Origin of the sequence: Cellulosimicrobium sp. CUA-896, from assembly GCF_001942335.1 — a bacterium.
In the GTDB taxonomy this organism is placed as follows: Bacteria; Actinomycetota; Actinomycetes; order Actinomycetales; family Cellulomonadaceae; genus Cellulosimicrobium.
Genome location: NZ_MKKH01000011.1, coordinates 1 through 57,671, shown reverse-complemented (window position 1 = coordinate 57,671; position 57,671 = coordinate 1). Strand labels below are relative to the sequence as shown.

Genomic DNA, 57,671 nt, shown 5'->3' with positions numbered 1-57,671 from the left:
CTTGTACCCGTTCGCCTTGGGGTGCGCGATGTAGTCGCGCTCCTCCACGACGGTGATGTCGCGCTGGCCGACGAGCATGTCTCGCACCCGGTAGATGTCCGAGACGAAGCTGCACGTGACCCGCACGCCCGCGATGTCGCACAGGTGCTCGCGCACAGCCTCGGGCGTGAGCGCCACGCCCTTGCGCCGGGCCTTCGCGGCGATCGACTCGAACGACTTCAGGCGCGACCCGAGGTGCTCGATGGGGTTGTCGTCGTGGACGAGACGGAACTCGTCGCGCAGCACGGTGATCTTCGTCATCACCTCGTCGATCGCGAACTTGTACGTCATCATCAGGCGGCGGAACTCCTGGACCTGCGCACTCAGGTCGGCCGGCAGCGGCGTGTCGGCCGTCGTTCGCGTCACGTCGTTCCCTCTCGTCCACCGGGCGTCCGCCCGCCGCTCGGCCGTCGGCCGCGCTCTCCACACTGTCCCACGATCGGCGGCGCCGGGAGGTTCCCGGCGCGCGGACGCTCGTCGTGCGCGCCACGATGACCCCATGCCCTCCGCACGGTCCTCGACGACGCGCACCGCCGACGGGTCGTCCGGCCAGACGGTGAGCGTCGACGGCCACCGGCTCCGGCTGACGAACCTCGACAAGGTGCTCTACCCCGCGACGGGCACGACGAAGGGCGACGTGCTCGCCTACCTCGCCGGCGTCGCGGACGTCATGCTGCCGCACTGCGCGAACCGGCCCGCGACGCGCAAGCGCTGGCCCGACGCACGGACGGCCAGGTGTTCTTCCAGAAGAACGCCGGCCAGGGCGTGCCGTCGTGGGTGCGCACCCGGCGCATCCAGCACAGGAGCAGCGCGAACGACTACGTGCTCGTCAACGACCTCGCGACGCTCACCTGGCTCGGCCAGACGGCGTCGCTCGAGCTGCACGTGCCGCAGTGGCAGTTCGGCCGCACGGGCGTGCACCTCGACCCTGACCGGCTCGTGCTCGACCTCGACCCCGGGCCGGGCGCCGGGCTGGCCGAGTGCGCGGAGGTCGCCCGGCTCGCGCGGCAGATCCTGCTCGGCATGGGGCTCGACCCGCTGCCCGTGACGAGCGGGTCCAAGGGCATCCACCTCTACGCGGCGCTCGACGGCAAGCAGGACGCGGAGGCGGTCTCCGCCGTGGCGCACGAGCTCGCGCGCTACCTGGAGGCGGAGCACCCGGACCTCGTCGTCAGCGACATGAAGAAGTCGCTGCGCGGCGGCAAGGTGCTCGTCGACTGGAGCCAGAACAACGCGAACAAGACGACGATCGCACCCTACTCGTTGCGCGGCCGCGAGCGCCCCATGGTCGCCGCCCCGCGCACGTGGGACGAGCTCGACGACCCGGACCTGCGCCACCTCGACGCCGACGAGGTGCTCGAGCGCGTGCGCACGACCGGCGACCCGCTCGCGGCCCTCACCGCGGGCCACCTCGCCGCGCTCGAACCGACGCCCGAGCGGATGGCGACGTTCGACCGGCTCGCGACGTACCGGTCGATGCGCGACGCGGCGAAGACCCCCGAGCCGGTCCCCGACGACGCTCCCCCGCCGAGCGCGGGCATGACCTTCGTCATCCAGGAGCACCATGCCCGGCGCCTGCACTGGGACTTCCGGCTCGAGCACGACGGCGTCCTCGTCAGCTGGGCGCTGCCGCGCGGCGAGCGACGGACCCGAAGAAGAACCACCTGGCCGTCCAGACGGAGGACCACCCGCTCGCCTACGGATCGTTCGAGGGCACCATCCCGCACGGCGAGTACGGTGCGGGCGAGGTGACGATCTGGGACGCGGGCACGTACGAGCTCGAGAAGTGGCGCGACGACGAGGAGGTCATCGTCACGCTCCACGGCGAGCAGCACGGCACGCGACGTCTCGCCCTCATCCACACGCGCGGCCGCGGCGGCTCCGGCGAGGAGAACAACTGGCTGATCCACCTCATGCGCCCGCGAGGTCGGGTCGGTCGCACGGTGGTCGGGGCGCGGAGGCCGAGGAAGCGGCGCCGGGACCTGGGCCACGGGACCAGGGCGACACGGAGAAGGCGGGTGGGCGGCGCGCGCCGGGTCGTGGCGGGTCTGGCGGGAGCGGCGAGGGACGAGCCGCGGATGGTAGACCCGGCGCGCGCCGCCCGTCCGCCACCCCACCCGACCACGACCCCGACCCCGACCCCGGCACCACGGAACCGTCCCGCGCCCGCACGGACTGGCGGCCGATGCTCGCCTCGCCGGGCCGTCCGTCGGACTTCGCGGACGGCGACGACGCGTGGGCGTTCGAGATGAAGTGGGACGGGTTCCGGGCGCTCGCCGAGGTGTCGGCGGGCGCGGTGCGGCTGGTCAGCCGGTCGGGCAAGGACATGACGGTGACGTACCCGGAGCTCCAGGCGCTGGCGGAGCAGGTGCCCGCGGACACGCTGCCGCTCGTGCTCGACGGCGAGATCGTCGCGCTCGACGCGCGGGGGCGCCCGAGCTTCCGGCGGCTGCAGCAGCGGGCGAACATCGCGAAGCCGGGCGACGTCGCGGCGGCGCGGCGCTCCGTCCAGGTCGACCTCATGGTCTTCGACGTGCTGGAGACCGGCGGCCGGTCGCTCGCGAAGCGGACCTACGACGAGCGCCGGGAGGTGCTCGAGGACCTCCTGGCCGGGGCGGAGGCGCCGGTGCACGTGCCGCCGGCGTTCGACGGCGACCTCGACGCGGCGATGCGCACGTCGAGGCGGCTCGGCCTGGAGGGCGTGGTCGCGAAGCGGCGCGACAGCACGTATCTCGCCGGTCGCCGGTCGCAGCAGTGGCTCAAGCTCAAGCACGCGCAGTCGCAGGAGGTCGTCGTCGTGGGCTGGCGGCCGGGGCACGGCGAGCGCACGCACCTCATGGGCTCGCTGCTGCTCGCGGTGCCGGACGGCGACCGGCTGCTGTACGTGGGACGCGTCGGCTCGGGCTTCAGCGACGCCGAGCGGCGCGACCTCGTCACCGAGCTGGGCAGGATCGAGCGCTCGACGCCGGCCGCCGTCGGGGTGCCGCGCGAGGACGCCGCCGACGCGCGGTGGGTGTCGCCGCGCCGCGTGGCCGAGGTGGCGTACGGGGAGTGGACAGGGCCGCCGGAGGACGGGCCGGCCGGCGACACGCCGCTCGGCAAGCTGCGACACCCGGTGTGGAAGGGGTGGCGGCGTGACAAGTCCCCCGGCGAGGTGGTCGTCGAGCACCCCGCCGGGTGACCGTCCGTCAGGCGCCGGCGGGCCGCGGTGCCGTCGCGTGCGCGAGGGCCCACTCGAGCGCGCGGTCGGCGACGGCCTCCCACCCCGGGGCCGCGCACGTCCAGTGGTCACGGCCGGGCAGCTCGACGTACTCCGTCAGCGCCGGTGACCTCTCCCAGTGCTTCGCGTTCGAGCGGTTCACCGCCGGCGGCATGATGTGGTCCTTCTCCCCCGCGATGAACAGCAGCGGCGCGCGGTCGACGGAGAAGTCCACCCAGGTCTCCTGGCGGCCGGGCGTGAAGTTCGCGAGCAGGCCGTAGTCCCAGATCCACGCGCCCGGGGCCGGGATCGCGTACCGCTCCCAGACGGCCCGCGACTCGTCGCCGAGAGCGTGTTGGTGAACGCGTAGTGGAACTCCTCGGCCGTGAAGCCGACGGCGCGGTGCCGGTTCGCCGGGTTGCGCAGGGCGGGGAAGAGGGACCGCGCCTGGGAGGGCGGCGTGACTCGCACGCCCTCCGGCGGGGCCGAGTCGATCGCCACCCCCGCCGCCCGAGCCCGCGCGCGAGGAGCAGCTGCGTGAGCGTGCCGCCGAACGAGTGGCCGATGACGACCGGGGGCGCGTCGAGCGCCTCGATCACCCCGGCGAGGTGGTCGACGGTCTCGGGGACGGTGAGGTCCGCGATGACCCGCGGGTTCTCGCGCAGCGCCTCCACCTCGATCTCGAAGCCCGGGTAGCCGGGCGTGAGCACCCGCATGCCCTTCGCCTCGTAGTACGGGACCCACGCCTCCCAGCTGCGGGGCGTCATCCAGAGCCCGTGCACGAGGACGACGGTGTCGGGCGCAGCGCCGCCGGTCGCGTCGGGAGGTGTCACGGGACGGTCGGTGTCGGTCATGGCGCTTCCCTTCTCACGGGTGCTGGCCCCTCGCAGCCTCCTCGCCGGCGGGTCGCGCGCGGACCACGCGTCACGCGTAGTCCGTCAGCGGGCGGTGGCGGCGAGGCGTGCCCGGAGCTGGCGTCGGGACGAGACGCCGAGCTTGTGGAACACCTTGCGCAGGTGGTAGTCGACCGTGTGCGCGCTGATGAACAGCGTCGCGCCGATCTCGGCGTTCGTCCCGCCGTCGGCGGCGAGCCGCGCGACCGTCTCCTCCCGGGGCGTGAGCGGCGACCGACGGACGGCGCGGGCGTCGCCCGGCTCCGCCCCCGCCGCGGTGAGCTCCGCGCGCGCCCGTCGCGCGAACGCGGTCGCCCCCGCCGCCTCGAAGACGTCCTGCGCCGACCGGAGCAGGGCCCGCGCCTCGGCCCGTCTCCGCCGACGGCGGAGCAGCTCGCCCTGCAGGAGACGCGAGCGCGCAGCGTCGACGACCGCCCCGGCGTCGTCGAGGGCCTGCGCCGACTCCGCGTAGCGCGCGGACGCGGCGTCGTCCGTGCCGAGCAGCGCGCGGCAGCGCAGCGCCGTCCCGCGCGCCCACGGCGAGCCGTTCGCCGCCGCGACCGCCTCGAGCCGCTCGACGTGCCGTCGCGCCTCGGGCGCGCGCCCGGACCGTACGGCCGCCTCCACGAGGTCGGGCACCTGGAGGGGCGTGAGCTGGAGGAACGGGTCCTCGACGAGCGGTGCGAGGGTCGCGTACGCGTCCCGGTAGCGGCCCTCCGCCAGGTCGTGGACGGCGAGCGCGCCGAGCGCGGAGGCCTCGACGCCGCCGAAGCCCACGTCCCGCGCCGCCGCCGCGGCGCGCAGGACCTGCTCGCGCGGCGCGTCGACCCAGGCGAGGTGGGCGACGTTGACCACGTGCTCGCCGTCGTAGCCGATCGCCCGGCGCAGCTCGCGCACCTGCTCGAGGTACTGCTCGGCGCGGCGCGGCGTCCCGCCGGTGAGCTCGGCGAGCGACGACACCCACAGGCCGGTGTCCAGGGCCTGGAGCGACCCGGCGTCGCGCGCGGCCCGCGTCACCCGCGCGAGCCAGGCGTCCCGGCCGCGCAGGTCCCACAGCGCGGTCGTGAGGGCGACGCCCGCGGTGACGAAGGCGAGCGCACGGTCGTCGTCGAGCGCGTCGAGGGCGGCCGTCCCCCGCCGCAGCGCCGGGACGGCGGCCGCCTGGTCCTCCAGCACGAGGGCACCCAGGGCGCGCAGCACGTCCGACGTCGGTCCCGGTCGCACGGCCGCGCCCGCCTCCAGCCGCCGGCCGAGCTCGGGCAGCGTCGTCCCGCGCAGGCGCGGTCGGCCATCACGGCGTGCTCGAACGCGCGCACGAGGGCGTCCTGCTCGCGCGCCGCGTCGGTCCCGTGCAGCAGCGCGGCCGCGTCGAGCATGTCGGCGGCCGCACGGGTGACCACGGCGGGGTCGCTCGTGAAGAGCCCGAGGCCGACGCGCACCGCGACGACGCGGGCGCGGAGCACGGGGTCCGGCGCGACCGGTCCTTCGCGATCGGCGTCTGCCACCGGTCGGGCGGGCACCAGCCCGTCGAGCAGCGCCGCGCCGATCTGCGCCGCCCCGGCCGCCACCGCCGCCTCCGCCGCCGCGACCCGGCGCCGGTCCCGGTCCTGCCCCGGGGGCGTGAGCTCGGCCGCACGGCCGAGCACGCGTGCGCGGGAGACGACGCCGCCGCGAGCGCCGGCGGCATCGGCCACCGCCTCCAGGCGCTCGGCCACTCCGGCGTCCACGCCCACGGTCGCGCGCGCCGCGTGCCACGCGGCGAGCTCGGGGGTGCCGGCCGCGTGGGCGGCCCGCGACAACGCCGCGTGCACCCGGCGTCGCTCCTTTCCCCGTGCCGCCCCGTACGCGGCCGCGCGCACGAGCGGGTGCCGGAAGCGGGCCGTCGTGCCCAGCGCCACGAGGCCGAGGTCCTCGGCGGCCTCGCCGGCCCGCCCGTCGACGCCGAGCTCGGCGCACGCCCGCCCCACGAGCCCGAGGTCGCCCGTGCTGTCCGCCGCGGCGACGAGGAGCCACGTGCGCACGTCCGGCGCAGCGCCCCGGACCCGCTCCAGGTAGTGCGCCTGGAGGTGGCGCCCGACCGGCACCGGCTCCTCGGCCAGGCCCGAGTCGTGCAGCTCGCGCGCCGTGAGGTCGTGCGCCAGGTCGACGAGCGCGAGCGGGTTGCCGCCGGTCGCCCGCACGACGCGCGCGACGACGAGCGGGTCGACCGGCTCCCGCACGCGGGACGTGAGGAGCCGACCGGCGGACGCGTCGTCGAGGCCGCGCACGTGCAGGACCGGGATGCCGGCGACCGTCGCGTCGTGCTGCGGGTCGTCCCGGCACGCGAGCAGCACCGCGACCGGCTCCGCGTCGAGGCGGCGCGCGACGAGCGCGAGGACGGCTGCGGACTCCGCGTCGAGCCAGTGCACGTCGTCGACGACGAGCGCGACCGGCCCGTCGCGCCCGACGGCCGCCAGGAGCTCGAGCAGGCCCAGCCCGACGCCGAACCGGTCGGGAGCCTGTCCGGCGTCGAGCCCGAGCACGGTGCGCAGGGCACGCCGGTGCTGCGGCGGGAGGCCGTCGACCGTGCCGCGCCACGGCGCGACGACGCGGTGCAGCGCCGCGTAGGCGATCGACGACTCGGCCTCGAAGCCGTCGGCGTGCGCCACGCGCACCCCCGCGCCGGAGCCGACCGCCTCGGCGAGGAGGGCCGTCTTGCCGACGCCCGGCTCCCCGCGCACGACCAGGGCCCCGCCGTGGCCCGACCGCGCGGCGTCGACGACCGCGCGCAGCCGCGCGAGCTCGTCGTGACGCCCGAGGAGCCCGTCCGTCATGTCGCCACCCCTCCCGCCGGGAGCGCGCCGCGGGACGGTCCCTGCCGCCGACCGTCTGCGCCGGACAGTACCGGCCGCGACCGGCTCGGGACACCCCGTGACCGACGAGCGGACGGACCGATGAGTCCCGCCCGGCCCGCTCGTCTACCCGCGACACCGCCCCCTCGACACCGGAGGACCGCCATGAGCACCCAGATCTTCGTCAACCTGCCGGTCACGGACCTCGACGCCTCGAAGGCCTTCTACACGGCGCTCGGGTACACGATCGACGAGCAGTTCACGGACGAGAACGCCTCGTGCGTGGTGATCAGCGACAGCATCTACGTCATGCTCCTCACGGAGGCCTTCGCGAAGCAGTTCACGACCAAGGCGATCGCCGACGCCTCGGCGACCACCGAGGTGATCAACGCGCTGACCGCCGACAGCCGCGAGGCCGTCGACCGCCTCGCCGACGCCGCGCTCGCCGCGGGCGCGTCCCCGGTCAAGGAGCCGCAGGACGAGGGGTTCATGTACTCGCGCAGCTTCGCCGACCCGGACGGGCACCAGTGGGAGGTGCTCCACATGGACGCGAGCGCGCTCGAGGGCTGACGCCGCGACGCGGACCACCGGCCGGGCCGCGGCGGGGAATCGTCAGCGCGTGCGCGCCGTTGGGGCCCGTATGCGAGCCATCACCTACTCCCGCTACGGCGGTCCCGACGTCCTGCGCCTCACCGAGCTCCCCACCCCGAAGGTCGCGCCCGACTCCGTGCTCGTGCGCGTGCGCGCCGCGAGCGTCAACCCGGTCGACTGGAAGGTCCGCGAGGGGCACCTGGACGGCATCCTCGACGCCGTGTTCCCCGTCGTCCCCGGGTGGGACGTCGCGGGCGTCGTCGAGCAGGTCGGGCTCGACACGCCGGAGCTCCAGGTGGGTGACGAGGTGTTCGGCTACGTGCGCAAGGACGTCGTCGGCGGTGCGGTGTCCGGCGGGACGTTCGCGGAGCTGGTCGCCGCGCCCGTGCGGACGCTGGCGCGCAAGCCGGCGGCCTGGTCGTTCGAGGAGGCCGCCGCTGTGCCGCTCGCCGGTCTCACCGCGTACCAGACGATCCGGCGCGCCGGCGTCTCCTCCGGGCAGACCGTCCTCGTGCATGCCGCCGCGGGCGGCGTCGGGTCGTTCGCCGTCCAGATCGCCCGCGCGCTCGGCGCCCGCGTGATCGGCACGGCGTCCGAGCGCAACCACGACTTCCTGCGCTCCCTCGGCGCGGAGCCTCTCGAGTACGGGGACGGGCTCGCGGACCGGGTGCGCGGGCTCGCGCCCGACGGGGTCGACGTCGTCCTCGACTACGTGGGCGGGGACGCGCTCGACGTCGTGCCCGGTGTCCTGCGCGACGGCGGGACGGTCGCCTCCGTCACGGACCCGCGGGCGCGCGACGAGCTCGGCGGGCACTACGTGTGGGTACGGCCGGACGCCGCGGACCTCGCCGAGCTCGCCCGGCTCGGCGACGCGGGCGAGCTGCGGCCCGAGGTCGCCGAGGTGCTCGACCTCGCTGACGCGGCCGCCGCGCACGAGCTCAGCGCGACCGGCCACGTGCGCGGCAAGGTCGTCGTGCGCGTCTGACGCCGGCCGCCGGCGGTGGGAGGCTGGTCGGGTGAGCGACGACGACAGCACCACGCGTCCGCGAGCGCCGCCTTCGGACCGGACGTCTACGCGGCCCGGCGTGCCCGGGCGGCGGCGCAGGTGCGCGCCGCCGGCCTGGCGGGCCTGCTCGTGTCGCCCGGCCCCGACCTCGCCTACCTCACCGGCTACACGCCCACGGCGGTCACCGAGCGGCTGACGCTCCTCGTGATCCCGGCGACGCTCCTCGCCACCGGCCGGGCGTCCGTCGTCGTGCCGCTCCTGGAGCGCGGCGACCTGCGGCACGGCCCGGGCACGGACGGCCTCGAGGTCGTGCCGTGGCGCGACGGCGAGGACGAGCACGCGACCGCCGCGCGGTTGCTGGACCCGGACGGGACGTACGCGGTGTCGGACGCGACGTGGGCGCTGCACGTGCTCGGGCTCCAGCGCGCGCTCCCCCGCACACGCCTGGTGGCGTGCACCGACGCGGTGCCGATGCTGCGGGCGGTCAAGGACGACGTCGAGGTGGAGCGTCTCGCCGCGGCCGGCGCCGCCGCCGACGCCGCGTTCGCCGACGTCCTGCGCGTGCCCTTCGCCGGACGCCGCGAGAGGGACGTCGCGGCCGACCTCGACCGCTTCCTCCGCGAGCACGGTCACGACCAGGTCGACTTCACGCTCGTGTGCTCGGGCCCGAACGGCGCCGACCCGCACCACGAGGCCGGCGACCGGGTCATCGAGCCCGGCGACCTCGTGGTGCTCGACTTCGGCGGCCTGCGCGCCGGGTACGGCTCGGACACGAGCCGCACCGTACTGGTCGGCGGCGGCACCGACGAGGCGCTCCTCGCCGAGCAGCGCGCGGTCCACGAGGTGGTCCGCCGGGCGCAGCAGGCGGGCGTGGGCGCCGTCCGGCCCGGCGCGACGTGCCAGGACGTCGACCGCGCGGCGCGGGCCGTCATCGCCGAGGCCGGCTACGGCGAGCACTTCGTCCACCGCACGGGGCACGGCATCGGGACGACGACGCACGAGCCCCCGTACATGGTCGAGGGCGAGGACCGCCCGATCGAGCCGGGCATGTGCTTCTCCGTCGAGCCCGGCGTCTACCTGCCGGGCCGCTTCGGCGTGCGCATCGAGGACATCGTCGTGGCGTTCCCGCCGGACGTGCCCGACGGCGCGCGCCGCCTCAACACCTCGTCGCGCGCACTGCAGGTGGTCGGCTGACCGCGACGCCCCGCGCTCGCCGGGCGACGTCGTGTCAGGTCGCCGCCTGCGCCTCGGTCGCGCCGGACGCGTCGTCGCGCACGTGCTCGTTGCGGATCCCGACCCAGCTGAGCACCCCGCCCAGCACGAGGAGCGCCGCCGTCACGAGCAGCGAGCGGTGGAACCCGTCCAGGTCGAGCGCGCCCCCGGCGATCACGCCCGCGAACGCGATGACGACGAGACCCGCCACGCGCGACACGGCGTTGTTCACGGCCGAGCCGATGCCGGCGTCGGTCGCCGGGATCGAGCCGAGGATCGCGGACGTCAGCGGCGCGACGGTCATCGCGAGACCGAGCCCGAAGAGCGTGAGGCCGGGCAGCACCTGCGTGAGGTAGACGGCCTCCTCCGTCGTGGTGAGCAGCAGGAGGTAGCCCGCGCCGCCGACGAGCGGGCCGAGCGTCATGAAGATCCGCGGTCCGTACCGGCCGGCCAGCGCGCCGAACCGGGTCGAGAGCGCCAGCAGCAGCAGCGTGATCGGGATCTGCGCGAGACCGGCGGCCGTCGCGCTGTACCCGCCGACCTGCTGGAGGAACAGCGTGACGACGAACCCGCCGAAGTACAGCGCTCCGTAGATCGCCGCCGTGGCGAGGTTGCCCCACGCGAAGTTGCGCACGGTGAACAGGCGCGGCGGGAGCATCGGGTCCGGCGCACGGCGCTCCCAGAGCACGAACGCGACGAGGCACAGCGCGCCGCCCGCGAACGTGCCCCACACGAGGGGGCTGGCCCAGCCGTAGCGTCCCTGCTCGATGAGCGCGAACACCGTCCCGGCGAGCCCGACGGCCGCGAGCACCGCACCGCGCACGTCGATGCGCCGCGCCGCGCCGGCACCCTCCTCCTCCGCGGCCGCGCTCGGGATCCCGCGCAGCAGCCAGAGCGTCACGGCCACGGGCACGACGTTGATCCAGAACACCCAGCGCCACGAGAACGCGTCGACCAGCACGCCGCCGAGGAGGGGCCCGATGATCGACGCCGTGCTCGTCCAGGCCGTCCACGACCCGATCGCCCGCCCCTGCCGCTCGCCGTCGAACGTGGAGATGATCATCGCGAGGGAGCTCGGCACGAGCAGCGCGCCGGCGACGCCCTGCAGCGCCCGCGCGACGACGAGGAACAACCCGTCGGGGGCGACCGCGCACGCGACGGACGTCACCGCGAAGCCGACGAGCCCGATCCCCATGATCCGACGCCGCCCGTGCACGTCCGACAACGAGCCAGCGAGCAGGATCAGCGCGCCGAGCGTGATCATGTACGCGTCGACGACCCACTGCTGCAGGGCGAGCCCGGTCACCGGCCCGGTGGTGAGCTCGTCGGAGATCGCCGGCAGCGCGACGTTCACCACGGACCCGTCGAGGAACGACACGAACGAGGCGAGGATCGCGACCACGAGCACGCGCTGCGGCACCGTCACGCGATCACAGTACGACCAAGCGCCGCGCACGACCACGAGGGAGCACGAGGGAGAAGGCATGACTCAGCCCACCGACCGGCCGACCACGCTGCGGGACCGGCTGCGCGCCCTGCCCGTCCTCGGCGAGGACCGCCCCGGGCTCGACCCGGGCCGCGCACCCGAGGACCCCGTCGAGCTGTTCGTCGCCTGGCTGGAGGACGCGATCGACGCCGGGGTGCGGGCCCCGCACGCCGCGACGCTCTCCACCGCGGACGCGGGCGGCCGCGTCGACGCGCGCACGCTCCTGCTGCAGGACGTCGGCCCTGACGGCTGGGTGTTCGCGACGCGTGCCGACTCGCCCAAGGGTCGCGCGCTCGCCCAGAACCCGAACGCGGCCCTCACCTTCCTGTGGCCGGAGCGTGCACGGCAGGTCCGCGTGCGCGGCGCCGCCGTGCCGCTGGGGCCGCGCGCCTCGGCCGCCGACGTCCTCGCCCGCTCCGACCCGTCGCGCGCGACGGCGCTCGCCGGCCCCCAGAGCGCGCCGCTGCCGTCGGCCGCGGCGTACCGCGAGGCCTGGGACGCGGCGCTCGAACGCGTGCGCGGCGAGCCGGACCTCGTCCTCGACGTGTGGACCGCGTACGCGCTCGAGGCCACGAGCGTGGAGTTCTGGGCGTCCAGCCCCTCGCACGGCCAGGTCCGCCTGCGCTACGACGCCGCCCGCACCGGCCCCCGCTGGTCGCGGGAGCTGCTGTGGCCCTGAGGTCGGCGCGGGACCGGGCGCGGGACCGAGCCCTCGCACGACGGCGGGACCGAGGTCCCACCCCCGTGTGACGTACGCCCGTGACGCACCGCACAGTTAGTGCACTCTTTCACAAGCGTAGAATCGTCGGGTGTCGAGCCGAGCGAGCAACCCCGCAAGCACCGCAGACCAGATCGACGTAGCCCTCATCGGCGGCGGCATCATGAGTGCCACGCTGGGCGCCCTCATCAACGTCCTGGAGCCCTCCTGGACCGTGCGCGTGTACGAGCGCCTGGACGCCGTCGCGCAGGAGTCGTCGAACCCCTGGAACAACGCCGGGACCGGCCACGCCGCCCTGTGCGAGCTCAACTACACGCCCGAGAGGCCGGACGGCTCGATCGACATCACCAAGGCGGTGAAGATCAACGAGCAGTTCGAGATGTCGCGCGAGTTCTGGAACCACCTGCTCACCACGGGCGCGCTGCCGCAGCCGGCGAGCTTCCTGTCCCGCACGCCGCACATGACGTTCGTCCGCGGCGCCGAGAACGTCGACTACCTGCGCCGCCGGTTCGAGACCCTGAGCCGCCACCCGCTCTTCGGCGAGCTCGAGTTCTCGGACGACCCGGCGGTCCTCGCGAAGTGGGCCCCGCTGCTCGTCGCCGAGCGCGAGGGCGACGAGCCCGTCGCGGCGACGCGCGCGACGAGCGGCACCGACGTCGACTTCGGCGCCCTCACCGAGCAGCTCGTCGACCACCTCGTGGCGAACGGCACGCAGCTGTTCCTCGAGCACGAGGTCACGAACCTGCGCCGGACGAAGGGCGGGCGCTGGCGCCTGTCGGTCAAGGACCGCTCGTGGAACGCCCCGAGGCGCCGCTCGACCGTGGAGGCGCGGTTCGTGTTCGTCGGCGCCGGCGGCGGGGCGCTGCCGCTGCTCCAGGCCGCCGGCATCCCCGAGGCCAAGGGCTACGGCGGCTTCCCGATCAGCGGCGAGTTCCTGCGCACCGACGACCCCGAGCTCGTCGCGCAGCACCAGGCGAAGGTGTACGGCAAGGCCGACGTCGGCTCCCCGCCGATGTCCGTGCCGCACCTCGACACGCGCGTGGTCGACGGCAAGAGCTACCTCATGTTCGGCCCGTACGCCGGGTTCAGCCCCAAGTACCTCAAGAAGGGGAAGTACCTCGGGCTGCTCACCTCGCTGCGGCTGCACAACCTCGGCTCCATGGTCGGTGCGGGGCTCAAGAACCTCGACCTCACGCAGTACCTGGTCGGCCAGCTCCTCGCGAGCCCTGAGACCAAGTTCACGGCGCTCCAGGGGTTCATGCCGTCCGCGCACCCGAAGGACTGGGAGACGATCACCGCCGGCCAGCGCGTCCAGGTGATCAAGAAGGACGCGGACGGCAAGGGCGTCCTGGAGTTCGGCACCGAGGTCATCGCGGCCGCCGACGGTTCGATCGCCGGCCTGCTCGGCGCCTCGCCGGGCGCCTCGACCGCGGTCCCGGCGATGATCGACGTGCTCGAGCGCTGCTTCCCGGACCGCTTCGCGACCTGGCGCCCGCAGCTCGCGACCATGATCCCGAGCATCGGTCAGGCCCCGTGGGCTCCTGAGGAGCTCCAGAGCCTCGCGGGCGACGCCGATCTCGACTCGGCCTCCTCCCGCGCCTGAGCACCCTGCACGACGACGCCCGGACCTCGACGAGGTCCGGGCCGTCGTGCGTCCCGCGACCTCGCGCACGTGCGGCGGTGAGCTCCCCGGCGGCGCGCGCCGCGTCGCGGTCGGCGAGGAGGAGCCGCTCGGGGTCCTCCGGACGCCGCGACCACGCGCCGTCGGACCCTGCGGCGAACCACGGCCGCGCCGGGTCCGCGCGACGCACCGCGAGCGCGGCGGTGGTGGAACCGACGACGGCGAGCAACCCGATCGCACCCCAGATGATGTCCATGCGCCCACCGTCGTCCGTGGCCGCAGCGGCGACCAGTGGCAGCACCGACACCCCTCGACAACTTCCTGCCAACAGGCCTAGCCTCACCTTTATGCTGCGCACCGTCGCGGCCGTCGTGAGCGACGGCCTGGCCCCGTTCGAGTTCGGCGTCGTGTGCGAGGTCTTCGGCCTCGACCGCACGCACGACGGCGTGCCGCGCTTCGACTTCCGGGTCTGCGGCCCGGTCGCCGGGGAGGCCGTGCGCACGTCCGTCGGCGCCGGCCTCGTGCCCGAGCACGGCCTGGACGCCGCCGACGACGCGGACCTCGTCGTCGTCCCGGCGATCCGCATCGGGTCGCGCTATCCCGAGCCCGTGCTCGACGCGGTCCGCCGCGCGTCCGCCCGGGGCGCCACGCTCCTCAGCGTCTGCTCGGGCGTGTTCGTCCTCGCCGCCGCCGGTGTGATCGAGGGACGGCGCGTCACGACGCACTGGATGCACGCCGCGGAGCTGCAGCGCCGGCACCCGAGCCTCGACATCGACCCGGACGTGCTCTTCGTCGACGACGGTGACGTCATCACCAGCGCCGGCACCGCCGCCGGCATCGACGCGTGCCTGCACCTCGTGCGGCGCGAGCTCGGCTCGCGGGTCGCGAACGTCATCGCCCGCCGCATGGTGGTGCCGCCGCAGCGCGACGGCGGTCAGCGCCAGTTCGTCCAGCGGCCCGTCCCGGCGGCCGAGGAGGACTCCTTCGCGGAGCTGCTCGACTGGATGACGGAGCACCTCGACGAGCCGCTGACCGTCCGGGACCTCGCGCGCCGCGCCCACACGTCGGAACGCACGTTCGCGCGCACGTTCGTGGCGCAGACGGGGACGACGCCGCTGGCCTGGCTCACGGCGCAGCGCGTGGCGCACGCCCAGACCCTTCTTGAGGAGACCCGGCTCGACCTCGAGGAGGTCGCGCGACGCTGCGGGTTCGGGTCCGCCGCGCTGCTGCGCCACCACTTCCGCCGGGCCGTGGGCGTGACCCCGACGGAGTTCCGGACGACGTTCCGCCACGCCGCCTGACCCGGGCCGGGACGGCCGGGGCACCGACGATCCCGTCGTCACACCTTCGTCGGTCCTTCACGAGCCGGGGACGCACCGGAACCTACGGTCCCGTAGGGTGAGGGCATCTGCACGACGAGCGTCTGCTCACCTCCGCGGCTGGGAAGTCGACACCGACCGTCTGCGAGGACCTGTGACCTCTGCTGCAGTACGCCCGGGATTCCGGGCGACCCGCCCCCGGACCGCCGACGCCGCGGCCGTCACGAGCACGTACAGCGCGCTGTCGCGCACCGTGCGCGACGCCGGCCTCCTCGAGCGCGCGCGGGGCTACTACCTGTGGACCCTCGGCCTGCTGACCCTCGCGCTGGGCGGGATCGCGACCGGCTTCGTCCTGCTGGGCGACTCCTGGTTCCAGCTGCTCATGGCGGGCGCGCTCGGGCTGGTCCTCACGCAGTTCGCCTTCGTGGCGCACGAGGCGTCGCACCGGCAGGTGTTCGCCTCGGGCCCCGTCAACGACCGCGTCGGGAAGATCCTCGCGAACGCCGTCGTCGGCATCAGCTACTCGTGGTGGATGAACAAGCACACGCGGCACCACGCGAACCCGAACCGCCGGGGCAAGGACCCCGACATCGAGCCGGACGTCGTCGCCTTCCTCGGCGAGACGCGGCTCGCGCCACCGGGTTCCGGGCGCTGATCAACCGCTACCAGGGCTACCTGTTCTTCCCTCTGCTCACCCTCGAGGGCCTCAACCTGCACGTCACGGCGTACCGGAGCCTGCTCAGCGGATCGGGCGTCCGGGCGGACCGGCGGACCCGGCTGTCCGAGCTCGCGATCATCACCGTGCGCCTCGCCGCCTACGCCGCCGTGGTCTTCTGGGCACTGCCGCTGGGCATGGCGTTCGCGTTCCTCGCCGTGCAGCTCGCGGTCTTCGGCGTCTACATGGGCGCGTCCTTCGCGCCCAACCACAAGGGCATGGCCGTGATCCCCGAGGACAGCAAGATCGACTTCCTGTCGAAGCAGGTGCTCACCTCCCGCAACATCCGCGGCGGCGCGTTCATGAACGTCCTCATGGGCGGTCTCAACTACCAGATCGAGCACCACCTCTTCCCGAGCATGCCCCGGCCGCACCTCGCGCGGGCGCGCGAGGTCGTGCGCGAGCACTGCGCGCACCTCGGGCTGCCGTACACCGAGACGAGCCTCGCGCAGTCGTACGCGATCGTGGTGCGCTATCTCAACCAGGTCGGCCTGTCGGCTCGCGACCCGTTCGACTGCCCGATGTTCCACCAGCTCCGCAAGGTCTGACGCCGCGAGCGCAGGCGGCCGGCTCGCGTCACGACGACGCCGCGTGGCCGTGGCGCCAGTACCCCACGAAGTCGACGTTGGCCCTCGGCACACCGCGGTCGTCGACGAGGTGGCGGCGCACCCCCGTCGCGAGCGACGACTCCCCCACCGCGTACGCGTAGACGGGACCGGCCGGCAGGTCGGCCGCGCGCACGGTCTCGAGCGCGAGACGCCCCGGCACGGCGTGGTGCGCGTCGCCGGACGTCACGCCCGCACTCGCCTGCGCGCGCACCACCCACCGCAGCTCGACGCCGTCCGGCACCCGGAACTCCTGGGCGTCGGCCGCCTCCGGGATCTCGACGACCGCGAGGCCGCGCGCGTCGTCGGGCAGGGACTCGCAGATGCCCGCGACCGCGGGCAGACCCGTCTCGTCGGCGACGACGAGCGTCCAGTCGTGCTCGACGCGCGGGTTGTAGCCCACGCCCTGGTCGAGCAGTCCCACCTGGTCACCCGGCCGCGCGGTCAGCGCGAACCGCGACGCCGGACCCGCGTCGCCGTGGACGACGAGGTCGACGTCGAGCTCGCCGAGGTCGGGACGCACCGCGCGCACGGTGTAGTTCCGCACGAACGGGCGCCTCGGTCTCGGCGTCGCGAGGTACTGGACGTACCAGAGCCCGGAGGACCGGGTCGCAGGCGCAGCGACTCCTGGTCCGGGCGGGCGAGGAAGAGGCGGAACCACTGGTCGAACCCCATGGGCGTGAAGTGGTCCATGCCCTCGCCGCCGAGGGTCACGCGGACCATGCTCGGCGTCACACGCTCCGTGCCGACCACCTCGAGGGTCAGGACGTGCGCGTCGGCCGGCTTGACGATCTTGTAGCTGCCCACGCTGGCTCCCCGACTCGGCGGCACGACGTCGACGCGTGCCGGGCTCGTCGACGACCGGCCGGCCGTCGACGCGGGGTAAGGCTAGCCTCACCAGATCTCCGGAGTCGATGTGGCCGACCCCACAGGCTCCCGCGCGGTCCCCGCGGCTCACCGGCGGCACCGCTGTCGCACCGACCTGTCATGCTCGACGCGTGGAACTCCCTCTCGCCTGGTCGGTCGTGCTGATCGTCACCGCGCTGTGGAACGTGCTCATCTGGCCGCGCTTCTGGCAGCGCATCGCCAAGGACCCGCGCTCGCGAGACGCCGCCGGGCGCGCCACGCGCTTCCTCGTCGTGCACGCCGTGCTCATCGGCGTCTCGCTCGTGCTCGGGGTCGCCGTCGGCGTGCTCGGGGTGCTCACGCTCGTCTGACGACGGACGGGACGACGAGGGATCCCAACGACGACGCAGGCCGACGACGAGGGAGCCCGACGACGATGCAGGCTGACGACGGAGGCTGACGACCATGCAGGCTGACGGCACGGAGCACGTCGACCTCGCCGAGCTCCGGGCGCTGCTGGTGGCCGACCGCGAGCGCACCTCGGACACCATCGCGTCCCTCGGCCGGAGCTTCACGACGATCGTCGACGCCACGCGGGACACCGCGACCGACGACGAGCACGACCCCGAGGGGTCGACCATCGCCTTCGAGCGGTCGCAGACGACCGCCCTGCTCGCGGCCGCCACCGGTCACCTCGCGGACGTGGACGCGGCCCTGGGGCGGATGGACGCGGGCGGCTACGGCCGCTGCGAGCGCTGCGGCACGCCGATCCCGCGCGAGCGCCTGCTCGCCCGGCCGGCCGCCCGCACGTGCATCGCGTGCGCGTCCCGGGGGCGGTGAGCACGCCGGGCGACGTGTCGTCCGGCGTCCGCGCAGGCTAGCGCGGCGATCCCTGCCCGCGCACCCGTGCGGGCCGGCGGCGCCAGGGTCGACCTGTGAGGTCGGCGAGCGCGGAGTAGCGCGGCACCCACCGCGCGAGCGCGCCCGTGGACGCGACCCCGAGCGCGGACGCCGCCCAGATGCCCGCGGCGAGCGAGCCCAGCGCAGCACCGGCCGAGAGCACGAGCGGTCCGAGCGCGTCGCCCGAGTCCTGGAAGAGCCGCCACACGCTGAGGAACGTCGGGCGCACGTCCGGGGGCGCGACGTCCGCCCCGAGCGTCATGATGATGCCCGAGCCCATGCCGTTGCCGACGCCCAGCAGCGCGGCGACCACCGCGACGGCGGGCACCGTCTGGGCCAGCGGCATCACGGCGAGCGCGACGGCCATCGTCAGCATGGAGGGGATGGCGACCCAGAGCCGGCCGAACCGGTCCATGACCTTGCCCGCCGGGTAGAACAGCAGCATGTCGAGCGCGCCGGCGACGCCGAAGAGCACGGACGTGACCTCGGCGTCGAGGCCGAGGTGCTCGCCCCACAGCGGGATCACCGTCTGCCGTGCGCCGCGCACCGCTGCGACGAGCAGGATCGCCACGCCGAGCGTCCCGAACAGCCGGCGGTGGTCGCGCGCGACGTCGACGATGCGCACGCGCCGGCGCGGCTCCACGACCGGGCGCTCCTCCCCCGTCGCGCTCGCCCGCTCGGGCGGCACGACCGCGACGACCGCCACGGAGACCAGCGCGGCGCCCGCGCCCAGCCAGAAGGCGCCCCGCACCGACGACGCCGCGATGACGGCCGCGCCGGCGAACGGGCCGAGGAACAGCCCGATGCGGTGCACCCCCGCGAGCGTGGACAGCACGCGCGCGCGCCGCAGCGGCGGCGTGATCTCCGTGAGGTACGCCTGGCGCGCGAGGTTGAACACCGCCGTCGAGGCGCCGAGGGCGAGCACGCCCGCCGCCAGCCCCCACAGGGCGCTCGTCAGGGCCACCGTGGTGAAGGCGGCGACGGCGACGGCACCCGCGAGGAGCATGGCGGTGCGGTCCCCGAGCGTGTCGCGAGCGTCCCGGCGGGCAGGTCGAAGAGGATCTTGCCGACGGGGACCAGCGCGGCGACGAGCCCGGCGACCGTCAGGGTCGCGCCCCGGTCCGTCGCGGTCACGGCGACGACGGGCAGCATGGCGCCCACGCCGATCTCGAGGACGAGCGTCGGGACGAACGCCCCGAGCACGACGCTGCGGAACGGGAAGAGCGGAGCGGGCTCCCGCGGGCCGGATGCCCTGGTCACCGCGCGGCCGCCGCAGGCGCGGTGCTGCCGGCGGGCGTGTCGGCGAGCAGCTCGAGGAGCCGGGGGGCGGCTGCCGCGTGGTCGCGGCCGGTGACGACCGAGACGACCCAGCTCGGCGCGCCCTCCTCCGGCAGGGGGACCGCGGCGAGGCGCGCGGCCTGCGGCTTGGCGGACACGTGCTGCGGGACGAGGGCGATGCCGAGACCGCGGTCGACCAGCGCGAGGAGCGTGTGCACGTCGTTGACCGTGAACCGCACGCGGCGGTGCGCGCCGTGCGCCGCGCACGTCGCGTCGTTCACGGGGCGCGCTCCCCACGACACGTCGAAGTCGACGAAGTCCTCTCCCACGAGGTCCGACCAGTCCACGCGCCCGCGCCGGGCGAGACGGTGCTCCGGCGGGCACACCAGGACCAGGGGCTCGCTGCCGAGGACGGTCTGCGACAGCGCGCCCAGACCGTCCGTGGTGGCGACGAACGCGACGTCCAGGTCACCGTCGCGCACGCGCGCCAGGAGCTCGTGCGAGCCGGCCTGGACGAAGTGGATCTCGACGAGCGGGTGGCGGCGGTGGAACCGCTCGAGGAGCGCGGCGACGTCGACCACGCCGAGGCACTGCTCCGCCCCCACGCGCAGCGCACCGGAGACCTGGTGCGTCGCCTGTACGACCGCGTCGCGCGCGGCTGCGGCCGCGGCCAGCATCGCGCGGGCGTGCGGCAGGAGGGCGAGCCCGGCCTCGGTCGGCTCGACGCGGCGCGTGGTCCGTGTGAAGAGGCTCGCGCCGAGCTCCTCCTCGAGCCCGCGGATGGCGGCCGAGAGCCCCGACTGCGACACCCCGGAGAGCGCGGCGGCCCGCGTGAACTGCCGCGCGTCCGCGAGCGCGACGAGGTACTCCATCTGGCGCAGGTCCATTGATCGCTCTCAGTTCTGGATCGCACAACTGCCAATCGTTGGAATTCTAGGTGAGGTCTTCCTAGGCTCGCGACAGCGTCACTCGTCGGTCCTCGCCCACGGGGCGGCCACCCGCCGACGCACCACCACCCAGGAGGATTCCTTCATGCACCAGCGCACGATCGGACAGCAGACCGTCTCCGCGATCGGCCTCGGCGGCATGCCGATGTCGATCGAGGGACGCCCCGACGAGTCCCGCTCCGTCGCGACCGTCCACGCCGCGCTCGACGCCGGCGTCACCCTGATCGACACGGCCGACGCCTACCACCTGCACGCCGACGAGGTCGGCCACAACGAGGAGCTCATCGCCCGCGCGCTGCGCTCGTACGGCGACGACACGTCCGGCGTCCTCGTGGCGACCAAGGGCGGGCACCTGCGTCCGGGCGACGGGTCCTGGACGAAGAACGGCGACCCCGCCTACCTCAAGCAGGCCGCCAAGGCGTCGGCGCAGCGCCTCGGCGTCGACGCGATCGGCCTCTACCAGTTCCACCGGCCCGACCCGGCGGTCCCGTACGCCGAGTCGGTCGGGGCGCTCGCCGAGCTCCTCGACGAGGGCGTCATCCGCATGGCCGGCATCTCGAACGCCGACGTGGCGCAGATCGACGAGGCGAACGAGGTCCTCGGCGGCCGGCTCGTGTCCGTGCAGAACCAGTTCTCGCCGCGGTTCCGCTCCAGCCTGGGCGAGCTCGAGCACTGCGCGGCGCTCGGCGTCGCGTTCCTGCCGTGGAGCCCGCTCGGCGGCATCGCGAACGCGTCCGAGCTGGGCGCGGCCCACGCGGCGTTCCAGGACGTCGCCGACGCGCACGGCGTGAGCGTCTACCAGGTCACCCTCGCGTGGGAGCTGGCGCTCGCACCCGTCGTCGTGCCGATCCCGGGCGCGTCGCGCCCCGAGAGCGTCCGCGACTCCGCCGGCGCGGCCGACCTCGTCCTCACCGACGACGAGGTCGCGCGCCTCTCGGCCGCGTGACGCGGCGACCACGCCGCCCGACCACCACGAGGAGACTCCTGTGAAGACCTTCACCCTGCCCGGCACGGACCTCGTCGTCCCGGACGTCGTGCTCGGGCTCATGCGCATCCAGGACAAGACCGACGACGAGGTCCGCACGCTCGTGCGCACCGCGCGCGACGCCGGGATCACGTTCCTCGACCACGCCGACGTCTACGGCGACGACCTGCACGGCTGCGAGCGCCGCTTCGCCGAGGCGATGGCCCTCTCCCCCGCCGAGCGGGACGAGTGGGTGATCCAGTCCAAGGCCGGCATCGTGCCCGACGGCCCGTACTTCGACTTCTCGTACGAGCACCTCGTCGCGTCGGTGCACGCCTCGCTCGAGGCGCTGCGCACCGACCACCTCGACGTGCTGCTCCTGCACCGCCCGGACGCGCTCGTCGAGCCCGAGGAGGTGGCCCGCGCGTTCTCGGAGCTGCACGCGGCCGGCAAGGTGCGGGCGTTCGGCGTCTCGAACCACACGCCCGGGCAGATCGAGCTGCTGCGGCGCTACGTCGAGCAGCCGATCGTGGCGAACCAGCTGCAGCTGTCGATCACGCACGCGCCGCTGATCGCCCAGGGCGTCGCGTCGAACATGGCGGCGCTCGACCAGTCGGTGAGCCGCGACGTCGGCACGCTCGACTACTGCCGGCTGCACGACATCACCGTGCAGGCCTGGTCCCCCTTCCAGGCGGGCTTCTTCACGGGGACGTTCCTCGGCTCGCCCGAGTACGCAGAGCTCAACGCGGTGATCGACCGCCTCGCCGCGCAGTACGACGTCCCGCCGATCGCGATCGCGACGGCGTGGATCACGCGGCACCCGGCCCGGATGCAGGTCGTCCTCGGCACGACGACGCCCGAGCGGGTGGCGGGCGCCGCGCAGGGCTCGGACGTGCACCTCACGCGCGCGGAGTGGTACGAGCTCTTCCGCGCCGCCGGCCACACCGTCCCCTGACGGGCCGTCGACGCGTCACGGGCCCCGGCACCTCGTGCGCCGGGGCCCGTGCCGTGCTCAGCGGGCGAGGAGGGCGCGGAGCTCGGCACCGACGACGTCGGGCGACTCCTCCGCCATGAAGTGCCCGACGGCGAGGGTCCGGTGCACGAGGTCGGTCGCCCACGCGCCCCACAGCGCGGCGGCGTCGTACCCCAGCTGCGCGCCCCAGTCCTGCTGGACGACGAGCGTCGGCATGTCGAGGGTGCGGCCCTGCGCGCGGTCGGCACGGTCGTGCTCGACGTCGATCTCGGCCGACGCCCGGTAGTCGGCGACGATCGACGGCACCGCCTCGCGGGACGCGCGCAGGTACTCGGCGCGCGCCTCGGCGGGGATGGCGTCCGGCCGGCCCGTCCAGCCGTCGAGGAACGAGCCGAAGAACGCGTCCGCCGTGGCGGCGATCATCGCCTCGGGCAGGCCCGCCGGCTGGGCCATGAGGTAGAGGTGCCACGCGACGCGTGCGTCGGCACCGTGCAGGACCTCCCACATGTCGAGCGTCGGGAGCACGTCGAGCGTCGCGAGGTGCGTGACGGTCCGCGGGTGGTCGAGCGCCGTCCGGAACGCGACGAGCGCCCCACGGTCGTGGCCGGCGAGCGCGAACCGGTCGAACCCGAGCTCGCGGGCCAGCGCGACGACGTCGGCGCCCATGGTGCGCTTGGCGTAGGTGCTCCCGTCGGCCTCGGCGGGCTTGTCGCTCGCGCCGTAGCCGCGCAGGTCCGGGCAGATCACGGTGTGGTCGCGCGCGAGGTCGGCGGCCACGTGCCGCCACATGAGGTGGGTCTGCGGGAAGCCGTGGAGCAGGACGACGGGGTCGCCCTGCCCGCCGACGGCCGCGTGGAGGGCGACGCCGTCGGCGACCGGGACGCGACGGGTCGTGAAGCCGGGGATGGTGAGAGACATCGGTTCTTCCTTCCGAGGGGGACGCGACGAGCCTCGCCGCCGCGGATCAGCGGCCGATCAGCGCCGTGCGCCGCCTCCGGACCTAGGCTTGCCGCGTGCGGGACGAGGGGCAGCAGGCGGCAGGACGGACCGGCGCACGGGACGGGCTCCTTGCCCGCGTCCTCGGACCGACGGCGGCGTGGTCCGGCGACGGCGCCCCGCTCGACCTGCGCGGCCCGCGCCACCGCGAGCTGCTCGCGCGCCTCGTCGCCGCGCGGGGGCGCGCCGTCACCGTCGACGCGCTCGTCGACGACCTCTGGGACGACGCCCCACCGCCGCGCGCCGTGGGGACCGTGCGCACGTTCGTCGCGGACCTGCGCGCGGTGCTCGAACCGGGCCGGGTGCCCCGTTCCCCGGCGCGCGTCCTCGTCACCGAGGGCGACGGCTACGCGCTGCGGCTCCCGCAGGACGCCGTCGACGCGTGGCGGGCCGAGGCCGCCGTGGCGGGCACCGTGCACTCCCCCGCCGCGCACGTCGTGCGGGTGCTCGGCCCCGTCGTCGCCGGCTGGCCCGCCGAGGCCTACCCGGACCAGGCGGGGCGGCCGTGGGCGGACGCCGAGCGCGCGCGCCTGTCCGAGCGGCGCGCTCTCGCCGTCGAACGTCTCGTCGGTGCGCTCGCGGACACCGGGCGCGCGGACGACGCCGTCGCGCTCGCCGCGCCGCACACCGGGTCTTACCCGTGGCGCGAGGAGGGCTGGCGGCTGCTTGCCCTGTCGCTCTACCGCGCCGGGCGCCAGGTCGAGGCGCTCGAGACGCTCCGGCGGGCGCGGGACGTGCTGCGCGACGAGCTCGGCCTCGACCCGTCCCCGGCGCTCGCCGACCTCGAGGCCGGCTCCTGCGCCACGACCCGCACGTGCGCGCCCCCGCGGACGTCTTCCGCCGCGTCGCCGACGACTCGTTGCGCGCGCTCGCGCCGGGGTCGCGCGCCCGGCTCGAGACCACCGTGAGCATGCTCGGACGGCTCGCGGTCTCGGCGTCCGCGCCGGCGACGCCGCACGAGGACCTGCTCGAGGCCGCCCGCACCGCCGAGGCGCTCGGCGACCCGGCCCTCACCGCCCGCGTGCTCGGCGGCTACGACGTGCCGAGCGTCTGGCCCCGCAGCGACGACCCGGAGCGCTCGCTCGCGCTCGCCGACGTCGCCCTGCGCACGCTCGACGCCCTGCCCGCCGACGCCGCGACCGCCGCTCGCACCCGCCTGCGCGTGCTCGTCGCGGTCGAGACGCGCGGGCTGCCCGGCCGCGAGGGTCGGGAGCACGCCGAGGCGGCGGTGCGCGGCGCACGCGACCTGCGCGATCCCGGTCTCCTGTGCTCGGCTCTCGGCGCCCTCGCCCTGCACGCGTGCGACCGGGCGGGGCTCGCCGCCGAGCGCGACCGTCTCGGCGCCGAGATCGTCGCGCTCGCGCGCCGCCACGACCTGCCGTCCGCCGAGGTGCAGGGGCTCCTGGTCCGCCTCCAGGCGTCGGGGGCGCTCGGACGCACCGCGGAGGGAGACGCGCTGGCCCGGGAGCTCGACGACGTCTCGGCACGGCACGAGCGCCCGCGCGCTGCGGTCCTCGTGTCCGGGTACCGCGCGATGCGCGCGGCCGAGGACGGCGCGCCCGACGCGGGCGACCGCCTGACCGCCGCGGTCCGCGCGCTCGACGACGCCGGCATGCCCGGCGTCGTCGACGGGCTGCTCCCGCTCGCCCTCCTCGGCCTGGACCTCGTCCGCGGCCGGGCACGGCCGCTCCCCACCGACGGCTGGGGCCCGTACGCGCCGTGGGTGCGGCCGCTGGTGCGCGTGCGCACCGGCGACCGGCCCGGTGCGCGCGCCGCGCTCGACCGGCTCCCCGACCCGCCGCCCGGCCTGCTGCTCGAGGCGCTGTGGTGCGTCGTCGCGCAGGCTGCGACGGAGGCCGGGCACGCCGGCGCCCGCACGCGTGCCCGGACGGCGCTCGCACCCGCGCGCCACGAGGTCGCCGGCGCGGGGAGCGGGCTCGTGACGTTCGGACCCGTCGCCGACCGCCTCGACCCGGCGGTGGGGTCAGCGGCCGGCACGCCCTGACGAACCATCGGTCGGGGTCCGCCCGCCCTTGTGACCTGCACGGCTAGACGACGTTGATAACGGTTTGGTTACATGGGCCGCGTCCTTCCCCCCACGTCCGGAGCCTCCCCATGTCCCGTGCCCGCCATCGTTCGGCGACCGCCGCGCGTGCGCGCTCGCTCCGCCTGCCCGCTCTCGCGCTCGTGACCCTGCTCGGCGCCGGAGCGCTCAGCACCGGGTCGCAGGCCGCGGACGGCAGCACCGAGCTCGCCCCCGGCGCCGACCGGTCGAGCACCGCGTCCGGCGCGACCGGCCGAGCACCGCCGCCAGCCGCTCCGCCGCGCGCGCTCCGCTCACGACCGGCCCTGCGACGAGGTCGCCCGCGCCCGAGCCGATGCCGACCCCCGAGGTCGTCCCCGCCCCGGAAGCGGCCGCCCAGCCCGCCGTCGCGCCCGAACCCGTGCCCACGGTCACCGGTCAGCTGTGGACGACGGCGGCCGTCAACGTCCGGACGGGACCGTCGGTGGACGCCGCCCAGGTGACGACCGCCCCCGCCGCCACGGCCGTCGACGTCACCGGCGTGGCCCAGGACGGGTGGAGCCAGGTCGTCTGGGACGGCGCAGCCGCCTGGGTGAGCTCCCGGTACCTGGCCCGGTCGAAGCCCGCGCCTGCGCCGGCACCCGCGCCTGCTGCGGCCCCGGCGGCCGCCCCGTCGGGATCCGCCGGCACGTCGAGCGCCGCGTGCCCCGTGAGCTCCGGCATCGAGTCGGGCCTGCAGAGCAACGCCCGCGCGGTCTACCGGTCCGTCTGCGCGGCGTTCCCGGGCGTCTCCGCCTACGGGGGCGTGCGTCCGGGTGACGGCGGCGACCACGGCACCGGCCGCGCGGTCGACATCATGATCTCCGGCGACGCCGGGTGGGACATCGCCCGCTACGTGCAGGCCAACGCCGGTGCCCTCGGCGTCACCTACGTGATCTACCAGCAGAAGATCTGGATGGCGGGCGACCCGGCGAGCGCGTGGTCCGGCATGGAGGACCGCGGCGGCGCGACGGCTAACCACTTCGACCACGTCCACGTCAGCACGTCGTAGCGTCGTCGGCAGCACGACGGCTCCCGACGGCGAAAGGAGCCCGGCCGCCCGGCCGGGCTCCTTCGTCGTCTCCGTCGCACCCGGACTCTCATCGACTCGGGCCCGAAACGCGAAAGACGCGGGACACCGTCACCGGTGTCCCGCGTCCTCTGGTGGAGCTGAGGGGACTCGAACCCCTGACCCCCTGCATGCCATGCAGGTGCGCTACCAGCTGCGCCACAGCCCCGTGGACCCGAAGGTCCAGGTAGGTGCTCCTCCGGACAGAGGATCTGTGCGATCCCCGCCCTGCGGAGCGTCGCCAGTCTACGCAGAAACGGGCTCCAAGTTCCAATCCGGCCCGGCGTTCCACCGGTCGAGCGGGAAGCCCGCCCCGACGTTGTGCGCCACGAGCCGCCACGGCGGCACCGCGTCGGGCCCGGAGGCGTGCAGGTGGGCCCAGTGGACGTTGTGCAGGCCGAAGAGGCCGCGCCACCCGTCCGGGTCCAGGCCGAGCATCCTCGTCACCGCGAGCGTGATCGCCGCGCCGTGCGACACGACGACGAGCGTGTCGTCACGCCCCAGTGCCTCGGCGTGGTCCGCGACCGCGGTGACCATCCGCTCCGCGACGTCCGACTTCGCCTCGGCGCCCGCGCTCGCCGGCTCCTCGCCGCGGCGCCACGCCGCGTACTCGTCGGGCCAGCGGGCGGCGATCTCGTCGCCCGTGAGCCCTTCCCACGCACCGAAGCCGCGCTCGCGCAAGCGCGTGTCGAGCACGGGCTCCAGGCCCACGACGGCGCCGTACGCACGGGCGGTGTCCGCCGCGCGCACGAGGTCGGAGGACACCAGGAGCGTCGCCCGGTGGGCGCTCGCGAGGGCGTCGGCACCCTGCGCGGCCTGCCACTGACCGACGGCGTCGAGCGGGACGTCGACCTGCCCCTGCAGGCGCAGGGAGGCGTTGTACTCGGTACGGCCGTGGCGCAGGAGGACGACCGTGCCCGCGGTCACGCGAGCGGCTCCCCCGAGAGGCGGATCGCCCCGTCGTCGTCGTCGCGCTCGCCGGCGGTCCCGTCGCCGCCCCGCGCGTCGGCGGGCAGCTCGATCACGGGGCAGTCCTTCCAGAGGCGCTCGAGCGCGTAGTACAGGCGGTCCTCGGCGTGCTGCACGTGCACGACGACGTCCCCGAAGTCGAGCAGGACCCACCGGGACTCCTGCTTGCCCTCCCGCCGGATCGGCTTCGCGCCCGCCTTGTGCATCGCCTCCTCGACGGCGTCGACGATCGCCGAGACCTGGCGCTCGTTCGTGCCCGAGGCGAGCAGGAACACGTCGGTGAGGACGAGCTGCTCGCTCACGTCGAGCGCGAGGACCTCCTCGGCCTTGCGGTCGGACGCGGCGCGCGCCGCGATCACGGCGAGCTCGACGGCCCGTTCGGTTGCAGTCACGACTCTCCGTTCGTCGGTGCCGCTCAGCGGCTGGGGCGAGGGGTCCGGGCGGGCCGTCCGGCGCGGCGACCACGACCGCGGGCGCGGCCGGGGCCTGCGCGGCGGGGCCGGCGTCGTCGCGCGAGATGAGCTCCCACACGAGGAGGCCGAGCACGAACGCCACGGCGACCAGGACGAGGTAGTGCAGCCACGTGTACGAAGGACCGCGTCGCGCGTCGTCGGCCTCGTCCTCCTGGTCGGCCCGCTGACCGGTCCGCGGGAAGACCTCGTCCCCGGGCCCGGTCCCCCGGGTGCCGGGTGCGGCCGCGGTCGTCGTGGGGAACGGCGAGCCGGAGGACGACGTCGTCCCGAAGGGCGACGCGGTGCCGGTGCCGTCCCGCTCGGCGTGGCCGCGGTCGGCGCCGGAACCGGACGTGATCGCGGCCCACGGCAGGTCCGCACCCGGCGTCTCGGCCGCCGGGGACGCGGACCGGGCGGACGAGTCCGGGCCGGCGGGCGTGGCCGGAGCCTGGCGGGTCGACGCGGCGGCGTCGCCCTGCCCCGCGGACCAGGCGCCGGGGTGGCGCGCGGCGCCGCCGGGCCACCCGTCGTCCCGGCCGCGAAGGCGGACGTGCGCTGCGGCTGCTCCGGGGACGCCGACGTCCCGGCGGGCCGCGCGGCGGGCCCGCGCTCCGGCGGCGCCCCGAACGCGCCCGGGGCGGGACTGGGCGGACGCACCGGACCAGCAGGCCCGGTCGTCGTCGGCCGCTGCCAGCCCGACGCCGGGCGTGCGCTCGTCCGGTTCGGGGCGGCGGGCGCCGGTGCCGGTGCCGGCGGACGGATCGTGTGCCGCTCGGACGTCTCCTGGACCGGCGTCAGGCGCCCCGTCTCGTCGAGCCCGCGCATGCCGCCCGACGCGGCGGGAGGACGCACGACGGTCGGCTGCGAGGGCTGCTCGGCGGGTCCGGTCGACTCGCGCAGGGCGCGACGCGACGGCGGCGGACCGCTCGGCCGGGCGGGCGCGGGCGGGCTCCATCCCCCGCCGGACGCGCCGGGGGACGCGGGCGGCTGCGACGCGCCGCCACCCTGGGCGGCGCGCTCGGCGGCCGCCGCCTGCTCCCGCTCGCGGATCTCCCTCCGCGTGAGCGGGCGGACGGGCTGCATGTTGCTGCCGTTGTCACTCATCGTGCTGACCTCGATACAAACCGTGCTTGGCGATGTACTGGACCACGCCGTCCGGCACCAGGTACCACACCGGCCGGCCGTCCTGCGCGCGCCGGCGGCAGTCCGTCGACGAGATGGCGAGCGCCGGGACCTCGAGCGTCGTCACGACGCCGGACGGCAGCCCGGCGACGTCCAGCTGGTGACCCGGACGCGAGACAGCCACGAAGTGTGCCATCTTCCACAGCTCGTCGGCATCCTTCCAGGTCAGGATCTGCTCGATCGCGTCCGCACCGGAGATGAAGAACAGCTCCGCGTCGGGGCGCGCCTCGCGCAGGTCCCGCAGCGTGTCCACCGTGTACGTCAGACCAGGGCGGTCGACGTCGACGCGGCTCACCGTGAACCGCGGGTTCGACGCCGTCGCGATGACCGTCATGAGGTAGCGGTGCTCCGCGGCGCTGACGTGCTGGTGCTGCTTGAACGACGGCTTGCCCGTGGGGACGAAGACGACCTCGTCGAGGTCGAAGCGCGCCGCGGCCTCGCTCGCGGCGACGAGGTGACCGTGGTGGATCGGGTCGAACGTCCCGCCCATGACGCCCAGCCGGGGGCTGCGCGCGGTCATCGGTGCGTCATCGGTCGCGGGCGCCGTCCGTCGTGCCGTGTCAGTGGCGCGTGCCGACGCTGCGGAACGCGTAGGTCACGAGCAGCAGGGCCACGAGCCCGCCGAAGCCCAGCAGCCCGAACGCGAGCGGCGGGATGGGCAGGTGCGACGCGGCCTCGGCGCCTTCCTCGGCGGCCAGCACGACGGCTGAGATCACGACGTCCTCCTCGAGAGTCGTCCTCCCCGGGCGGGCCCGTGTCAGGGTCGGCGGCCGGGGCGGTACGTGGTTGGTGCGGGTCGGTGCGGTGCTTGCGGACGACCGGGCGTGCTCCGGTCGCCGACCAGTCTCTCACGGCCTCGCGCGGACGTGGTCCCGGCGGTACCGGGTACCGCGGGCGAACCGCTCGTCACGGGCGGACGTGGCCGTCCCCGTGCACGACCCACTTCGTCGTCGTGAGCTCGGCCAGGCCCATCGGGCCGCGGGCGTGCAGCTTCTGGGTCGAGATGCCGATCTCGGCGCCGAGCCCGAGCTGACCACCGTCGGTGAACCGTGTCGAGGCGTTGACCATGATCGCGGCGGAGTCGAGCTCCGCGACGAACCGCTCGGACGCCTGCAGGTCGCGCGCACGATCGCCTCGGTGTGCCCCGACGACCAGGTCCGCACGTGCTCGATGGCCGCGTCGAGGTCCTCGACGACGCGCACGGCGATCTCCAGCGCGAGGTACTCGGTCGCCCAGTCCTCGTCGGTGGCCGGACGCACCTCGAGCCCGGCCGGGGCGAGGGCCGCGGTGCGCTCGTCGCCGTGCACGACCACGCCCGCCTCCCCGAGGGCCGCGAGCGCGGCGGGCAGGAAGTCGCCGGCGGCGTCGGCGTGCACGAGGAGCGTCTCGGCGGCGTTGCAGACCCCGACGCGCTGCGTCTTCGCGTTGAGCAGGATCTCGAGCGCCATGGCCCGGTCGGCGCTCGCGTCGACGTACACGTGCACGTTGCCCACGCCGGTCTCGATGACCGGCACGGTGGACTCGCGCACCACGGTCCGGATGAGGTCCGCGCCCCCGCGCGGGACGAGGACGTCGACCAGGCCGCGCGCGTGCATGAGGGCGACGGCGCCGGGACGCCCGTGCGCGTCGATGGACTGCACGAGGTCGCCCGGCAGGCCGCGCGCCTCGAGCGCCCGCGCGAGCACGCCGACGATCACCTCGTTCGAGCTCGCGGCCGCCGACCCGCCGCGCAGGATCACGGCGTTGCCGCTCTTGAGGGCGAGCCCGGCGGCGTCCACGGTGACGTTCGGCCGTGCCTCGTAGATCATGCCGACCACGCCCATGGGGACGCGCAGCTGGCGCAGACGCAGGCCGTTCGGCAGGGTCGAGCCGCGCACGACCGCACCGACCGGGTCGGGCAGCCCGGCCAGCTCGCGCAGCGCGTCCGCGATCGCGGCGACGCGCTCGGGCGTGAGGGCGAGCCGGTCGAGCAGGCCCGGCGCCATGCCGCGGGCGCGCCCGCGCTCGAGGTCGACGGCGTTCGCGGCCACGATCTCGTCGGTCGCCCCGACCAGCGCGTCCGCGAGCGCCTCCAGCGCGGCGTCCTTGGTGGCGCGCGTCGCCGTCGCGAGCGCCCGTGAGGCGGTCTTGGCCCGCCGCGCGACGTCCTCGACCGCCGCCGTCACGTCCGGCTCGGGCCCGGTGACGACCTCGACCGCGGGGGCCGGGGCGGACGGGGTGACGCGCGCGTCGTCGGTGGTGGTCATGTCCCCGAGCCTACGTCGCGCGCCGCACGGCGGCAGCGCCGTCCGCACGCCGGGCACGCGCCCCGGCGGTGGCGTCCCAGCGGTGACGTCCCAGCGACGGCGTTCCAGCGGTGTGCCTCAGCGGTGACGCCGGCGCACGAGGACGAGGTCGTCGCGGTGCACGACCTCGCGGTCGTAGCCCTCGCCGAGCTCGTCGCGCAGGTCCGCCGTCGTCCGCCCGATCAGGCCGGGGATGTCGCGCGACTCGAAGGCGACCAGGCCTCGGGCGACGACGTGCCCGTCGGCGGCCACGATCTCGACCGGGTCCCCGGCGTCGAAGTCCCCCTCGACCGCGGTGATGCCGGCCGGGAGCAGCGACGCGCGACCGCCCTGCACGGCCCGGACGGCGCCGTCGTCGAGGACGAGCCGCCCGCGCGTCCGCGCGGCGTGGGCGAGCCACAGCCGACGGCGGGTCGTGCGCCGGCCCGTGGCGGCGAACCACGTGCCGACCTCCCTGCCGGCCAGGGCGTCCGCGGCGTGCGCGGCCTTCGTCAGCACGACGGGGATGCCGGTGCCGGTCGCGATCGACACCGACTCGAGCTTGGTGAGCATCCCGCCCGTCCCGACGGCGCTCCCCCGGCCCGTCACCTCGACGCCCTCCACGTCCGCGGGCGTGCGCACCTCGGCGATGCGGTGCGCGCCGGGGCGCGACGGCGGGCCGTCGTACAGCCCGTCGACGTCGGTGAGCAGCACCATGGCGTCGGCCCGCACGAGGTGGGAGACGAGCGCGGCGAGGCGGTCGTTGTCGCCGAAGCGGATCTCGTCGGTCGCGACGGCGTCGTTCTCGTTGACGACCGGCACGACGCCGAGGTCGAGCAGCCGCTCCAGGGCGCGCTGCGCGTTGCGGTAGTGGCCGCGGCGCACGGTGTCCTCGGCGGTGAGCAGCACCTGGCCGACGCGCAGCCCGTGCGCGGCGAACGCCTCGGTGTAGCGGGCGACGAGCATGCCCTGGCCCACCGACGCCGTCGCCTGCGCCGTGGCGAGGTCGCGCGGGCGCGCGGCGAGGCCGAGCGGGCCGAGACCGGCGGCGATGGCGCCGGACGTGACGAGCACGACCTGTCCCCCGGCGGCGCGCCGCGCGGCGAGGACGTCGACCAGCGCGCGCAGCGCGTCGAGGTCGAGGTGGCCGTCGGGGCCGGTGAGGGACGACGAGCCGATCTTGACGACGACGCGGTGGGCGGTGGCGATCTGCGACCGGGACGACAGGGCGTTCACCGACCCATCATCGCGGGCCGGCACCGGTGGCCGCTGCCGGTTTCACGTGGCAGGACGCCCGGCGTCGCTCGCCGCGGACAGCCGTCAGTCGCGTCCGGGTCCGTCCACGTGCCCGACTCGCGCTCGGTCCACAGCTCGCGGCGCGCCTCCGCCTTGGCGTCCATGCGCTCGTGGTGCTCACGCCGCTTCTCGGAGCGCGTGGGGCGCAGGCGCTCCTCGAGGCGCAGGTCGGAGCCGCGCGGGCCGCCGAGGAGCTCGGCGCCGGTCATGAGCGTGGGCTCCCAGTCGAAGACGACGGCGTTCGCGTCGCTGCCGATGCGCACCTCGTCGCCCGCCACGGCGCCGGCCTTGAACAGCGCCTCCTCGACACCGACGCGCGCGAGCCGGTCGGCGAGGTAGCCGACGGCCTCGTCGTTCGAGAAGTCGGTCTGGCGCACCCAGCGCTCGGGCTTGGCGCCGCGCACCTCGAACCAGTAGTCGGTCGCGCCGCCCTTGCGCCGCACGGTGAAGCCCGTCTCGTCGACGGCCCGCGGACGCAGCACGACACGCGTGGGCTCCGGTGCGGGGGCCTCGGCGCGCGCCGTCTCGACGAGCTCGGCGAGCGCGTAGGTGAGCGGGCGCAGGCCCTCGTGGCTCGCGGTCGAGATCTCGAAGACGCGCAGCCCGCGCGCCTCGATGTCCGGCCGCACCAGCTCGGCGAGCTCGCGCGCCTCCGGCACGTCGACCTTGTTCAGCACGACGACGCGCGGGCGCTCCATGAGCGGCACGCGCCCGCCCTCGATGCCGAGGTCGCCCGCGTACGCCGCCAGCTCGCCCTCGAGCACGTCGAGGTCGCTGATCGGGTCGCGGCCGGGCTCGAGCGTCGCGCAGTCGAGCACGTGGACGATGACGGCCGTCCGCTCGATGTGGCGCAGGAACTCCAGGCCGAGGCCGCGGCCCTCGCTCGCGCCGGGGATGAGGCCGGGGACGTCCGCGACGGTGTAGCGCGCACCACCGGCCTGCACGACGCCGAGGTTCGGCACGAGCGTGGTGAACGGGTAGTCCGCGATCTTCGGCTTCGCCGCCGAGATCGCCGCGACGAGCGACGACTTGCCGGCGCTCGGGTAGCCGACGAGCGCGACGTCGGCGATGGTCTTGAGCTCGAGCACGACGTCGCGCTCCTCGCCCGGCTCGCCGAGCAGCGCGAACCCCGGCGCCTTGCGGCGGGGCGACGAGAGCGCCGCGTTGCCCAGGCCGCCGCGACCGCCCGCCGCGACGACGTACTCGGCGCCGGTGCCGACGAGGTCGGCGAGCACCTCCCCGTCGGGGCTCTTCACGACCGTCCCGTCCGGCACGGAGAGCACGAGGTCGCCGCCGTTGGCGCCGTCGCGGTCGTCGCCCATGCCCTGCGTGCCCGACTGCGCGTGGCGGTGGGGCGAGTGGTGGTACTCGAGCAGGGTGGTGGTCTGCGGGTCGACGACGAGGCGGACCGTGCCGCCGTCGCCGCCGTTGCCGCCGTCGGGCCCGGCGAGGGGCTTGAACTTCTCGCGGCGCACCGAGGCGCAGCCGTTCCCGCCGTTGCCGCCGGAGACGTGCAGCACGACGCGGTCGACGAACGTGGCCATGGGTGGATCCTCTCGCAGGTACGCCTGGTGGAACAGCAGGAGGGGCGCACCGCCACGGTGCGCCCCTCCTGCGGGAAGTCTGCTCGGTGCCGCTCAGGCCTCGACGGAGACGATGTCGACGACCTTGCGGCCGCGGCGCGTGCCGAACTGCACGGCGCCGGCAGCCAGGGCGAACAGCGTGTCGTCGCCACCGCGGCCGACGTTGTCACCGGGGTGGAAGTGCGTGCCGCGCTGGCGGACGATGATCTCGCCCGACTTGACGACCTGACCGCCGAACCGCTTGACGCCGAGACGCTGGGCGTTCGAGTCGCGACCGTTGCGCGAGGAGCTCGCGCCCTTCTTGTGTGCCATGACGAACCTGCTTTCGTGCGAAGGGGAGGGTGCCTGGCGGCGTTCGGCCGGGCCGAGGGCCCGTCACCTCCCGCCGCGGGAGATCACTTGATGCCGGTGACCTTGAGGCGGGTCAGCTGCTGGCGGTGACCCTGGCGACGACGGTAACCGGTCTTGTTCTTGTACCGCAGGATCGTGATCTTCGGACCCTTCTCGTCCCGCACGACCTCGGCGGTGACCTTGACCTTCGCGAGCTTCGCGGCGTCGGTGGTCACCTTCTCCCCGTCCACCAGCAGGAGAGCGGGCAGCTCGACGGAGTCACCGACACCGGCGGACACCCGGTCCACCACGACGATGTCGCCGACGGAAACCTTCTCCTGACGGCCACCGGCCTTGACGATCGCGTACACCACGTTGCTGCTCATCTCTCCTAGTCTTGGCGTGCTCGTCACGGCGGGGACGTCTTGGGGACTCGAGCCACGCCGCAGCGTGCGAGTGCGAACCGTCCGTGGGCACACGGGACCGGCGCGCCCATGACGCGCCGACGTTCAAGACTACGGACGGGCGGCGAGCAGGTCAAATGCCCGTGGTCCCACGCCGACCGACGCCGACCGACGCCGACCGACGTCGTCCGGCGAGCCCCGGCCCGCCGTGCCAGTCTGGAGGAGGCGTGGACCGGGGAGGTGAGGTCGTGCGTGCGGAGGCGGGTCGCCCCGGGCGCGAGGACGCCGTCGCCGCGGCGATGCGCGCCGTCGACCGCCGCGCGTTCCTGCCGGCCGGGCAGCGGCGGTGGGCGGACCAGGACCGCCCGCTCTCCATCGGGCACGGGCAGACGAACTCCCAGCCGTCGACGGTCGCGGCGATGCTGCGGCTCCTCGACGTCCCGCGCGGCGCGCGGGTCCTGGACGTCGGCTCCGGCTCCGGGTGGACGACGACGATCCTGGCGCGGCTCGTCGGCCCCGACGGCGAGGTGCTGGGGCTCGAGCGAGAGCCCGAGCTCGCCCACCGGGGCGCCACCGCCCTGGCCGCCGCCGACGTGCCGTGGGCCGCGATCGAGCAGGCCGCCGGCGGCGTGCTGGGCCGACCGGGCGAGCGCTACGACCGGATCCTCGTCTCGGCCGCGGCCGACGCGCTGCCGCGCTCGCTCGTCGAGCAGCTGCTGCCCGGCGGCCGGATGGTCGTCCCCGTCCGGCACACCATGACCCTCGTCGTGCGCGACGCCGGTGGCACCGTCCGCACGAGCGAGCACGGGACCTACTCCTTCGTCCCGCTCGTGGAGGACCCGCCCGCCTGACCCGCCCGGTCCCCCGCCCGTCCGTCCCGCGTCCGCCCGCCCGCGGGAGCGGCTCCCCCGCTCCCGCGCCACGGCGCGACGGCGAGGTGGGCACGGCACCGGGCCTCGTAGGCCTCCGCGCCGCCCACGTGGGACGCCGCCGCGACGAGCGCGTCGCCCGCCCCGGGCGGGTCCGCCGTCGTGCGCAGGTGGAACGCCGCGTCCTCCCCGCACACCGCGCACACCGCGGTGAGCTTGGCGACGCGCTCGGCGAGCGCGGCGAGCGACGGCAGCGGCTCGAACGGGCGCGCGTCGAACGTGACGTCGAGCCCGGCGACGACCACCACCGCACCCGCGTCGGCGAGCCGCTGGACCGCGTCGACCAGCCGCGGGCCGAAGAAGTGGGCCTCGTCCACCGCGACGAGGTCCCACGGGCCGTCCCGGCCGACGACCTCCTCGAGCTCGTCCGGGCCCGACACGCTGCGCGACGGCACCGACAGGCCGGAGTGCGAGCTCACGACGTCGGCCCCGCGCCGCGTGTCGAGCACGTGCCCGACGACGAGCACGCGCCGCCCGGCGACCTGCGCCCGGCGCACGCGCCGCAGCAGCTCCTCGGTCTTGCCGGCGAACATCGGCCCGCACACCACCTCGACCCGTCCGGGCCGGGTGCGGGGTGCGGGGCGGGCTCCGGCGGCCTCCACGACGGGCACCGTCACGGTCAGTGGTGGCGCGCCAGGGTCGCGGACTGGCGGACGGGCAGCGGCTTCGGCTCGGGCCGGTCCGCGGGGCCGCCCTCGGCGCCGAGGACGGCGCGTCGGCCACGGCGCGAGTCGTCCCCGCCGGGCGCGCCGTCGTGCGCCAGGACCGTCAGCTCGGGCACGCGCGCCAGGACCGGGAGCTCGCGGGTCCGGTGGGGGCGGGCGGCGCCGTCCGGGACGACGAGCGCCGTCGTCGTCGCGGGACGGGTGGTCGTCGCCGGCAGGACGCGAGGGGGCTCCGCCGGCGCGGCCGGGCGGATGAGGGTGCGGACGAGGGCGAGGTGCGCGCGGCGGGCGCCGCCGGCTGCGCGCCTCCGGGCCCGGCCGCCGCTCGGCGACGCGCACGGGCACGTGCGCGGCGGGCATGTGCGCGGGGGGCATGTGCGGGAAGGGCATGGCGGCGCGGTCGCCCTGGCCGACCGCACGGAGGTCCCCGACGAGGACGTGCGGGCGCAGCACCGCGAGCACGTCCGACGGGTCGACGCCGGCGAGGAAGTACGCGTCGTCGAGGGCGACGCCCCAGGACCGGAGCGTCGTCACGGCGCGCTCGTGCTCCGGCGCGGGGCGGCCCGTGACGAGCGCGACGTGCAGGCGCGGCGCGTCGGCCGCGTCCGTGTCCCGCCGGCGGCGCTGGGCCTCCTGGAGACGGCGCACCCCGGCCAGCAGCCCCCGCAGCGGTCCACCGTCGGGCAGCGGATCCGTGCCGGCGCCGTCGCCGATGACCTGGTCGACGTCGAACACGATCCGCAGCTCCCCGCCCCGCTCGTCGGCCGACGCCGGGTCGAGCACGCGACCGGCGGGCAGCCCGCGGTCCACGGTCTCGCGCACCGACACCTCGTCCGCCGAGAGGAACAGGTCCACGTGCAGCGGCGCGACGAGCTCGTGCGGGGCGCGGCCCTGGCGGAACACCGCGCGCGTGATCGCGAGCCCGTGGTGGCGCGCCGAGCGCATCACGCGCAGCCCGGTCTCCGGGGACCGGCGCGACAGGACAACGACCTCGACCAGCGGGTCGTCCGCGGACGGCGCGAGGTCGTTGAGGGCGAGCAGGCGCCGCACGAGCCCGGACGCGACGCCCGGCGCGAGCGGGTCGTCCAGGCGCTCCTCCGGGAACGCGCGGGAGTCCGCCTCCCCCTCGGACCGCGTCGCGCGGTCCGACTCCTCGAGGTCGAACAGTGCGGACGCGGAGACGCCGACGACGAGACGGCCGGTGAGGTCGTAGCCCATGGCCGCATCATGCCAGGTGCGGGCGACGGCCTGTCCGCCCCGTGCGCCTGCCTCCCGTGGGCGCACGCCGCCGCGGGGACGTGCACCGCGCGCGGCCCTGCCCCGGGCCGCGCGCGGGCAGGCTCAGCGGCCGTCGTCCTCCGCGGGCACCGGCGAGGTCCCCGTGGTCCCGCCCTCGGTCACGTCGACGCGTCCGGCTCGGCGTCCGGCGCGGTGCCGCCGGTGTCCCCGCCGATCCCCGACACGGGCTCACCCGGGGCCGCGCCGGCCTCGGGGTCCTCACCCTCGTGCTCGTGGGCGTGCGCCGCGGCCGCCGCGATGGTCGCGAGGGTCGCCTTGACGGCCTCCCGCGCCTGCGACGAGACGTCCGGCAGCACCGGGACCCGGCGTGCGGCAGGGTGACGGTGTCCGTCGCGGCGCCTGACGCCGGTGCCGCACCGCTGCTCGAGCCGTTGCGCTTGCGGCGCGAGCGCGACCGGCCCTCGCCCGCGTCCTCCGACGACCCGCCGCCGTTGCCCTGCCCGCCCCCCGACCGCTCGATGGGCTCGGTGTGCACGACGAAGCCACGGCCGTGGCAGTGCTCGCACGTCTCGCTGAACGCCTCGACGAGGCCCTGACCGACCCGCTTGCGCGTCATCTGGACCAGGCCGAGCGACGTGACCTCGGCGACCTGGTGCTTGGTCCGGTCGCGGCCCAGGCACTCGACGAGGCGGCGCAGGACGAGGTCGCGGTTCGACTCGAGCACCATGTCGATGAAGTCGATGACGATGATGCCGCCGATGTCGCGCAGCCGGAGCTGGCGGACGATCTCCTCCGCCGCCTCCAGGTTGTTGCGCGTGACCGTCTCCTCGAGCGTGCCGCCCGAGCCGGTGAACTTGCCCGTGTTGACGTCGACGACCGTCATCGCCTCGGTGCGGTCGATGACGAGAGAGCCGCCCGACGGGAGCCAGACCTTGCGGTCCATGCCCTTCGCGAGCTGCTCGTCCACGCGGTGCACCGTGAAGACGTCCTGCTCGCTCGTCCAGCGCGTGACCCGCTCGCGCAGGTCGGGTGCGAGCTCCTCAACGTACGTGGAGATCTCGCCCCACGCCCCGTCGCCCTCGACCACGAGCGAGCTGAAGTCGTCGTTGAAGATGTCGCGCACCACGCGGATCGCGAGGTCCGGCTCGCCCTGGAGCAGCGCCGGGGCCGACGCGCTCTTCGCCTTCTTCTGGATGGCCTCCCACTGACCGCGCAGCCGCTCGACGTCCGCGCGCAGCTCCTCCTCGCTCGCGCTCGGCCGCGGTGCGCACGATGACGCCCGCGCCGTCGGGCACGACCTCCTTGAGGATCTTCTTGAGGCGGTTGCGCTCCGTGTCGGGCAGCTTGCGGCTGATGCCCGTCATGCCGCCGCCCGGCACGAACACCAGGTAGCGCCCGGCGAGCGTGATCTGCGACGTCAGGCGGGCGCCCTTGTGGCCGATCGGGTCCTTGGTGACCTGCACGAGCACGGAGTCGCCGGACTTCAGCGCCTGCTCGATGCGTCGCGGCTGTCCTTCGAGACCGGCGGCGTCCCAGTTGACCTCGCCCGCGTAGAGCACGGCGTTGCGCCCCTTGCCGACGTCGATGAACGCGGCCTCCATGCTCGGCAGCACGTTCTGCACGCGGCCGAGGTAGACGTTGCCCGCCATCGACGTCTGCGACTGCTGGGACACGTAGTGCTCGACGAGCACGCCGTCCTCGAGCACCGCGATCTGGGTGCGGCCGTCCTTCTCGCGCACGACCATCGACCGCTCGACCGACTCGCGGCGCGCGAGGAACTCCGCCTCGGTGATGATCTGGCGGCGCCGCCCGGCGTCGCGGCCCTCGCGGCGACGCTGACGCTTGGCCTCGAGCCGCGTCGAGCCCTTCAGGGCCGTGACCTCGTCCGCGAGGCTGCGGTCCCGCGAGCGACCACGCGCGGGGGCGTCGCCGTTCTCGCCACGCCCGCCACGACGGCGGCGGCGCCGGCGACGGCTCGTGCCGGACTCGTCCTCGCCCTCGGGCTCGCTGGCCTCGCCGTCCCCGGCGAGCGCCTCGGGCTCCTCGGCGTCGGCCGTGGTCCGGGTCTCCGCGGGGGTGGTGTCGGTCGCGTCGGTTCCCGCCTCGGACTCGGACTCGGTCTCGCGGGCGGCGTCGGGACGGCCCCGCCGCCCCCGGCCGCCACGGCGACGTCGACGGCGCGGAGCGGACTCCGCGTCGTCCTCCTCCGTCGCGTCGCGGGGCCCCTCCTCGAGGTCCGCGAAGTCCTCGGGCCCGAACGCGTCGTCCGGGACCTGCACACCCTCGGCGACGAGCTCGGACTCGATGAGCTCGATCTCCTCGACCGCAGCCCGGTCCTCGCCCGAGAGCTCGGTCGGGCCAGAGGCGTCGGCGGGCACGGCCGAGGCCTGCTCGCTCCGGCGGTCCTTGCGGTCCTGGGTGTCCTTGCGGTCCTGGGTGTCCTTGCGGCCCTGGGCCGGACGCTCGGTGACCGCGGGCTCCGACGTCGCCGTCTCCTGCTCGGCGGGCGTCGTGGCAGCCGGCTCCACGTGCTTGGGCGGACCGGCCGGGCTCTGCGCGCGGCGGGGACGACGCGGCGCCGCGGCGGGGTCGGGTGCCTGGAAGAGCAGGGCGGTCGTCGCGAGCCGAGGCGTGCCACCCGTCGTCGACGCGGGCGGCTCCACCGCCGGCGTGCCCGCCGACCCTGCCGGGCCCTCCGCCGTCGTGCCGGCCGTGCTCCCGGGCCTCTTCGCGCCGTCCTTCGCCCCGGCCTTGTCGCCGGCCTTCTTCCCCGCCTTCTTTCCGGCCTTCTTCCCGGCCTTCTCGTCAGCCTGCGTCGTGCCGCCGTCCGCCCCCGCGTCCAGTGCGGCGGGTGCGGCCGGCTCCGAGGCCTCCGCGGCAGCGGGCTCGGCGGCGCCGGCGAATCGCCGCCACGGCGCGAGCGACGTGCACGGGGGCGCTCCTCGGCGTCGTCCGCCGGGGGCGCCGCGGGCGCGCTGTCGGGCTGCGCGGCCGCCGGCTCGGCCGCCGCCTTCGTCGCGCGGCGCGACCGCCGGGCGGGCTTCTTCTCGGGAGCGCTCGCCACGTCGGTGCTTGCCTCGGTGGCGCTCGCCCCGGTGGTGCCGGGCGTCGCGTCCTCCGCGTCGGCGGCGGGCGCGGTGCCTGCCGGCGCCTCGGCCGGGGCGGCGGCGTCGTCGCGTCGGCGGACGTCGCACGACGGCTGCCGCGACGTGGCCGACGGGGCTCCTCGGGGGCGCCGAGCAGCGCCGCGGCGTCCGGCTCGGGGGACGGAGTCGAGGCGCCGGGCGCCGTGGTCCGTGCGGTCAGCCCGAACTCGGACAGCACGTCGAGCACGGGCGCGTCCGAACGGTCGGCCGGCGCGGTCGTCGACGTCGGCTCGTCCGTGGCGTCCCCGGAGCCCACCACCTCAGGGGTCGCGGCATCGGCCGACCGCTTCGCGGCGCCCGACCGTGCGCGGCCCGTCGCGCGACCGGCGGTCGCCTTCCTCGTGGAGCCCTTCTTCGCCGGCGCCTTCTCCGCCGCGGGCGTCCCGGCCCCTGACTCCTCGGCGTCGGCCGCCGCAGCAGACTCTGGCGCCGGGGCGGTCGCCGCGGACGTGGTGGAGGTCGTGTCGCGGGTCGCGCGTCGCGACCGGCGCGCAGGCCGCGACGGCGTCTCGGGCGTGGCGGTCTCGTCGGGTGCGGCGCCGGAGGCCGGCGCGGGCGCGTCCGCGCCGGTACCGGACCCTGCGGCGGGCGCAGCGTCGGCGGGCACAGCGTCGGCGGGCACAGCGTCGGCGGGCGCAGCGTCGGCGTGCTGGGGGGCGCGGCGGTCCGTGTCGCGCGGCGACGGCCGGTCCTGCGACCGCCGGTGGCGGCCTGCGGCGTGGAGGTGGTGTCGCCGGTCGTGTCGCCGGTCGTGCTGTCGGAGGTGCTGTCGAGCGTCACGCGTCGTGCTCCTGCTTGCTCGAGGCCCCGCCCCGCACCGTGCGGCCCCTCGAACGGTCGTCTCGCTCGGGCGGTAGCGCCCCTGAGCGCTCCTCCCCGCGACGGAAGTCGTCGGTCACGGCTGCGGCTCGCGAGCGCGGCGCGGGCGCCTGCCGGTCCGGGCCCTTCGCCCCGGGGCGGCGCTCCGCGAGCCGCTGTCCGCGGTTGCTACGAGCACGTGTGTGCCAGGGGACGATGCGGTGCCCTCCCGGCTCGCCCAGTATCGCACAGGGCCGACAGGTGGCTCTTCCGACACGCACCGCCCACCGGGACCCACGACCCGTGCGCGGGACCAAGGTCCCGACACCTTGTGAACATGGTCACAAGGGGCATGATCTCGCCACTTTTCGTCGTCCACCGCGTGATCGATGGTGCAGATTGGAGTCATCGCAGGAAGCCGGACGCGCACCTCGCCGCCCGGAGCGGTGCCGTCCGTCCCGACCCCCGTCGGCCCTCCCGAGGAGCGCGCGTGGAAGCCCTGGATCTCGCCCGGTGGCAGTTCGCCATCACCACCGTCTACCACTTCATCTTCGTGCCGCTGACGATCGGCCTCTCGCCGCTCGTCGCGATCATGCAGACCGCCTGGGTCCGCACGGGCAACGAGCGGTGGCTGCGGCTCACCAAGTTCTTCGGCAAGCTGCTGCTCATCAACTTCGCGCTCGGCGTGGTGACCGGCATCGTGCAGGAGTTCCAGTTCGGCATGAACTGGAGCGAGTACTCCCGGTTCGTCGGCGACGTGTTCGGCGCCCCGCTCGCGATGGAGGCGCTGGCCGCCTTCTTCGTCGAGTCGACGTTCCTCGGCCTGTGGATCTTCGGGTGGGACCGCCTCAACAAGAAGGTCCACCTCGCCTGCATCTGGGCCGTCGCCCTCGCGACGAACCTGTCCGCCTTCTTCATCCTCGCGGCGAACTCGTGGATGCAGCACCCGGTCGGCGCGATCTACAACCCGGAGACGGGTCGCGCGGAGATGAACGACATCGGGGCCGTGCTCACCAACAACACCCTGCTCGCCGCGTTCCCGCACCAGATCACCGCGACGATGCTCACCGCCGGCACGTTCGTCACGGGCATCGCCGCGTGGTGGATGGTGCGGCTCGTGCGCACGCGCCGGGCCGGGAACGTCGATCTCGCGCGCGACGTCTACCGGCCGGCCGTGATCCTCGGCGTCGTGGCGATGCTGGTCGGCGGCGTCGGCGTCGGGATCTCGGGCGACATCCAGGGCAAGATCATGTACGAGCAGCAGCCGGGCAAGATGTCGTCCGCCGAGGCGTTGTGCGAGGGCGAGGAGGGCGCGGCCTTCTCCATCCTCACCATCGGCGACCTGTCGAACTCGTGCGAGAACGTCCGGCACCTCATCGAGATCCCCGGCCTCGCCTCCTACCTCGGCACCGGGCACTTCTCCGGCCCCGAGAGCTACCTGCCGGGCGTCGAGAACGTCCAGGAGCAGATGACCGACCGGTTCGGCGACACCACCGCGTCGGGCGACCCCGTGACCTACACGCCGAACCTCGCGATCACCTACTGGTCGTTCCGCCTCATGATCGGCATGGCCGCCGGGTCGGTCCTGCTCGCACTCATGGCCCTGTGGCTCACCCGCAAGGGCAGGGTCACCGACAACGTGTGGTTCGCGCGCATCGGCCTGGTCGCGATCCCCATGCCGTTCCTCGCCAACTCGTTCGGCTGGATCTTCACGGAGGTCGGGCGCCAGCCGTGGGTCGTCGCGCCCAACCCCACCGGCATCGACCAGATCCGCCTGCTCACCGAGCGCGGCGTCTCGACCGCCGTCAGCCCCGGCATGGTGCTCACGTCGATGATCGTGTTCACGCTCGTCTACGGCGTGCTCGCCGCCGTGTGGTTCCTCCTCATGCGCCGCTACGCGGTGGAGGGCGTGCCCCTGTCCGTCCGTGACGAGTCGCCCGAGGCGCAGCGCCGCGACGACGACCAGGACGGGGACGGCCCGTCCGACTCCGTCGACCGGCCCCTGTCCTTCGCGTACTGACGCGACCACGACACCCGACTCTCCGACACGCAAGGAGCACCCGCCGTGGATCTCGCCGTCGTCTGGTTCCTGCTCATCGCCGTCCTGTGGACGGGCTACCTCGTGCTCGAGGGCTTCGACTTCGGGGTGGGCATGCTCGTGTCCCTCCTCCCCCGGGGAGACACGGAGCACCGCGAGAAGGAGCGCCGCGTCCTCATCAACACCATCGGTCCTGTCTGGGACGGGAACGAGGTGTGGCTGCTCACCGCGGGCGGTGCGACCTTCGCGGCGTTCCCCGAGTGGTACGCCACCCTCTTCTCGGGCTTCTACCTCCCGCTGCTGCTCATCCTCGTCGCGCTCATCGTGCGCGGCGTCGCGTTCGAGTACCGCGGCAAGATCTCCGACGCCCGCTGGGCCCGGCGCTGCGACCTGGCGATCCAGGTCGGCTCCTGGGTGCCCGCCGTGCTGTGGGGCGTGGCGTTCGCCAACCTCGTGCGCGGGGTGCAGCTCGACGCGGACCACCAGTTCGTCGGCGGGTTCTTCTCGCTCCTGTCGCCCTTCGCCCTGCTGGGCGGTCTCGTCACGCTCAGCCTCTTCCTGCTGCACGGGTCCGTGTTCGTCGCGCTGAAGACCGACGGAGAGATCCGCCACCGGGCGCGCCGGTTCGCGGCCGGCGCCGGCCTCGCCGCGCTCGTCCTCGCCGGCGGGTGGGCCGTGTGGGCGCAGGTCGCGTACTCCGTGACGTGGACCTGGGTCGCGGTGCTCGCGGCGGCGGGCGGCTTCGTCGGCACCCTCGTCGCCAACCGGCGCGGGCGCGAGGGGCGGGCGTTCACCTGGTCCGCGGTGACGATCGTCGCGGCCGTCGTGCTGATCTTCGGCTCGATGTTCCCCGACGTCATGCCCGCGACCGACCCGGCGAACTCGCTCACCGTCGACAACGCCTCGTCGACCGACTACACGCTGACGGTCATGACGTGGGTCGCGCTCGTGCTGACCCCGCTCGTCGTCGCCTACCAGGCGTGGACCTACTGGGTCTTCCGCCGGCGCCTGTCGACGCACGACATCCCCGCCCCGGCGGGCCTGTCGCTGCGCACGGTGCGCGAGGCGGCGTTCGGCGGCGACTCCTCGGGCGGCGCGGCCGGCCGCGAGCTGACCTCCGGCGGCACGCCGGCGGACCCGCCGAGGGAGGCACCCCGCGCGTGAAGCCGCTCGACCCCCGTCTCCTGCGCCAGGCCCGCGCGGCCCGCGCCTACGTCGCGCTCACCGCGGGCCTCGGCTTCCTCACGGCCGCGCTCGTCGTCGCGCAGGCCCTCCTGCTCGCGGCGGTGCTCGCGCCGGCGGTGCAGGGCACGGCGGACCTGGAGGACGTCGTACGCCCGCTCGGCCTGCTCGCCGCCGTGGTCGCCGCGCGCGTCGCGACCTCGTGGGCGCAGGAGCGGTTCGCCCTGCGAGCCTCGGCCCGTACCGTCGCCGAGCTGCGCGAGCAGGTCGTGGCCCACGCGGCGGCCCTCGGGCCCCGGTGGCTCGCGAGCGGTCGGGGCCCCGCGGTCGCGACGCTCGCGACGCGGGGGCTCGACGCGCTCGAGCCCTACCTCGTGCGCTACCTTCCCCAGCTCCTGCTCGCCGCGACGGTCACGCCCGCGGCGCTCGCCGTCGTGCTCGGGCTCGACTGGGTCTCCGCCGTCGTGATCGCCGTGACGATCCCGCTGGTCCCGCTGTTCATGGTCCTCGTCGGGCAGCTCACGCAGGGCACCTCGGAGCGCCGGCTCGTCGTCATGCAGCGGCTCGGCGCGCAGGTCCTCGACCTCCTGGCCGGCCTGCCGACCCTGCTCGCGCTGGGCCGCGCGCGCGGCCCCGAGCGCCGTGTGCGCGCGCTGGGCGACGCCAACCGGCGCGCGACCATGGGGACGCTGCGCATCGCGTTCCTCTCGGGCATGGTGCTCGAGCTCCTCACCACGCTGTCCGTCGCGGTCGTCGCGGTGGGAGTCGGGCTCCGGCTCGTGCACGGCGGCATGGACCTCGAGCCCGCGATCGCGGTGCTCGTGCTCGCGCCCGAGGTGTACCTGCCGTTGCGACAGGTGGGCACGCACTTCCACGCCTCGACCGACGGCATCGCCGCCGCCCAGCAGGTCTTCGCGGTCCTCGACGAGCCGGCGCCGAAGCCGGGGCGTCGTCCCGCACCGCGCCTCGCCGGGTCCACCCTCACGCTCGCGGGCGTCGGCGTGCGCGCGGGCGACCGCGACGTGCTGGCGCCGGCAGATCTCGACCTGGTCGTCCCCGTGGGGCAGGGCGGACGCGTCGTCGCGCTCACCGGCGCGAGCGGGGCCGGCAAGACGACCGCGACGCTGGTCCTGCTCGGGCTGGTGCGCCCGGACCACGGCACGGTCACGTGGACGGACGCGGACGGGCAGACCGTCCCGCTCGAGGAGATCGACCCCGCGACCTCCTGGCCGCAGGTCGCCTGGCTCCCCCAGCGCCCGCCCCTGCGCCCCGGGACGCTGCGCGGCGCCGTGACGGACGGACGCGACGTCGACGACGGCACGCTCGCCCGCGCCGCGGCGACCGCGGGTCTGGACGACGTCGTCGCGACCCTCCCGCAGGGCTGGCAGACACCCGTCGGACGCGGTGGGACGGGCCTGAGCGTCGGCCAGCGCCAGCGGGTCGCGCTCGCCGCCGCGCTGCTCGGGGACCCGCCCGTACCCGCCTGGTGGTCCTCGACGAGCCCACCGCCCACCTCGACGCCCGCGGGGAGCAGGTCGTGCTCGACGCCGTGCGCACGTGGCGCGACCAGGGCCGCACCGTCGTCGTCGTCGCGCACCGCGCCTCGCTGGTCCGCGTGGCGGACGAGGTCGTGGAGGTCGCCGCGGCCCCCTGCGCGCCGGCCGTCCGGCCCTCGCCCCGACGGAGGTCCCCGCATGACCGAGATCCCGCGTCCGCTCGCCGACCGCCTCGCCCGCGACCCGCTGTGGCAGGCCGTGCGGCTGCTCGACGTCCGGTGGCGCCGCGTCGCCGCCGCCGTGACGCTCGGTGCCCTCGCGCTCGGGAGCTCGGTCGCGCTCGCCGCGCTCGCCGCGTGGCTCATCGCCCGGGCGTCGCAGATGCCGCCGGTGCTCACGCTGTCGGTCGCCGTCGTCGGGGTGCGGGCATTCGGCATCTCCCGCGGCGTGTTCCGCTACCTCGAGCGACTCGCGTCGCACGACGTCGCGCTGCGCGGCATGGCCGCGCTGCGCGCCAACCTGTACACCGCGCTCGCCGACGGGTCGGCGGGCTCCCTCGCCCGGCTGCGGCGGGGCGACCTGCTCGCCCGTGTCGGCGCGGACGTCGACGACGTCGGCGACGTCGTCGTCCGCGCGCTCGTCCCCGCGGGCGTCGCGGTCGTCGTCTCGGCCGGTTCGGTGGCGCTCGTCGCCGCGTTCCTGCCCGCGGCGGGCGTCGCGCTCGCGCTGTGCCTCGTGCTCGCCGCCGTCGTCGCGCCGTGGCTGTCGGCACGCTCCGCGCGGCAGGTCGAGGCGCGGGGAGCGGCCGCCCGGGCGGCGACGACCGCGACGACGCTCGAGATCCTCGAGGACGCCGGACCGCTCGCCGTCTCGGGCCGCCTCGGCGCGCGACTCGACGACCTGCGCTCCGCCGACCGCGACCTCGCCCGCGCCACCGACGACGGCGCCCGCACCGCGGGCGTCGCCGCGGGGATCGCGTCGGCGGCCGTGGGGCTCGCCGTGCTCGCGGCACTGCTGCTCGGCGTCCCCGCCGTCGTGGCGGGCACGCTGAGCCCGGAGGAGCTGTCCGTCGTCGTGCTGACGCCGCTCGCGGTGTTCGAGGCCGCGAACGCCCTCCCGGGCGCGGCGGTGCAGCTCCACCGCTCGCGCCAGGCGGCCGCTCGCGTCGTGGGTCTGCTCGACCGACCCGCGCCGCGGGTCGCCACGACGACCCGTCGCGTGGACGCGGAGGTGCCGGCGCGCGAGACGGCGGCCGAGCAGGTCGGAGTGGGCGGGGTCGCCGGGGGCCGGCTCGAGCTCGACGCCGTCGCGGCCTCCTGGCCCGGCCGGGACGGCCCCGTCGTGACCGGCGTCGACCTGACGCTGCGCCCCGGGCGCGCCGTCGGTCTCGTGGGTCCGTCCGGCGTCGGCAAGACGACGCTGCTCGCCACGGCCGCCGGCCTCCTGCCCCCCGTCTCCGGGCGGGCGACCCTGGACGGTGCCGACCTCGCGGCCCTGCCTCGCGCGGACGCCGCCCGCGGCGTCGTGCTCGTCGCCGAGGACGGCCACGTGTTCGACACGACCGTGCTCGAGAACCTGCGCGTCGCCCGCGGCGACGTGACCGAGGCCGACGCGCGGTCGGTGCTGCGCGACGTCGGGCTCGGCGGGTGGCTCGACGCCCTGCCGGAGGGTCTGGGCACGACGCTCGGGCCGGACGCGACCGACGTGTCGGGCGGGGAGCGCCGCCGGCTGCTCGTCGCCCGGGCGCTGCTCGCGCCCGCCCCGCTGCTGCTGGTGGACGAGCCGGCCGAGCACCTCGACGGCGCGACCGCCGACGCGCTCGTGCGCCACCTCGTCGCGACCACCCGGGAGGCGGCCGCGCCCGGCGCCGGGCCGCGCGGCGTCGTCCTCGCCACGCACCGGCTCGGCGCGCTCGAGGCCGTCGACGAGGTGCTCCTGCTGGGGCACCCGGACGACGACCCGGGCGGCCCGGCACGCGTCGTCGCGCGCGGCACGCACACCCAGCTCCTCGGTCTGGCCGCCTACCGCTGGGCCCTGGAGCAGGAGGCCCCCGCCGTCCGCTGACGGCGACGCCCCGGGCCGGTCCCGGTCACCGGGTGGGCGCACGATCCCGCTGGTACGTTCGCCGGGCCCGGGCCACCGCCGGGCACCGCCCGACGCGCTGGAGTGACGCCCGTGAAGATCCTCGTCCCCGACACCATCGACCTCGACGTGCGTCCCTCCCCCGGGGACGAGGTCGTCGCGTACGACCCGGGCGCGCCGCTGCCCGACGGTGCGCTCGACGCGGACGTGCTCGTCGCGTGGTCGAACTCCGGCGACAACCTCGCCGACGCCGCCCGGCGTCTCGAGCGGCTGCGCTGGGTGCAGACGCTCGCGGCGGGGCCCGACGCCGTGCTCGCCGCAGGCTTCGCCCCCGGGGTGACGATCACGTCGGGGCGTTCGCTCCACGACGGCCCGGTGGCCGAGCACGCGCTGGCGCTCGTGCTCGCGGTGGTGCGCCACCTCGACGAGCTCGGGGCCGCCCAGCGCGAGCACCGGTGGGACGTGCGGCACGCCGCCGCGCAGGCCGACCCGGTCACCGCCCGGCGGTACACGCTCGACGGGGCCCACGTCGTGGTGTGGGGCTTCGGGTCCATCGCGGCGCGCCTGGCGCCGCTACTCACCGCGCTCGGTGCTCGCGTCACCGGGGTCGCGAGCAGCCGCGGCGAGCGGCACGGCTACCCCGTCGTGACCGACGACGACCTGGCGGGCCTGCTCCCGACCGCGGACGTCCTCGTCTCGCTCCTGCCGGCGACGGACGCGACCCGCCACGCGTTCGACGCGCGGCGGATCGACCAGCTGCCCGCGCACGCCGTGCTCGTCAACGTCGGCCGCGGCGCGACCGTCGACGAGGACGCGCTCGTCGCCGCCTGCGGGACGGGCGCCTCGGCGGCGCGGCGCTCGACGTCACGGAGACGGAGCCGCTGCCGGCGGGCTCGCCCCTGTGGGACGCGCCGCGGCTCGTCCTCACGCCCCACATGGCGGGCAACCGCCCGCAGGGCGCGTCGTCGCTCGTGCAGGAGAACCTGGAGAACCTGCGCGCCGGCAGGCCGCTGCGCAACGTCGTCGAGCGCTGACGAGGCGGGCGGGCCGTCGGGTCACCAGCGCCCGTTGCGGGGACGCGGCTGGCAGCGCGGGCACGTGTACGACGAGCGGTTCATGAACTCGTCGCGGCGCACGGCGGTACCGCACCGCGGGCACGGCTCCCCCTCCTGCCCGTACACGGCGAGCGAGCGGGAGAAGTACCCCGACTGCCCGTTCACGTTGACGTAGAGCGCGTCGAAGCTCGTGCCGCCCTGGACGAGCGCCTCGCCCATCACCTCGGCGGCGGCGTCGAGCAGGCGGTGCGCCTCGGGGCGGCGCAGGGTGTCCGTGGCGCGCGCGTAGTGGAGCCGGGCGCGCCACAGCGCCTCGTCGGCGTAGATGTTGCCCACGCCGGAGACGACCGTCTGGTCGAGCAGCGCGCGCTTGACGCCGGTCCGGCGGCGGCGGATCGCGGCCACGACGTCGTCGCGGCGCAGTGCGGGGTCGAGCAGGTCGCGCGCGATGTGCGCGACGGGCTCGGGGACGGCGGCGAGCTCCGTACCGAGACCCCCGGGCGCGCCGTCGGGCGTCGGGACGAGGTCCTGGACCGACAGGTGCCCGAACGTCCGCTGGTCGACGAAGTCCAGGGCCGACGCCTCGCCGCCGCCCTCCGGCTCGAGCAGCAGGCGCACGCGCAGGTGGGACGACCGCGGCTCGCGGTCCGGGCCGGAACGGACGAGGAGCTGCCCCGACATGCGAGGTGCGCCAGCAGCGCGGCCGCGGGCCGCTCGTCGGCGGGTGCGCCGTACGCGCCCGTGGGGCGCAGCGGCAGCCAGAGGAACTTGCCGCGGCGCGCGGCCGCGTCCAGCCGCTGACCGACGAGCTGGTCGCGGAAGTCGCGGGGACCGCCCTCGTGCCGGCGCACGCTGTAGTCGCGCAGCACCTCGACGTCCGTCACGACGCGACCCAGCACGTGGCGGGCGAGGCCGTCGCGGACGGTCTCGACCTCGGGGAGCTCAGGCACCCGCCGGCTCGGCCGTCTCGTCCGTGCTGCCGGCGGCCGCGGCGGCACGCTGCGCCTGCTCGACGGCGAGCGTCCGGTAGGCGCGCTCCGCCGCCTCCTGCTCGGCGTACTTCTTGGCCGTGCCGCTGCCCGTGCCGTACAGGCGCCCGTCGAGGTGCACGTACGACGTGAACACGCGCGCGTGGTCGGGCCCGACGGCGTCGCTCGAGTACGCGGGAGCGCTCATCCCGGCGGCGGCCGCGGCCTCCTGCAGGGACGTCTTCCAGTCCAGCCCGGCACCGAGGTCCGCCGCCGCGGCGAGCCGCGGCTCGACGAGCCGCAGCACCAGCTCGCGGGCGGGCTCGAGGCCGTGGCTCAGGTAGACCGCGCCGATGAGCGCCTCCACCGTGTCGGACAGGATCGAGTCCTTGTCGTTGCCGCGCGTGCGGATCTCACCCTTGCCGAGCAGCACGAACCGCCCGAGGTCCAGCGCCCGCGCGATGACGGCGAGCGACTTCTGGGAGACCGTGGCGGCACGCATCTTGGCGAGCTCGCCCTCGGACAGGTCCGGGTGGCGTCGGTACAGCGTCTCCGTCACCACGAGACCGAGCACGGTGTCCCCGAGGAACTCGAGGCGCTCGTTCGTCGGGATGCCGCCGTTCTCGTGGGCGAACGACCGGTGCGTGAGCGCAAGCACGAGAAGCTCGGGGTCCAGCGGGACCCCGAGCTTCTCGAGCAGACCGGTTGCCGGTGCAGCCGGTGCCACGCGCCTCAGCCTGCGTGCTCGGAGCGCAGCGCCTCGGCGTACTGGCGGCCCTTGTAGGTGCCGCACGTCGGGCACGCGGCGTGCGACAGCTTGTCGCCCTTGCACTGCGGGCAGGTGGTGAGGTTCGCGGCGGTCGTCTTCCACTGCGAACGACGCGCACGGGTGTTGCTGCGCGACATCTTGCGCTTCGGAACAGCCACGGCTAGCTCTCTTTCGTCTCGTCGGACACGTTCGAGGTGTCGAACATGCTCTCCAGCGCCGACCACCTGGGGTCGACCAGTTCGTGTGCGTGCCCCGGGTCGTCCGCGAGACGGACGCCGCACTCGGAGCAGAGGCCCGGGCAGTCCGGCCGGCACACCGGACTGAATGGTAGTGCAGTCACCACGGAATCCCGTAGCGCGGGCTCGATGTCGGCGAGGTCGCCGTCGAGCTCGTACACGTCCTCGGCGTTCTCGAGGTCGTCGCCCGAGTCCTCGGCGGCCTTCGTGCGCTCCGCGTACGAGAAGAGCACGGCGAGGTCGACGCGCACGTCCTCGGTGACCTCGTCGAGGCACCGGACGCACTCGCCGACCGCACGGCCGGAGACGGATCCGGAGACGAGGACGCCCTCCATCACCGCCTCGAGGCGCAGGTCGAGCTCGAGCTCGCTGCCCTCGGGGATGCCGATGACGGCGGTACCCAGGTCGGCCGGCGCGGCCACCGTCCGGTGGACGGGCCGCATGCTGCCGGGTCGCCGACCGAGCTCGTGCGTGTCCAGCACGAGCGGCGACGTCTTCTCGGTGGCGATGGCGCGCTCCAGGATCGGCTCCCACGGCGGGAGGTTCGGTACGGTGCTCGGGCGGAGGACGGCGGTCGGCCGCCGGGCGCAACCGCTGGCGGGTGCGCCGAGCCCAAAGGACGATCTTAGGGCACGCGGGGCACCGGGCGCCAACGTCGTCCGGCGCCCGGCACCAGCCGACGGAACCCCGCGGCCGGGGCCCTAGCGGGAGGCCCGTTCCGGCCCGCGCGGCGCCATCGTGCTCGGGAACGGCGACGGCGCGGCGGGGAGCGCCCCCTCGAGCCGGCCCGCGAGCTTGGCGCGGCCCGCCTGGACCTGGGCCAGGACCTTGCCGAGGTCGACCTCGAAGTCGGCCAGCTGGCGGTCGCAGTAGTCGTCGGCGTCGCGGCGCAGCGCCTCCGCGGACCGCTCGGCCTCCTCCACGATCTCGTGCGCGCGCGACTGCGCCTGCACGACGACCTGCTCCTTCTGCACGAGCTCGAGGGCGCGGGCACGAGCCGTGGCGAGCGTCTCCTCCGCCTGGCGGTGGGAGTCCTCCAGGACGGCGTCCGCCTCCGCGAGGACCTCGTCGGCGTGCGCGAGCTGCTCCGGGAGCGCCGCCCGCAGCTCGTCGACGAGCGCGAGCGCGTCCCCGCGGTGCACGAGCACGGAGGCCGACATCGGCATGGTCCGCGCGTTCTCGATCAGGGTCGCGAGGTCGTCGAGGATCGCGTGGAGACCGGCGTGCGCCTCCTCCACGCCGGCCCGTCCCCCGTCGTCGACCCGCGCCCGCGCCCCGCCCTGCTCGCTCATCCGTCCTGCCCTTCCCGTCGTGCTCGTCCGTCGCTCAACGTCCCTCGGGGGCGAACGCGGCCCGGACCGCCTCGCCGACCCCCGGCGGGACGAGGTCGTCCACCGGTCCCCCGTGCCGCGCGATGTCCTTGACGAGCGACGAGGCGACGTGCTGCAGCGCGGAGTCCCCCGCGACGAAGACGGTCTCGACCGCCGCGAGGTGGCGGTTCATGAGCGCCATGGGCAGCTCCGCGTCGAAGTCGGCGCCGCCGCGCAGCCCCTTGACGACCGCCGTGGCGCCCACCTCGCGGCAGAAGTCGACGAGCAGCCCCGGCACGACCTCGACCCGGACGCCGTCCAGGCCCGCGTGCTCGACGGCCTGGCGCGCGAGCCGCACGCGCTCGTCGACGCCCAGCAGGGCGTTCTTCGACGCGTTCCGCGCGACCCCGACGACGACGTCGTCGAAGAGCGCCCGGGCGCGCGCGACGATGTCGAGGTGGCCGAGGGTGATCGGGTCGAACGACCCGGGACAGACGGCTGTGGTCACCTCGTCACGGTAGTACACGGGCCGGCGCGGGCCCCGCAGGCGTGCCGGGTGCGCCGGTCAGGCGCGCGCGCCGCCCTCGACCCCGCTCCCGGCGGCCTCGTCGTCCTCGTCCGCGTCGTCGACGGCCGGACCCGCGAACCAGACCGCGGTCTCGCCGTAGGCCTTGCTCGCGAGCACCTCCCACCCGGCCGGCCACGCGGGCTCGGGGGTGCGCGCCGACCGCTCGACCACGACCACCGCCGTCGGGTCGAGCACGCCGGGGACCGCGAGGCGGTCGAGGACGCGCTCCAGCGCCTGCGCGCCGAGGTCGTACGGGGGGTCGAGGAAGACGAGGTGGTACGGCCGGTCCCCGTCGGCGCCCCGCAGGTCACCGCCCCCCGCCGCGCCCGCCGCCGCGGCGGCGAACGTCTCGGCGGACTGCGCGACGACGCGCACGTCCGGCAGGGCGAGCGTGGCGACGTTGCGGCGCGCCACGTCGACGGCGACGCGCGCCGAGTCGACGAGCGTGACGGACGCCGCCCCGCGGCTCGCCGCCTCGAGGCCGAGTGCTCCCGAGCCCGCGAACAGGTCGAGCACCCGGGCACCGTCCACGACGCCGAGGTGCTCGAGCCGCGAGAAGATCGCCTCGCGCACGCGGTCGCTCGTCGGCCGCGTCCCCCGGGCCGGGACCTGGATGGTGCGCCCGCCCACGGTCCCCGCCACGATCCTCGTCACGCGCCCAGGGTAGCCACGTGCGCCAACGGGTCCGGCCCGCGCGTCGTCACGCCCGCTCGAGGAACTCCTCGCGCTCGGGGTCGAGCTGCTCGTGGATGGCGCGGTCGAGCGCGGGGTGCGTCGCGTGCTCCGGGTCGGCGGCGACGACGGCCGCGGCGTCGGCACGGGCGGTCGCGATGACGTCGGCGTCCTTGACGACGCGCAGGAGCCGCAGCGAGCTCGCGCGTCCCGACTGCGCGGCGCCGAGCACGTCGCCCTCGCTGCGCAGCTCGAGGTCGACCGTCGCGAGCTCGAAGCCGTCCGTCGTGCGGGCGAGCGTCTCGACGCGCGTCGCCGCCGGGGTACCCGGCTGTGCCGTGGAGACGAGGAGGCACAGGCCGGGCGCGGTCCCGCGACCGACGCGCCCGCGGAGCTGGTGGAGCTGGGAGATGCCGAACCGGTCGGCGTCGTGCACGACCATGACCGTGGCCTCCGGCACGTCGACGCCCACCTCGACGACCGTCGTCGACACGAGGACCTGCACCTCGCCGGACGCGAACGCGGCCATCACCGCCTCCTTGTCCGCGGGCGGCATCTGACCGTGCAGCACCCCGACGGACAGACCCGCCAGGCGCGGGTTGCCCCGCAGCTCCTCGGCCACCTCGAGCACCGCCCGCAGCGGCGCGCGGTCCTCGCCGGCTCCGCCGCCCGGCTCCTCCAGGAGGAAGTCGGGCACGTCGTCGAAGTCGCCGACGCCGGTCGCCGGCCCGCGCGACGCGGCGTCCGGCTCGTCGGGATGGATGCGCGCGCACACCACGTACGCGCGGTGGCCGGCGTCGACCTCCTCGCGCACGCGCGCCCACGTGCGCTCCACCCACGCCGGGTTGCCCGCAGGCACCACGTGCGTGGTGATCCCCGACCGCCCGGCGGGCACCTCCGTGAGCGCGGACGTCTCCAGGTCGCCGAAGACGGTCATCGCGACGGTGCGCGGGATCGGTGTCGCGGTCATGACGAGCAGGTGCGGGCTCGTGCGCGCCTTGGCGCGCAGGGCGTCGCGCTGCTCGACGCCGAACCGGTGCTGCTCGTCGACGACGACGAGCCCCAGGTCGGCGAACTGCACGTGCTCGGACAGCAGCGCGTGGGTCCCCACGACGATGCCCGCCGCGCCGCTCGCCGCGTCGAGCAGGGCCTCCTTGCGCGCCGCCGCGCCGAGCGAACCGGTGAGCAGCGCGACGCGCGTCCCGTGCTCGGCGCCGCCGAGGAGGCCGCCCTCGGCGAGCGGGCCGAGGAGCGCGCGCAGCGTGCGCGCGTGCTGCGCGGCGAGCACCTCCGTCGGGGCCAGCAGCGCGGCCTGCCCGCCGGCGTCGACGACCTGGAGCATCGCCCGCAGCGCGACGACCGTCTTGCCGGAGCCGACCTCGCCCTGCAGCAGCCGCTGCATCGGACGGGACCGCGCGAGGTCCGCGGCGACCTCGTCGCCCACCTCGCGCTGCCCGCGGGTCAGCGTGAAGGGCAGGGACGCGTCGAAGTCGGCGAGGATCCCGCCCTCCCCCGCGCGCGCGGCGGACGCGCCGTCGCGGGCTCCGCCTCGGCCCGCGCCCGGCGCTGCGCGAGGGCGGCCTGGAGCACGAACGCCTCCTCGTAGCGCAGCCGGTCACGGCCGCGCCGCCACTGCTGCTCGTCGTACGGCTCGTGCACGTCGCGCAGCGCCTCGAGCCGCGTCCCCAGCCCGTGCTGCGCGCGCACCGCGTCCGGGACCGGGTCCGGGACGTCCTCCTCGCGCAGCGGGTCGAGCACCGTGCGCACGGCGGGCTGGATCTTCCAGCTCGGGATGCTCGCGCTCGCCGGGTAGATCGGGATGGGCCGGCTCGCCTCGAGCACCGCGCTCTCGGCGTCCTCCGCGTCGTCGTCCATGCCGATGATGCGGTAGTCGGGGTGCGTGAGCTGTCGCGTGCCGCGGTAGTCGCCGACGACGCCCGTGAAGAGGCCGAGCCGACCCGCGGCCAGGCGCTGCTCGTGGTAGCGCAGCGCGTTCGGGCTCTTGGCGAAGAACGTCAGCGACAGCTGTCGCGGCCCGTCGGTGACGACGGCCTCGAGGATGGCGCCCGGCCGGTTGCGCATGCGGCGCACCGTCGTGCTGCGCACCTGCGCCACGATCGTCACGTGCTCGCCGAGGGCGAGCCCCGCGAGGTCGGTGAGCGTGCCCGGGTCGCCGTACCGGCGCGGGTAGTGGCGCAGCAGGTCGCCGACCGTGCGCAGGCCGAGCTTCGCGAGGGGGTTGGCGCTGCGTGCACCGAGCGCCCGCGTCAGCGGCTCGGCGAGCCGGTCGGTCGGTCGGCCGGTCGCGACGTCCGTGGTCGGCGAGGGCGCGGAGCCGTGGGTCCGCTCGGTCGGCTCGGTCGGCTCGGTCATCGCGGCTCCTCCGTCCGTCCGGCGCGGGCGTCCGCCGGGGGTTCCGCGCCGAGCACCAGGCCGCCGCCCCGGCGCCCGGATCGGAGCACGACCGGCTCGGCCCCCTCCTCAGCCGCCCGCGCGCCCACCGCCTGCAGCAGGACGGGGTCGACGTCGTCGTCGGCGAGCACGGTGAGCACCTCCGTGGGCCGGGCCAGCAGGTCGGCGACCACCGTCACGACGGCCGCCGGCAGCGCGCCGGCCGGGACCGCCCCGTCCGGGACGACGGCGCGCGCGACGCGCACGTGCGTTGCGGCCGACCGTGCGACCTCGACCCCGGTCCGCCCGGCTCCGGGCTCGACGAGCTGGCTCGCCGCGAGGGCCGCGACCACGTGCAGGTCCGTCGGGGCGTCGACCACGTCGACCCGCGTGACGCCGTCCTCGCGGGCCGCGTCCTGCAGGTGGCCGACGACGTCGGCACCGAGCACGGCGCCGGGGAGCAGCAGCACGTGCCGGGCGCCGGCGTCCACCACGGCGCGGTGCAGCGCCGCCGCGTCCACCTCCGTGCCCGGCTCGCGCAGCAGCACGACCGCTCCCGCCCGCGCGAGCTCCGTGACGAGGCCCGGGGCGGAGGTCACGGCGACGACGCCGACCCGGCCGTCGGTCGGGTCCGCCGGGGCGGCCGGTGGTGCCGCGGCGTCCGCCGCGGCCGCGGGGGCCGCGAGCGCCGCGTCGGGGCCGGGCCCGTCCCCGCGCGCGAGGTGGCGCACCCGGACCTGGCGCAGCAGGGCCGGGCCGTCGAGGTCCGCGAGCGCGTCCCGGCCGACGGCGACGGCGGCCTCGGGGTCGTCGGTGTGCACGTGCGCCTGCCAGAGGCCGCCGCGCACCTCGTGGGCGGCCGCCGTCCCGAGGTCGTCCGTGGCGTCGGAGGCGGCGGCCGGGGCGTGTCCCCCGACGACGACGACGGAGTCGCCGACCGCGGACAGACCGGTCCGCAGGCGTCCCGCGAGGTCGGGTCCGTCGCCGGGCGCGCGCGGGCCGGCCCCAGGCGCGGTGTCGACGACGAACATCACCTCGAACTCCCCTCCGCCGTCCCCGGTCTCCTCGTGGGCCGCCCGTCCGGCACCGGCGCGCGCGGCCGACGGCGTGCCCGGCACGGGCGCCGCGCCGGACATCATGGCGAGCACCTCCGACACGCCCGCCGGCGTGCCGGGCTCGGGCGCCGGGGCCCCGTCGGCCACGGTCTCGTGGGCGGCGACGAGCGCGTCGAGCAGGACGGTGAGGCCGAGCGCACCGGCGTCGAGCACCTCCGCGCGGGCGAGGACGTCGAGCTCGCCGCGGCTGCGCCAGCGCCGCCGCCCGGGCGCGTCGCGCGCGCGCGGCGACGCGGAGCGCGGACGCTCGCGGCGCCGCGGC

Annotated in this window: 44 protein-coding genes, 1 tRNA gene and 9 pseudogenes (1 of these 54 running past the window's edge); 21 read left to right on the top strand and 33 right to left on the bottom strand. The window is 75.7% G+C overall.

Going from position 1 to position 57,671, the window contains the following annotated elements; all coding sequences use genetic code 11:
* Positions 1–333: the beginning of a GTP pyrophosphokinase family protein gene (locus tag BJF88_RS04800; RefSeq protein WP_075828050.1), read on the bottom strand. Its footprint begins 369 nt before the window's first position; 333 of the gene's 702 nt are visible here — the first part of the coding sequence; the start codon lies at positions 331–333; its stop codon lies beyond the left edge, outside the window.
* Here BJF88_RS04800 and ligD (BJF88_RS04795) point away from each other — a divergent pair.
* Together ligD (BJF88_RS04795) and ligD (BJF88_RS04790) are read left to right on the top strand one after the other, a co-directional pair.
* A pseudogene (ligD, locus tag BJF88_RS04795) lies at positions 242–2,291 on the top strand (non-homologous end-joining DNA ligase). The gene BJF88_RS04800 and the pseudogene ligD (BJF88_RS04795) sit on opposite strands and share 92 nt — an antisense overlap.
* Positions 2,225–3,220 carry a non-homologous end-joining DNA ligase gene (gene ligD / locus BJF88_RS04790; RefSeq protein ID WP_083648863.1) on the top strand — a complete coding sequence of 332 codons (996 nt, stop codon included), beginning with the start codon at positions 2,225–2,227 and terminating at the stop codon, positions 3,218–3,220. The pseudogene ligD (BJF88_RS04795) and the gene ligD (BJF88_RS04790) overlap by 67 nt, the downstream one beginning before the upstream one ends.
* A 7-nt stretch (positions 3,221–3,227) precedes the next feature.
* Here ligD (BJF88_RS04790) and BJF88_RS21275 read toward each other — a convergent pair whose 3' ends face one another.
* From BJF88_RS21275 to BJF88_RS04780, 4 genes and pseudogenes are all read right to left on the bottom strand, one after another.
* Positions 3,228–3,473: a hypothetical protein gene (locus tag BJF88_RS21275; RefSeq protein ID WP_255371760.1), complete on the bottom strand. Its 246-nt coding sequence runs from the start codon at positions 3,471–3,473 to the stop codon at positions 3,228–3,230.
* Positions 3,474–3,513: 40 nt separating this feature from the next.
* A pseudogene (locus BJF88_RS23080) lies at positions 3,514–4,005 on the bottom strand (alpha/beta fold hydrolase); the annotation flags it as partial.
* Between the two features lie 171 nt (positions 4,006–4,176).
* The gene (locus BJF88_RS21270) at positions 4,177–4,758 is read right to left on the bottom strand and encodes a helix-turn-helix transcriptional regulator (protein ID WP_255371775.1); all 582 of its coding nucleotides are present in this window, start codon (positions 4,756–4,758) and stop codon (positions 4,177–4,179) included.
* 386 nt (positions 4,759–5,144) lie between these two features.
* Positions 5,145–6,944 (bottom strand): AAA family ATPase, encoded by a 1,800-nt coding sequence (locus tag BJF88_RS04780; protein WP_255371759.1) that lies wholly within the window; start codon positions 6,942–6,944, stop codon positions 5,145–5,147.
* Between the two features lie 183 nt (positions 6,945–7,127).
* Here BJF88_RS04780 and BJF88_RS04775 point away from each other — a divergent pair, with 183 nt between their 5' ends.
* From BJF88_RS04775 to BJF88_RS04765, 3 genes are all read left to right on the top strand, one after another.
* Positions 7,128–7,532, top strand: coding sequence for a VOC family protein (locus BJF88_RS04775; RefSeq protein ID WP_075827963.1), 405 nt, complete (start codon positions 7,128–7,130; stop codon positions 7,530–7,532).
* 70 nt (positions 7,533–7,602) lie between these two features.
* On the top strand, positions 7,603–8,538 hold the full coding sequence (locus BJF88_RS04770; protein WP_075827962.1) for an NADP-dependent oxidoreductase: 936 nt from the start codon (positions 7,603–7,605) through the stop codon (positions 8,536–8,538).
* A gap of 15 nt (positions 8,539–8,553) precedes the next feature.
* Positions 8,554–9,753 (top strand): aminopeptidase P family protein, encoded by a 1,200-nt coding sequence (locus BJF88_RS04765; protein ID WP_075827961.1) that lies wholly within the window; start codon positions 8,554–8,556, stop codon positions 9,751–9,753.
* A 34-nt stretch (positions 9,754–9,787) separates the two neighbouring features.
* Here BJF88_RS04765 and BJF88_RS04760 read toward each other — a convergent pair whose 3' ends face one another.
* The gene (locus tag BJF88_RS04760; protein WP_255371758.1) at positions 9,788–11,197 is read right to left on the bottom strand and encodes an MFS transporter; all 1,410 of its coding nucleotides are present in this window, start codon (positions 11,195–11,197) and stop codon (positions 9,788–9,790) included.
* A gap of 58 nt (positions 11,198–11,255) precedes the next feature.
* Between BJF88_RS04760 and BJF88_RS04755 the strand changes: the two genes are divergently transcribed.
* The 4 genes and pseudogenes from BJF88_RS04755 to BJF88_RS04740 all read left to right on the top strand — a co-directional run bounded on the left by BJF88_RS04755 (position 11,256) and on the right by BJF88_RS04740 (position 16,178).
* Positions 11,256–11,936 (top strand): pyridoxal 5'-phosphate synthase, encoded by a 681-nt coding sequence (locus BJF88_RS04755; RefSeq protein ID WP_075827959.1) that lies wholly within the window; start codon positions 11,256–11,258, stop codon positions 11,934–11,936.
* A 130-nt stretch (positions 11,937–12,066) separates the two neighbouring features.
* A complete protein-coding gene (mqo, locus tag BJF88_RS04750; RefSeq protein WP_075827958.1) occupies positions 12,067–13,578 on the top strand; it encodes a malate dehydrogenase (quinone) in 1,512 nt (503 codons plus the stop codon).
* Positions 13,579–13,943: 365 nt separating this feature from the next.
* Positions 13,944–14,897: a helix-turn-helix domain-containing protein gene (locus BJF88_RS04745; RefSeq protein ID WP_075827957.1), complete on the top strand. Its 954-nt coding sequence runs from the start codon at positions 13,944–13,946 to the stop codon at positions 14,895–14,897.
* 172 nt (positions 14,898–15,069) lie between these two features.
* Positions 15,070–16,178, top strand: a pseudogene (locus tag BJF88_RS04740) (fatty acid desaturase).
* 28 nt (positions 16,179–16,206) lie between these two features.
* On the opposite strand, the gene BJF88_RS21265 reads toward BJF88_RS04740, so the two are convergent.
* Positions 16,207–16,782 carry a siderophore-interacting protein gene (locus BJF88_RS21265; protein WP_369824487.1) on the bottom strand — a complete coding sequence of 192 codons (576 nt, stop codon included), beginning with the start codon at positions 16,780–16,782 and terminating at the stop codon, positions 16,207–16,209.
* Positions 16,680–17,042, bottom strand: coding sequence for a siderophore-interacting protein (locus tag BJF88_RS21260; protein WP_369824486.1), 363 nt, complete (start codon positions 17,040–17,042; stop codon positions 16,680–16,682). The genes BJF88_RS21265 and BJF88_RS21260 overlap by 103 nt, the downstream gene beginning before the upstream one ends.
* 191 nt (positions 17,043–17,233) lie before the next feature.
* Here BJF88_RS21260 and BJF88_RS04730 point away from each other — a divergent pair, with 191 nt between their 5' ends.
* Both BJF88_RS04730 and BJF88_RS04725 read left to right on the top strand, forming a co-directional pair.
* Positions 17,234–17,452, top strand: a complete 219-nt coding sequence (locus BJF88_RS04730; protein WP_075827956.1) for an SCO4848 family membrane protein — start codon at positions 17,234–17,236, stop codon at positions 17,450–17,452.
* A 94-nt stretch (positions 17,453–17,546) separates the two neighbouring features.
* Positions 17,547–17,921 carry a TraR/DksA C4-type zinc finger protein gene (locus tag BJF88_RS04725; protein WP_075827955.1) on the top strand — a complete coding sequence of 125 codons (375 nt, stop codon included), beginning with the start codon at positions 17,547–17,549 and terminating at the stop codon, positions 17,919–17,921.
* Between the two features lie 37 nt (positions 17,922–17,958).
* Here the strand turns inward: BJF88_RS04725 and BJF88_RS04720 are convergent, their stop codons facing one another.
* From BJF88_RS04720 to BJF88_RS04715, 3 genes are read right to left on the bottom strand one after another with little or no spacing between them, the layout of a single operon-like run.
* On the bottom strand, positions 17,959–18,987 hold the full coding sequence (locus tag BJF88_RS04720) for an MFS transporter (RefSeq protein ID WP_255371757.1): 1,029 nt from the start codon (positions 18,985–18,987) through the stop codon (positions 17,959–17,961).
* Positions 18,936–19,241: a hypothetical protein gene (locus BJF88_RS21255; protein WP_255371756.1), complete on the bottom strand. Its 306-nt coding sequence runs from the start codon at positions 19,239–19,241 to the stop codon at positions 18,936–18,938. The genes BJF88_RS04720 and BJF88_RS21255 overlap by 52 nt, the downstream gene beginning before the upstream one ends.
* Positions 19,238–20,146 carry a LysR family transcriptional regulator gene (locus BJF88_RS04715; RefSeq protein ID WP_075827954.1) on the bottom strand — a complete coding sequence of 303 codons (909 nt, stop codon included), beginning with the start codon at positions 20,144–20,146 and terminating at the stop codon, positions 19,238–19,240. The genes BJF88_RS21255 and BJF88_RS04715 overlap by 4 nt, the downstream gene beginning before the upstream one ends.
* A 145-nt stretch (positions 20,147–20,291) precedes the next feature.
* On the opposite strand from BJF88_RS04715, the gene BJF88_RS04710 reads away from it, so the two are divergent.
* Together BJF88_RS04710 and BJF88_RS04705 are read left to right on the top strand one after the other, a co-directional pair.
* The gene (locus BJF88_RS04710; RefSeq protein WP_075827953.1) at positions 20,292–21,152 is read left to right on the top strand and encodes an aldo/keto reductase; all 861 of its coding nucleotides are present in this window, start codon (positions 20,292–20,294) and stop codon (positions 21,150–21,152) included.
* Positions 21,153–21,192: 40 nt separating this feature from the next.
* Positions 21,193–22,125: an aldo/keto reductase family oxidoreductase gene (locus tag BJF88_RS04705; RefSeq protein WP_075827952.1), complete on the top strand. Its 933-nt coding sequence runs from the start codon at positions 21,193–21,195 to the stop codon at positions 22,123–22,125.
* A gap of 57 nt (positions 22,126–22,182) precedes the next feature.
* Here BJF88_RS04705 and BJF88_RS04700 read toward each other — a convergent pair whose 3' ends face one another.
* Positions 22,183–23,061, bottom strand: a complete 879-nt coding sequence (locus BJF88_RS04700; RefSeq protein WP_075827951.1) for an alpha/beta fold hydrolase — start codon at positions 23,059–23,061, stop codon at positions 22,183–22,185.
* Positions 23,062–23,156: 95 nt separating this feature from the next.
* Here BJF88_RS04700 and BJF88_RS20230 point away from each other — a divergent pair, with 95 nt between their 5' ends.
* The 3 genes from BJF88_RS20230 to BJF88_RS04690 all read left to right on the top strand — a co-directional run bounded on the left by BJF88_RS20230 (position 23,157) and on the right by BJF88_RS04690 (position 26,213).
* A complete protein-coding gene (locus BJF88_RS20230; protein ID WP_222843927.1) occupies positions 23,157–24,047 on the top strand; it encodes a BTAD domain-containing putative transcriptional regulator in 891 nt (296 codons plus the stop codon).
* A complete protein-coding gene (locus tag BJF88_RS20225) occupies positions 23,954–25,144 on the top strand; it encodes a hypothetical protein (RefSeq protein WP_222843926.1) in 1,191 nt (396 codons plus the stop codon). Before BJF88_RS20230 ends, BJF88_RS20225 begins: the two co-directional genes overlap by 94 nt.
* A gap of 373 nt (positions 25,145–25,517) precedes the next feature.
* Positions 25,518–26,213, top strand: a complete 696-nt coding sequence (locus BJF88_RS04690; RefSeq protein WP_075827950.1) for an SH3 domain-containing protein — start codon at positions 25,518–25,520, stop codon at positions 26,211–26,213.
* Positions 26,214–26,363: 150 nt separating this feature from the next.
* On the opposite strand, the gene BJF88_RS04685 is transcribed toward BJF88_RS04690, so the two are convergent.
* The 10 genes and pseudogenes from BJF88_RS04685 to rplU all read right to left on the bottom strand — a co-directional run bounded on the left by BJF88_RS04685 (position 26,364) and on the right by rplU (position 34,720).
* Positions 26,364–26,439 (bottom strand) — tRNA-Ala (locus BJF88_RS04685).
* Positions 26,440–26,516: 77 nt separating this feature from the next.
* Entirely contained in the window at positions 26,517–27,197 is a 681-nt protein-coding gene (locus BJF88_RS04680) for a histidine phosphatase family protein (protein WP_075827949.1), read from the bottom strand.
* The gene (rsfS, locus tag BJF88_RS04675; protein ID WP_075827948.1) at positions 27,194–27,631 is read right to left on the bottom strand and encodes a ribosome silencing factor; all 438 of its coding nucleotides are present in this window, start codon (positions 27,629–27,631) and stop codon (positions 27,194–27,196) included. The genes BJF88_RS04680 and rsfS overlap by 4 nt, the downstream gene beginning before the upstream one ends.
* 1,156 nt (positions 27,632–28,787) lie before the next feature.
* On the bottom strand, positions 28,788–29,393 hold the full coding sequence (gene nadD / locus BJF88_RS04670; protein ID WP_075827947.1) for a nicotinate-nucleotide adenylyltransferase: 606 nt from the start codon (positions 29,391–29,393) through the stop codon (positions 28,788–28,790).
* Between the two features lie 40 nt (positions 29,394–29,433).
* Positions 29,434–29,589, bottom strand: coding sequence for a hypothetical protein (locus BJF88_RS19885; protein WP_187346194.1), 156 nt, complete (start codon positions 29,587–29,589; stop codon positions 29,434–29,436).
* A gap of 190 nt (positions 29,590–29,779) precedes the next feature.
* Positions 29,780–31,119: pseudogene (locus BJF88_RS04665) on the bottom strand (glutamate-5-semialdehyde dehydrogenase).
* A 117-nt stretch (positions 31,120–31,236) separates the two neighbouring features.
* Positions 31,237–32,364, bottom strand: a complete 1,128-nt coding sequence (gene proB / locus BJF88_RS04660) for a glutamate 5-kinase (protein ID WP_083648876.1) — start codon at positions 32,362–32,364, stop codon at positions 31,237–31,239.
* A 5-nt stretch (positions 32,365–32,369) separates the two neighbouring features.
* Positions 32,370–33,977 carry a GTPase ObgE gene (gene obgE, locus BJF88_RS04655; RefSeq protein WP_083648861.1) on the bottom strand — a complete coding sequence of 536 codons (1,608 nt, stop codon included), beginning with the start codon at positions 33,975–33,977 and terminating at the stop codon, positions 32,370–32,372.
* Positions 33,978–34,070: 93 nt separating this feature from the next.
* Positions 34,071–34,328, bottom strand: coding sequence for a 50S ribosomal protein L27 (gene rpmA / locus BJF88_RS04650; protein WP_075827946.1), 258 nt, complete (start codon positions 34,326–34,328; stop codon positions 34,071–34,073).
* Between the two features lie 83 nt (positions 34,329–34,411).
* Complete coding sequence (gene rplU, locus BJF88_RS04645) at positions 34,412–34,720, bottom strand: 50S ribosomal protein L21 (protein ID WP_216093437.1); 309 nt, start codon at positions 34,718–34,720, stop codon at positions 34,412–34,414.
* Between the two features lie 329 nt (positions 34,721–35,049).
* Between rplU and BJF88_RS04640 the strand changes: the two genes are divergently transcribed.
* The gene (locus tag BJF88_RS04640) at positions 35,050–35,601 is read left to right on the top strand and encodes a protein-L-isoaspartate O-methyltransferase (RefSeq protein WP_075828048.1); all 552 of its coding nucleotides are present in this window, start codon (positions 35,050–35,052) and stop codon (positions 35,599–35,601) included.
* Here the strand turns inward: BJF88_RS04640 and BJF88_RS23075 are convergent.
* Positions 35,562–37,562 carry a thymidine kinase gene (locus BJF88_RS23075; protein WP_075827945.1) on the bottom strand — a complete coding sequence of 667 codons (2,001 nt, stop codon included), beginning with the start codon at positions 37,560–37,562 and terminating at the stop codon, positions 35,562–35,564. The two genes, BJF88_RS04640 and BJF88_RS23075, sit on opposite strands and share 40 nt — an antisense overlap.
* A 7-nt stretch (positions 37,563–37,569) precedes the next feature.
* A pseudogene (locus tag BJF88_RS23070) lies at positions 37,570–38,947 on the bottom strand (Rne/Rng family ribonuclease).
* Positions 38,948–42,017: 3,070 nt separating this feature from the next.
* Between BJF88_RS23070 and BJF88_RS04615 the strand changes: the two are divergent.
* The 4 genes and pseudogenes from BJF88_RS04615 to BJF88_RS04600 all read left to right on the top strand — a co-directional run bounded on the left by BJF88_RS04615 (position 42,018) and on the right by BJF88_RS04600 (position 49,359).
* Entirely contained in the window at positions 42,018–43,547 is a 1,530-nt protein-coding gene (locus tag BJF88_RS04615; RefSeq protein WP_075827941.1) for a cytochrome ubiquinol oxidase subunit I, read from the top strand.
* 45 nt (positions 43,548–43,592) lie between these two features.
* The gene (cydB, locus tag BJF88_RS04610) at positions 43,593–44,729 is read left to right on the top strand and encodes a cytochrome d ubiquinol oxidase subunit II (protein WP_083648859.1); all 1,137 of its coding nucleotides are present in this window, start codon (positions 43,593–43,595) and stop codon (positions 44,727–44,729) included.
* Positions 44,726–48,307: a thiol reductant ABC exporter subunit CydD gene (cydD, locus tag BJF88_RS21240; RefSeq protein WP_075827940.1), complete on the top strand. Its 3,582-nt coding sequence runs from the start codon at positions 44,726–44,728 to the stop codon at positions 48,305–48,307. The genes cydB and cydD overlap by 4 nt, the downstream gene beginning before the upstream one ends.
* A gap of 111 nt (positions 48,308–48,418) precedes the next feature.
* Positions 48,419–49,359: pseudogene (locus BJF88_RS04600) on the top strand (NAD(P)-dependent oxidoreductase).
* Positions 49,360–49,380: 21 nt separating this feature from the next.
* Here BJF88_RS04600 and mutM read toward each other — a convergent pair.
* From mutM to BJF88_RS04555, 9 genes and pseudogenes are all read right to left on the bottom strand, one after another.
* Positions 49,381–50,330 (bottom strand): annotated as a pseudogene (mutM, locus tag BJF88_RS04595) (bifunctional DNA-formamidopyrimidine glycosylase/DNA-(apurinic or apyrimidinic site) lyase).
* The gene (rnc, locus tag BJF88_RS04590) at positions 50,323–51,075 is read right to left on the bottom strand and encodes a ribonuclease III (protein ID WP_255371755.1); all 753 of its coding nucleotides are present in this window, start codon (positions 51,073–51,075) and stop codon (positions 50,323–50,325) included. The pseudogene mutM and the gene rnc overlap by 8 nt, the downstream one beginning before the upstream one ends.
* 5 nt (positions 51,076–51,080) lie before the next feature.
* Positions 51,081–51,275 (bottom strand): 50S ribosomal protein L32, encoded by a 195-nt coding sequence (gene rpmF / locus BJF88_RS04585; RefSeq protein WP_069387572.1) that lies wholly within the window; start codon positions 51,273–51,275, stop codon positions 51,081–51,083.
* Positions 51,276–51,277: 2 nt separating this feature from the next.
* Positions 51,278–51,835 carry a DUF177 domain-containing protein gene (locus BJF88_RS04580; RefSeq protein WP_255371754.1) on the bottom strand — a complete coding sequence of 186 codons (558 nt, stop codon included), beginning with the start codon at positions 51,833–51,835 and terminating at the stop codon, positions 51,278–51,280.
* Between the two features lie 219 nt (positions 51,836–52,054).
* Positions 52,055–52,645: a hypothetical protein gene (locus BJF88_RS04575; RefSeq protein WP_255371753.1), complete on the bottom strand. Its 591-nt coding sequence runs from the start codon at positions 52,643–52,645 to the stop codon at positions 52,055–52,057.
* A gap of 34 nt (positions 52,646–52,679) precedes the next feature.
* A complete protein-coding gene (coaD, locus tag BJF88_RS04570) occupies positions 52,680–53,171 on the bottom strand; it encodes a pantetheine-phosphate adenylyltransferase (RefSeq protein ID WP_075827939.1) in 492 nt (163 codons plus the stop codon).
* A gap of 57 nt (positions 53,172–53,228) precedes the next feature.
* Entirely contained in the window at positions 53,229–53,885 is a 657-nt protein-coding gene (rsmD, locus tag BJF88_RS04565; RefSeq protein WP_075827938.1) for a 16S rRNA (guanine(966)-N(2))-methyltransferase RsmD, read from the bottom strand.
* A gap of 46 nt (positions 53,886–53,931) precedes the next feature.
* Positions 53,932–56,276, bottom strand: a pseudogene (recG, locus tag BJF88_RS04560) (ATP-dependent DNA helicase RecG).
* Positions 56,273–57,671: pseudogene (locus BJF88_RS04555) on the bottom strand (hypothetical protein); the annotation flags it as partial. The pseudogenes recG and BJF88_RS04555, both read right to left, overlap by 4 nt.

Coding starts and splice junctions, on each gene's coding strand:
- BJF88_RS04755 (WP_075827959.1), top strand. CDS start 11,256: ATGACTCAGCCCACCGACCGGCCGACCACGCTGCGGGACCGGCTGCGC.
- nadD (WP_075827947.1), bottom strand. CDS start 29,393: ATGACCGCGCGCAGCCCCCGGCTGGGCGTCATGGGCGGGACGTTCGAC.
- BJF88_RS04690 (WP_075827950.1), top strand. CDS start 25,518: ATGCCGACCCCCGAGGTCGTCCCCGCCCCGGAAGCGGCCGCCCAGCCC.
- BJF88_RS04700 (WP_075827951.1), bottom strand. CDS start 23,061: ATGTCTCTCACCATCCCCGGCTTCACGACCCGTCGCGTCCCGGTCGCC.
- BJF88_RS04720 (WP_255371757.1), bottom strand. CDS start 18,987: ATGCTCCTCGCGGGTGCCGTCGCCGTCGCCGCCTTCACCACGGTGGCC.
- BJF88_RS04770 (WP_075827962.1), top strand. CDS start 7,603: ATGCGAGCCATCACCTACTCCCGCTACGGCGGTCCCGACGTCCTGCGC.
- BJF88_RS04780 (WP_255371759.1), bottom strand. CDS start 6,944: ATGACGGACGGGCTCCTCGGGCGTCACGACGAGCTCGCGCGGCTGCGC.
- BJF88_RS04715 (WP_075827954.1), bottom strand. CDS start 20,146: ATGGACCTGCGCCAGATGGAGTACCTCGTCGCGCTCGCGGACGCGCGG.
- BJF88_RS23075 (WP_075827945.1), bottom strand. CDS start 37,562: ATGGGCTACGACCTCACCGGCCGTCTCGTCGTCGGCGTCTCCGCGTCC.
- BJF88_RS04775 (WP_075827963.1), top strand. CDS start 7,128: ATGAGCACCCAGATCTTCGTCAACCTGCCGGTCACGGACCTCGACGCC.
- rpmA (WP_075827946.1), bottom strand. CDS start 34,328: ATGGCACACAAGAAGGGCGCGAGCTCCTCGCGCAACGGTCGCGACTCG.
- ligD (WP_083648863.1), top strand. CDS start 2,225: ATGCTCGCCTCGCCGGGCCGTCCGTCGGACTTCGCGGACGGCGACGAC.
- BJF88_RS04640 (WP_075828048.1), top strand. CDS start 35,050: ATGCGCGCCGTCGACCGCCGCGCGTTCCTGCCGGCCGGGCAGCGGCGG.
- BJF88_RS04575 (WP_255371753.1), bottom strand. CDS start 52,645: ATGAGCGAGCAGGGCGGGGCGCGGGCGCGGGTCGACGACGGGGGACGG.
- obgE (WP_083648861.1), bottom strand. CDS start 33,977: ATGGCCACGTTCGTCGACCGCGTCGTGCTGCACGTCTCCGGCGGCAAC.
- BJF88_RS04745 (WP_075827957.1), top strand. CDS start 13,944: ATGCTGCGCACCGTCGCGGCCGTCGTGAGCGACGGCCTGGCCCCGTTC.
- BJF88_RS04710 (WP_075827953.1), top strand. CDS start 20,292: ATGCACCAGCGCACGATCGGACAGCAGACCGTCTCCGCGATCGGCCTC.
- BJF88_RS04725 (WP_075827955.1), top strand. CDS start 17,547: ATGCAGGCTGACGGCACGGAGCACGTCGACCTCGCCGAGCTCCGGGCG.